Annotated in this window: 52 protein-coding genes and 2 pseudogenes (2 of these 54 only partly in view); 35 read left to right on the top strand and 19 right to left on the bottom strand. The window is 48.8% G+C overall.

From position 1 onward, the window contains the following. The 3 genes in view from AC4IE7_RS06430 to AC4IE7_RS06420 are tightly spaced (each overlapping or abutting the next) and all read left to right on the top strand, a layout consistent with a single transcriptional unit that may run on beyond the window. Nucleotides 1–826 carry the 3' portion of a glycosyltransferase family 4 protein gene (locus AC4IE7_RS06430; RefSeq protein ID WP_490775988.1) on the top strand. The gene continues 305 nt to the left of window position 1, outside the view, so only the last 826 of its 1,131 coding nucleotides appear in the window; its start codon lies off the left edge, out of view; its stop codon occupies nucleotides 824–826. Next, a complete protein-coding gene (locus tag AC4IE7_RS06425; RefSeq protein WP_490775987.1) occupies nucleotides 823–1,764 on the top strand; it encodes a UDP-glucose 4-epimerase family protein in 942 nt (313 codons plus the stop codon). The genes AC4IE7_RS06430 and AC4IE7_RS06425 overlap by 4 nt, the downstream gene beginning before the upstream one ends. Continuing rightward, nucleotides 1,764–2,846 carry an MraY family glycosyltransferase gene (locus AC4IE7_RS06420; protein ID WP_490775986.1) on the top strand — a complete coding sequence of 361 codons (1,083 nt, stop codon included), beginning with the start codon at nucleotides 1,764–1,766 and terminating at the stop codon, nucleotides 2,844–2,846. Before AC4IE7_RS06425 ends, AC4IE7_RS06420 begins: the two co-directional genes overlap by 1 nt. 56 nt (nucleotides 2,847–2,902) lie before the next feature. Here the strand turns inward: AC4IE7_RS06420 and AC4IE7_RS06415 are convergent, their stop codons facing one another. Next, on the bottom strand, nucleotides 2,903–3,862 hold the full coding sequence (locus AC4IE7_RS06415; RefSeq protein WP_490775985.1) for a glycosyltransferase family 2 protein: 960 nt from the start codon (nucleotides 3,860–3,862) through the stop codon (nucleotides 2,903–2,905). A gap of 563 nt (nucleotides 3,863–4,425) precedes the next feature. Here AC4IE7_RS06415 and AC4IE7_RS06410 point away from each other — a divergent pair. From AC4IE7_RS06410 to AC4IE7_RS06385, 6 genes are all read left to right on the top strand, one after another. Beyond that, on the top strand, nucleotides 4,426–4,860 hold the full coding sequence (locus tag AC4IE7_RS06410; RefSeq protein WP_490775984.1) for a globin: 435 nt from the start codon (nucleotides 4,426–4,428) through the stop codon (nucleotides 4,858–4,860). 108 nt (nucleotides 4,861–4,968) lie between these two features. Continuing rightward, nucleotides 4,969–7,551, top strand: a complete 2,583-nt coding sequence (leuS, locus tag AC4IE7_RS06405) for a leucine--tRNA ligase (protein ID WP_490775983.1) — start codon at nucleotides 4,969–4,971, stop codon at nucleotides 7,549–7,551. After that, nucleotides 7,541–8,059, top strand: coding sequence for an LPS-assembly lipoprotein LptE (locus AC4IE7_RS06400; RefSeq protein WP_490775982.1), 519 nt, complete (start codon nucleotides 7,541–7,543; stop codon nucleotides 8,057–8,059). Before leuS ends, AC4IE7_RS06400 begins: the two co-directional genes overlap by 11 nt. A 91-nt stretch (nucleotides 8,060–8,150) precedes the next feature. Beyond that, complete coding sequence (gene holA, locus AC4IE7_RS06395) at nucleotides 8,151–9,164, top strand: DNA polymerase III subunit delta (protein WP_490775981.1); 1,014 nt, start codon at nucleotides 8,151–8,153, stop codon at nucleotides 9,162–9,164. 165 nt (nucleotides 9,165–9,329) lie between these two features. Next, nucleotides 9,330–9,578 (top strand): EF-hand domain-containing protein, encoded by a 249-nt coding sequence (locus AC4IE7_RS06390; RefSeq protein WP_490775980.1) that lies wholly within the window; start codon nucleotides 9,330–9,332, stop codon nucleotides 9,576–9,578. Between the two features lie 261 nt (nucleotides 9,579–9,839). Then, a complete protein-coding gene (locus AC4IE7_RS06385; RefSeq protein WP_490775979.1) occupies nucleotides 9,840–10,094 on the top strand; it encodes a hypothetical protein in 255 nt (84 codons plus the stop codon). 21 nt (nucleotides 10,095–10,115) lie between these two features. Here AC4IE7_RS06385 and AC4IE7_RS06380 read toward each other — a convergent pair whose 3' ends face one another. Continuing rightward, a complete protein-coding gene (locus AC4IE7_RS06380; RefSeq protein WP_490775978.1) occupies nucleotides 10,116–10,637 on the bottom strand; it encodes a retroviral-like aspartic protease family protein in 522 nt (173 codons plus the stop codon). 480 nt (nucleotides 10,638–11,117) lie between these two features. On the opposite strand from AC4IE7_RS06380, the gene AC4IE7_RS06375 reads away from it, so the two are divergent. From AC4IE7_RS06375 to AC4IE7_RS06360, 4 genes are all read left to right on the top strand, one after another. After that, entirely contained in the window at nucleotides 11,118–12,392 is a 1,275-nt protein-coding gene (locus AC4IE7_RS06375; RefSeq protein ID WP_490775977.1) for a glutamate-5-semialdehyde dehydrogenase, read from the top strand. Between the two features lie 5 nt (nucleotides 12,393–12,397). Continuing rightward, the gene (nadD, locus tag AC4IE7_RS06370) at nucleotides 12,398–13,024 is read left to right on the top strand and encodes a nicotinate-nucleotide adenylyltransferase (protein WP_490775976.1); all 627 of its coding nucleotides are present in this window, start codon (nucleotides 12,398–12,400) and stop codon (nucleotides 13,022–13,024) included. 160 nt (nucleotides 13,025–13,184) lie between these two features. Further along, complete coding sequence (gene rsfS / locus AC4IE7_RS06365; RefSeq protein ID WP_490775975.1) at nucleotides 13,185–13,544, top strand: ribosome silencing factor; 360 nt, start codon at nucleotides 13,185–13,187, stop codon at nucleotides 13,542–13,544. A gap of 8 nt (nucleotides 13,545–13,552) precedes the next feature. Next, nucleotides 13,553–14,521 carry a helix-turn-helix transcriptional regulator gene (locus AC4IE7_RS06360; RefSeq protein WP_490775974.1) on the top strand — a complete coding sequence of 323 codons (969 nt, stop codon included), beginning with the start codon at nucleotides 13,553–13,555 and terminating at the stop codon, nucleotides 14,519–14,521. Between the two features lie 86 nt (nucleotides 14,522–14,607). On the opposite strand, the gene AC4IE7_RS06355 is transcribed toward AC4IE7_RS06360, so the two are convergent. Further along, nucleotides 14,608–14,853, bottom strand: a complete 246-nt coding sequence (locus tag AC4IE7_RS06355; protein ID WP_490775973.1) for a hypothetical protein — start codon at nucleotides 14,851–14,853, stop codon at nucleotides 14,608–14,610. Nucleotides 14,854–15,454: 601 nt separating this feature from the next. Between AC4IE7_RS06355 and AC4IE7_RS06350 the strand changes: the two genes are divergently transcribed. The 8 genes from AC4IE7_RS06350 to AC4IE7_RS06315 all read left to right on the top strand — a co-directional run bounded on the left by AC4IE7_RS06350 (nucleotide 15,455) and on the right by AC4IE7_RS06315 (nucleotide 23,797). Continuing rightward, on the top strand, nucleotides 15,455–16,972 hold the full coding sequence (locus AC4IE7_RS06350) for a hemolysin family protein (RefSeq protein ID WP_490775972.1): 1,518 nt from the start codon (nucleotides 15,455–15,457) through the stop codon (nucleotides 16,970–16,972). Further along, on the top strand, nucleotides 16,956–18,218 hold the full coding sequence (locus tag AC4IE7_RS06345) for a hemolysin family protein (RefSeq protein ID WP_490775971.1): 1,263 nt from the start codon (nucleotides 16,956–16,958) through the stop codon (nucleotides 18,216–18,218). The genes AC4IE7_RS06350 and AC4IE7_RS06345 overlap by 17 nt, the downstream gene beginning before the upstream one ends. Before the next feature lie 257 nt (nucleotides 18,219–18,475). After that, nucleotides 18,476–20,287 (top strand): Na/Pi cotransporter family protein, encoded by a 1,812-nt coding sequence (locus tag AC4IE7_RS06340; protein ID WP_490775970.1) that lies wholly within the window; start codon nucleotides 18,476–18,478, stop codon nucleotides 20,285–20,287. 81 nt (nucleotides 20,288–20,368) lie between these two features. Then, on the top strand, nucleotides 20,369–20,623 hold the full coding sequence (locus AC4IE7_RS06335) for a hypothetical protein (RefSeq protein ID WP_490775969.1): 255 nt from the start codon (nucleotides 20,369–20,371) through the stop codon (nucleotides 20,621–20,623). A 109-nt stretch (nucleotides 20,624–20,732) separates the two neighbouring features. Beyond that, nucleotides 20,733–21,014, top strand: a complete 282-nt coding sequence (locus tag AC4IE7_RS06330) for a hypothetical protein (RefSeq protein WP_490775968.1) — start codon at nucleotides 20,733–20,735, stop codon at nucleotides 21,012–21,014. Between the two features lie 806 nt (nucleotides 21,015–21,820). Then, nucleotides 21,821–22,105, top strand: a complete 285-nt coding sequence (locus AC4IE7_RS06325; RefSeq protein ID WP_490775967.1) for a hypothetical protein — start codon at nucleotides 21,821–21,823, stop codon at nucleotides 22,103–22,105. 20 nt (nucleotides 22,106–22,125) lie between these two features. Beyond that, nucleotides 22,126–22,836: a choice-of-anchor H family protein gene (locus tag AC4IE7_RS06320; RefSeq protein WP_490775966.1), complete on the top strand. Its 711-nt coding sequence runs from the start codon at nucleotides 22,126–22,128 to the stop codon at nucleotides 22,834–22,836. 97 nt (nucleotides 22,837–22,933) lie between these two features. Beyond that, the gene (locus tag AC4IE7_RS06315) at nucleotides 22,934–23,797 is read left to right on the top strand and encodes an LEA/WHy family protein (RefSeq protein ID WP_490775965.1); all 864 of its coding nucleotides are present in this window, start codon (nucleotides 22,934–22,936) and stop codon (nucleotides 23,795–23,797) included. Between the two features lie 242 nt (nucleotides 23,798–24,039). On the opposite strand, the gene metH is transcribed toward AC4IE7_RS06315, so the two are convergent. Next, complete coding sequence (metH, locus tag AC4IE7_RS06310) at nucleotides 24,040–27,822, bottom strand: methionine synthase (RefSeq protein WP_490775964.1); 3,783 nt, start codon at nucleotides 27,820–27,822, stop codon at nucleotides 24,040–24,042. A gap of 311 nt (nucleotides 27,823–28,133) precedes the next feature. On the opposite strand from metH, the gene AC4IE7_RS06305 reads away from it, so the two are divergent. From AC4IE7_RS06305 to AC4IE7_RS06295, 3 genes are all read left to right on the top strand, one after another. Then, the gene (locus tag AC4IE7_RS06305; RefSeq protein ID WP_490775963.1) at nucleotides 28,134–29,285 is read left to right on the top strand and encodes a response regulator; all 1,152 of its coding nucleotides are present in this window, start codon (nucleotides 28,134–28,136) and stop codon (nucleotides 29,283–29,285) included. Between the two features lie 175 nt (nucleotides 29,286–29,460). Beyond that, nucleotides 29,461–30,096, top strand: a complete 636-nt coding sequence (msrA, locus tag AC4IE7_RS06300) for a peptide-methionine (S)-S-oxide reductase MsrA (protein ID WP_490775962.1) — start codon at nucleotides 29,461–29,463, stop codon at nucleotides 30,094–30,096. A gap of 279 nt (nucleotides 30,097–30,375) precedes the next feature. Next, complete coding sequence (locus AC4IE7_RS06295; RefSeq protein WP_490775961.1) at nucleotides 30,376–31,482, top strand: hypothetical protein; 1,107 nt, start codon at nucleotides 30,376–30,378, stop codon at nucleotides 31,480–31,482. A 17-nt stretch (nucleotides 31,483–31,499) separates the two neighbouring features. Here AC4IE7_RS06295 and AC4IE7_RS06290 read toward each other — a convergent pair whose 3' ends face one another. Beyond that, complete coding sequence (locus AC4IE7_RS06290; RefSeq protein ID WP_490775960.1) at nucleotides 31,500–31,964, bottom strand: OsmC family protein; 465 nt, start codon at nucleotides 31,962–31,964, stop codon at nucleotides 31,500–31,502. Beyond that, nucleotides 31,964–32,593 (bottom strand): uracil-DNA glycosylase family protein, encoded by a 630-nt coding sequence (locus AC4IE7_RS06285; protein ID WP_490775959.1) that lies wholly within the window; start codon nucleotides 32,591–32,593, stop codon nucleotides 31,964–31,966. Before AC4IE7_RS06285 ends, AC4IE7_RS06290 begins: the two co-directional genes overlap by 1 nt. Before the next feature lie 292 nt (nucleotides 32,594–32,885). Between AC4IE7_RS06285 and AC4IE7_RS06280 the strand changes: the two genes are divergently transcribed. The 3 genes from AC4IE7_RS06280 (at nucleotide 32,886) to AC4IE7_RS06270 (ending at nucleotide 36,401) form a co-directional block, all read left to right on the top strand. Beyond that, nucleotides 32,886–33,893: a zinc-binding dehydrogenase gene (locus AC4IE7_RS06280; protein WP_490775958.1), complete on the top strand. Its 1,008-nt coding sequence runs from the start codon at nucleotides 32,886–32,888 to the stop codon at nucleotides 33,891–33,893. Nucleotides 33,894–34,017: 124 nt separating this feature from the next. Beyond that, nucleotides 34,018–35,862 (top strand): ATP-binding protein, encoded by a 1,845-nt coding sequence (locus tag AC4IE7_RS06275; protein WP_490775957.1) that lies wholly within the window; start codon nucleotides 34,018–34,020, stop codon nucleotides 35,860–35,862. A 107-nt stretch (nucleotides 35,863–35,969) separates the two neighbouring features. Continuing rightward, entirely contained in the window at nucleotides 35,970–36,401 is a 432-nt protein-coding gene (locus tag AC4IE7_RS06270; RefSeq protein WP_490775956.1) for a putative iron-sulfur cluster-binding metallochaperone, read from the top strand. Between the two features lie 183 nt (nucleotides 36,402–36,584). Here AC4IE7_RS06270 and AC4IE7_RS06265 read toward each other — a convergent pair whose 3' ends face one another. The 7 genes and pseudogenes from AC4IE7_RS06265 to AC4IE7_RS06235 form a co-directional block, all read right to left on the bottom strand. Further along, complete coding sequence (locus AC4IE7_RS06265; protein WP_490775955.1) at nucleotides 36,585–38,267, bottom strand: methyl-accepting chemotaxis protein; 1,683 nt, start codon at nucleotides 38,265–38,267, stop codon at nucleotides 36,585–36,587. A gap of 24 nt (nucleotides 38,268–38,291) precedes the next feature. After that, entirely contained in the window at nucleotides 38,292–39,149 is an 858-nt protein-coding gene (locus tag AC4IE7_RS06260) for a carbonic anhydrase (protein WP_490775954.1), read from the bottom strand. Nucleotides 39,150–39,566: 417 nt separating this feature from the next. Beyond that, nucleotides 39,567–40,280: pseudogene (locus AC4IE7_RS06255) on the bottom strand (HD domain-containing phosphohydrolase); the annotation flags it as partial. 102 nt (nucleotides 40,281–40,382) lie between these two features. Beyond that, a pseudogene (locus AC4IE7_RS06250) lies at nucleotides 40,383–40,697 on the bottom strand (response regulator); the annotation flags it as partial. Nucleotides 40,698–40,707: 10 nt separating this feature from the next. Next, nucleotides 40,708–41,919: an HDOD domain-containing protein gene (locus AC4IE7_RS06245; protein WP_490775953.1), complete on the bottom strand. Its 1,212-nt coding sequence runs from the start codon at nucleotides 41,917–41,919 to the stop codon at nucleotides 40,708–40,710. Between the two features lie 202 nt (nucleotides 41,920–42,121). Further along, complete coding sequence (locus AC4IE7_RS06240; RefSeq protein ID WP_490775952.1) at nucleotides 42,122–42,565, bottom strand: NfeD family protein; 444 nt, start codon at nucleotides 42,563–42,565, stop codon at nucleotides 42,122–42,124. Then, nucleotides 42,562–43,488, bottom strand: a complete 927-nt coding sequence (locus AC4IE7_RS06235) for an SPFH domain-containing protein (RefSeq protein WP_490775951.1) — start codon at nucleotides 43,486–43,488, stop codon at nucleotides 42,562–42,564. Before AC4IE7_RS06235 ends, AC4IE7_RS06240 begins: the two co-directional genes overlap by 4 nt. 428 nt (nucleotides 43,489–43,916) lie before the next feature. Here AC4IE7_RS06235 and AC4IE7_RS06230 point away from each other — a divergent pair, with 428 nt between their 5' ends. From AC4IE7_RS06230 to AC4IE7_RS06210, 5 genes are all read left to right on the top strand, one after another. Continuing rightward, complete coding sequence (locus AC4IE7_RS06230) at nucleotides 43,917–44,618, top strand: PP-loop family protein (RefSeq protein ID WP_490775950.1); 702 nt, start codon at nucleotides 43,917–43,919, stop codon at nucleotides 44,616–44,618. Then, the gene (locus AC4IE7_RS06225; protein ID WP_490775949.1) at nucleotides 44,615–45,073 is read left to right on the top strand and encodes a CBS domain-containing protein; all 459 of its coding nucleotides are present in this window, start codon (nucleotides 44,615–44,617) and stop codon (nucleotides 45,071–45,073) included. The genes AC4IE7_RS06230 and AC4IE7_RS06225 overlap by 4 nt, the downstream gene beginning before the upstream one ends. An 11-nt stretch (nucleotides 45,074–45,084) precedes the next feature. Then, the gene (locus tag AC4IE7_RS06220) at nucleotides 45,085–46,398 is read left to right on the top strand and encodes an ArsB/NhaD family transporter (RefSeq protein ID WP_490775948.1); all 1,314 of its coding nucleotides are present in this window, start codon (nucleotides 45,085–45,087) and stop codon (nucleotides 46,396–46,398) included. 392 nt (nucleotides 46,399–46,790) lie between these two features. Further along, a complete protein-coding gene (locus tag AC4IE7_RS06215; RefSeq protein ID WP_490775947.1) occupies nucleotides 46,791–47,000 on the top strand; it encodes a hypothetical protein in 210 nt (69 codons plus the stop codon). A gap of 3 nt (nucleotides 47,001–47,003) precedes the next feature. Then, nucleotides 47,004–47,513, top strand: a complete 510-nt coding sequence (locus tag AC4IE7_RS06210) for a hypothetical protein (RefSeq protein WP_490775946.1) — start codon at nucleotides 47,004–47,006, stop codon at nucleotides 47,511–47,513. 330 nt (nucleotides 47,514–47,843) lie between these two features. Here AC4IE7_RS06210 and prlC read toward each other — a convergent pair whose 3' ends face one another. The 4 genes from prlC to AC4IE7_RS06190 form a co-directional block, all read right to left on the bottom strand. After that, nucleotides 47,844–49,874 carry an oligopeptidase A gene (gene prlC / locus AC4IE7_RS06205; protein WP_490775945.1) on the bottom strand — a complete coding sequence of 677 codons (2,031 nt, stop codon included), beginning with the start codon at nucleotides 49,872–49,874 and terminating at the stop codon, nucleotides 47,844–47,846. A gap of 265 nt (nucleotides 49,875–50,139) precedes the next feature. After that, nucleotides 50,140–50,685: a CNP1-like family protein gene (locus AC4IE7_RS06200; RefSeq protein ID WP_490775944.1), complete on the bottom strand. Its 546-nt coding sequence runs from the start codon at nucleotides 50,683–50,685 to the stop codon at nucleotides 50,140–50,142. A gap of 78 nt (nucleotides 50,686–50,763) precedes the next feature. Beyond that, on the bottom strand, nucleotides 50,764–51,711 hold the full coding sequence (locus tag AC4IE7_RS06195; RefSeq protein WP_490775943.1) for a GIDE domain-containing protein: 948 nt from the start codon (nucleotides 51,709–51,711) through the stop codon (nucleotides 50,764–50,766). Continuing rightward, a complete protein-coding gene (locus AC4IE7_RS06190; RefSeq protein ID WP_490775942.1) occupies nucleotides 51,708–52,280 on the bottom strand; it encodes a LemA family protein in 573 nt (190 codons plus the stop codon). The genes AC4IE7_RS06195 and AC4IE7_RS06190 overlap by 4 nt, the downstream gene beginning before the upstream one ends. Before the next feature lie 23 nt (nucleotides 52,281–52,303). Between AC4IE7_RS06190 and AC4IE7_RS06185 the strand changes: the two genes are divergently transcribed. Beyond that, complete coding sequence (locus AC4IE7_RS06185) at nucleotides 52,304–52,834, top strand: gamma carbonic anhydrase family protein (protein ID WP_490775941.1); 531 nt, start codon at nucleotides 52,304–52,306, stop codon at nucleotides 52,832–52,834. Between the two features lie 169 nt (nucleotides 52,835–53,003). Here AC4IE7_RS06185 and AC4IE7_RS06180 read toward each other — a convergent pair whose 3' ends face one another. Further along, on the bottom strand, nucleotides 53,004–53,684 hold the full coding sequence (locus AC4IE7_RS06180; RefSeq protein WP_490775940.1) for a GGDEF domain-containing protein: 681 nt from the start codon (nucleotides 53,682–53,684) through the stop codon (nucleotides 53,004–53,006). 153 nt (nucleotides 53,685–53,837) lie between these two features. On the opposite strand from AC4IE7_RS06180, the gene AC4IE7_RS06175 reads away from it, so the two are divergent. Both AC4IE7_RS06175 and AC4IE7_RS06170 read left to right on the top strand, forming a co-directional pair. Then, a complete protein-coding gene (locus tag AC4IE7_RS06175; RefSeq protein ID WP_490775939.1) occupies nucleotides 53,838–55,304 on the top strand; it encodes an ATP-binding protein in 1,467 nt (488 codons plus the stop codon). 167 nt (nucleotides 55,305–55,471) lie between these two features. Continuing rightward, a complete protein-coding gene (locus AC4IE7_RS06170; RefSeq protein WP_490775938.1) occupies nucleotides 55,472–56,161 on the top strand; it encodes a response regulator in 690 nt (229 codons plus the stop codon). On the opposite strand, the gene AC4IE7_RS06165 is transcribed toward AC4IE7_RS06170, so the two are convergent. Then, a protein-coding gene (locus AC4IE7_RS06165) for an Lcl domain-containing protein (RefSeq protein WP_490775937.1) crosses the window boundary here: on the bottom strand, nucleotides 56,155–57,671 show its 3' portion. It continues 262 nt past the right edge of the window; 1,517 of the gene's 1,779 nt are visible here — the last part of the coding sequence; its start codon lies beyond the right edge, outside the window; its stop codon occupies nucleotides 56,155–56,157. The two genes, AC4IE7_RS06170 and AC4IE7_RS06165, sit on opposite strands and share 7 nt — an antisense overlap.

Genomic DNA, 57,671 nt, shown 5'->3' with positions numbered 1-57,671 from the left:
GGCACGTATCGCTAAAGTGCCTGCGGTGGTGAATGCTATCTCAGGACTTGGTTTTGTTTTTCTTGCCCGGGGTTGGTTCAGCTCATTTGCCAGGGCTGCGGTTTTAAACAGCTACCGTTGGCTTTTTTCCCGTGAGCGTCTTTGGGTTATTGTGCAGAACCAGGATGACTACCACTATCTTCTTGATGAGGGGTGCCTTAGTCAGGAGAAAATTGAATTGATAAGAGGTTCAGGAGTCGATCTGATCCAGTTCAAGATGAGTCCTGAGCAGAGTGGGGTACCTTTAGTGGTGCTGCCTGCGCGTATGCTTTGGGATAAGGGTGTTGGAGAATTTGTCGCTGCGGCGCAGAAACTGCACGCAAGAGGTGTCAAAGCACGCTTTGCCCTGGTTGGTGGTATCGACCCAAGTAATCCCAAATCGGTTTCGGCGAAGAAGCTGGCTGAATGGGCCCGAGAGCATGATGTTGAGTGGTGGGGAAATCGTCAGGATATGTCTGCGGTTTTTCGTTGTGCCAACATCATCTGCCTGCCCTCCTACAGAGAGGGATTGCCAAAGGTGTTGCTGGAGGCCGCATCGAGTGGTCGCGCAATAGTCACTACGGATGTTCCGGGCTGTCGTGAAGTGGTGGTTGATGGGGAGAATGGTCTATTGGTTCCTGCGCGGCAGAGTGAGCCGTTGGCCGATGCTCTGTTTAAATTGATCGATCAGCAAGATCTTCGGCAGAGCATGGGTGAGAAAAGCAGGCTGATGGCTGAGGCCGAGTTTTCAATTAACACGGTGGTCGAACAGCATATGTCGATCTATCAGAAGGCACTGGAGTCATGAAAAAGGTATTGGTCACTGGGGCCAGTGGCTTTGTGGGCACTCAACTCTGCCCCTTTCTGATCAGTCAGGGATATGATGTGCGGGCCGGGATGCGCGAGAAAAAAACTGATTGGACGATCTGTGAGCAGGCGGTGTTAGGTGAGATCACAGCTGCCACTGATTGGCGCAAGGCGCTTGAGGGTGTCGATGTAGTGGTTCATTTGGCCGGGCGCGCCCATGTGATGCGGGAATCCACGGGTGATCCCTTAACCTTGTTCCGCAAGGTGAATGTGGAGGGTAGTCGTAGTTTGGCGCGTCAGGCAGCTGAGGCTGGGGTGAAACGTCTGATCTATTTGAGCAGTATCAAGGTCAATGGAGAGCGAAGCACTGACCATCCATTGGCCGCTGATGATCCTGCGGCGCCGGAAGATGCCTATGGGCAATCTAAATGGGAGGCTGAGCAGCTATTGAGGGAGATAACCGCAGAAGCGGATATGGAGTTGGTGATTCTGCGTCCGGTGTTGGTCTATGGGCCTGGCGTTAAGGGAAATATGCAGAGCCTTGTGGGTTGGATTCGCAAAGGCCTGCCCCTGCCTCTGGGGCGAGTTGAAAACCGCCGTAGCCTGGTCAGCATTGAAAACCTGCTCGACTTTATTGCCATCAGCCTGGATCACACCGGGGCGGCCGGTGAGGTATTTTTAGTTGCGGATGGTGAGGATCTTTCCACGCCGCAATTAATCCGCAAGCTTGCCCAGGCCATCGGAGTTACTCCGCGCCTGATTCCAGTGCCTATGATGTTGTTACGTCTATTGGGACAAGTGACTGGCCGCTCATCTGCTATTGACCGCCTATGCGGAAATCTACAGGTCGATATCAGTAAAAACAGAAGGGTGTTGGGTTGGACGCCTAAAGTTACCGTTGAGGCGGCGCTGAAGGAAATGGTAAGGCAGTCGAATTGATGGCGCGTTATGTGGAATGGTTCTACTTGGCTGGAGTGGTGTTTATCCTCTCCGTACTCTTGACCTGGGTGCTACGCTACTATGCTCTACAGCGTGGTTTGATGGACAATCCAAACAGCCGTAGCTCACATCTGACAGCAACCCCCCGTGGGGGCGGGCTTGCTTTTGTGCTGATCTTTTTAGCTCTGCTGCTATGGGCGAAGCGCTTCTATACAGGCAGCCTGCAGGGTATTGCGCCTCTCGATATGGTGTTGCTTGCCGGTGGTGGAGTGGTGGCGTTGATCGGATTTATCGATGACCACAGAGATCTCTCGGCCCGTTTACGAATCCTGGTTCATTTCGCTGCGGCTGGGTTAGCGATCTGGCTGGTGGGAACGCCGCCGCTCTCCCTCGGGAGCTGGATTGTAGCTGAGAGTTGGTGGCTCAGTGTGCTGTTTGTGCTGATGCTGGTCTGGCTGTTGAATCTCTATAATTTCATGGATGGTATCGATGGTATAGCCAGTATGCAGGCGATCACGGTGCTCAGCAGCGCTTCGTTAATTCTTATCCTGAATAGTGCTGAGCTGCAGATTGTTCTGTGGTTGATGCTGCTTGCCACGGGTGTGGCCGGTTTTTTGGTATGGAACTGGGCACCGGCAAAAATTTTTATGGGGGATGCAGCCAGTGGTTTCTTGGGTTTCTCTCTAGGTGTGTTCGCCTGTTTCAGTGCGATCCACTATCCCATCGCCTTCTGGAGTTGGATAATTCTGTTGGCTCTTTTCATAGCAGATGCAAGCTGGACACTGGGCGTGAGGGCGTTGAATGGGGAGAAATGGTATCAACCTCATGCCAAACACGCCTATCAGATCGCAGCAAGATACCGTCAGGCACAGCTTGAAGCGGATGGATTGGCGCCAGAGCAGGCCCGTGCCGGGGCCCATAAATGGGTCGTTTTGCTGGGGTTGCTGATCAATTTGCTCTGGTTGACCCCTTTGGCCTGGCTCGCCTCTTTTAAGCCGGTTTATGGGGTTCTTCTGGTGGTGGTGGCCTATATGCCTCTATTTTTCATGGCGTGGCGAGTGGGGGCGGGAAAATCCCGCTGATCTTATTTTTCATCTCTCACTCTTGCATAGGCTGATACTTGCCCTGTGCAGAATCACTAATCCCGGATATTCGATCGAGGCTCAGACTCCAGTTTTCTCAATCGATACTGTACCTCTTCAAGCAGCTTTCTGTTGACGCTCAACAGATCAGCAATAAATGCCACTAAAAAAGTCTGGAAGCCAATACCCATCATGACACCAGCCAGGACGACAGATTGAATATGTCCTGAGCCATCTCCTGTCAGGTAGTAGTAGAGATATCGTAATCCGAGCACCATTCCCAAGCTGAACAGCACAAGGCCGATCGCCAGGAAAAAGCGAAAAGGTTTGTAGACGACAAAGATTCTGAGAATGGTGATGATCGATTTCTTAATGTAGCTGCTGATGCTCTTTACCAGCTTCGAGGGTCTCAGGTCCTCATTGACCTCAACAGGTACAGAGGTAACGGCCATCTGTTTCATACCGGCCTGGATGATGGTTTCCAGGGTATAGGTATATTCATTGAAAACGTTCAGTTTCATCGCCGCCTCACGGCTGAAGGCGCGAAAACCGCTGGGCGCGTCGGGGATGTCGGTGTGGCTGACCTTGCGCACTACGCTACTGCCCAGGTGCTGCAACATCTTCTTTGTAAAGGAAAAATGTTCGATCATATGGATAGGACGGGCGCCAATGACCATGTCCGCCTTGCCATCGACAATGGGTTTGGTTAAGTCGGGTATATAGCTGGCATTGTACTGATTGTCGGCATCCGTATTGACGATGACATCTGCGCCTTGCTTTACGCAGGCATCCAGCCCCAGCATGAAGCCTCTGGCCAGCCCCTGGTTTTTGGTATATCCCACCACATGGTCAACCCCGTTTTCCAACGCCACTTTGCGCGTATCGTCTGAGCTGCCATCGTCGATGATCAACCATTCAACCTGATCGAAACCGGGCACCTCTCGGGGCAGCTCTGCCAGAGCTACCGCCAGGGTTTGTTCTTCGTTATAGCAGGGAATCTGTATTATCAGCTTCATTAATTAAGCTCTTGCTGGTTTTAATTATCAGTTCTTGTGCAATGGGTCATAGCGCAGTACAGATCAGTTTTACAACTCATTCCGGCGAGCGCAGGCTTCGGGGCAATCTCTTGCGAATGTATACCACTAAGAAAGCTTGGGTTAATTTTGCCCTGATTTAACGATATTCTTAATCTCAGTGCTAATAGTAACACTTGTTGATACGAATGCATGAGTCAGTTGATGTTTGGGGCAGGGTAGCTGAAGTCAGATGCTTTTGTCAGCTAAGGCTTTGTTGCTGCACGATAAAATTTCTTGTCATAAAGAATTGCCAAGAGATTGTTGGTAGAGTCTTATCGTTGAATTGGGGGCGCCAGGGTATTAAACAATGATAAGGCCCTATTAATTTACGCCTGAATGGCTGATTTTTATGCCGGCGTTTTCTCTCTCCCGGCTTATTGAATCATTGTTAAATTTGGTGACCTGTATGGCAAAAGTTACATTCTTTTATGAATTCACGGACATAATGGGAAAAGTTCTAGCCATTTGTGCCGTTAAGAGTGAACAGGTCACAGGCGAGTAGTATGTCCACCATTTCACAAGATAATTTAAAACGCTTTCAGCAAAGTCTCAGACGGGTAAGCCAGAAAGAGGGTTTTTACGAGAGCTTTTATGAGTATTTCATTGCTCAGTCGGACGAAATGGCGAAGATTTTTCATAATCGCAATATGGCTCAACTGATACATAAACTTAAAGAGACGCTGCAAATGGTGGACGATGTAGTGGCGGGGAAGCCTGGCGTGGTGCTCTATATGGAGATGCTCGGCCGCATTCATACCCGTCTTAAGGTTGAGCGCCGACATCTGGATATGTGGACAGATGCGCTGATGAGCACGGTGAAGTCCTACGATGATGAGTATGACAGTCAGGTTCATGCGGCATGGATCGAGGCGATCGAAATGGTTACCAGCTTCATGTATCCGCAAGAGGAACAGGTCAACCTCGCAGCCATGCAATAATCATTTAGCAACGAATTTACCGAGCACCACACTAGAGCTCTTTCTGTCCGAAGCTGGCTGGGGTATCCTTCCGCGATTGTAGTTTTCAATCTTAATTCGGGCCTGACCATGCAGAATCAATACGATCCAGCCACCCTGGAGGCTGAGGTCCAGTCATACTGGGTAAACAGCAAAACCTTCGAAGTCACCGAGGATCCGGAGAAGGAGAAATTCTATTGTCTCTCCATGTTCCCCTATCCTAGCGGCAAGCTCCATATGGGGCATGTGCGCAACTACACCATCGGTGATGTCATCGCTCGCTATCAGCGTATGTTGGGAAAAAATGTCCTGCAACCCATGGGGTGGGATGCATTTGGTCTTCCCGCAGAGAATGCCGCACTGAAAAACCGGGTAGCCCCTGCTGGATGGACATACGAAAACATAGACTACATGAAGCAGCAGCTGAAACGGCTCGGCTTCGGCTATGACTGGCAACGTGAACTGGCGACCTGTCAGCCTGAATACTACAAATGGGAGCAGTGGCTATTCACCGAGCTCTACAAAAAAGGGCTGGTGTATAGAAAGCATGCGGTAGTCAATTGGGATCCGGTTGATCAGACGGTTCTGGCCAACGAACAGGTGATCGATGGTCGGGGTTGGCGTTCAGGCGCTTTGGTGGAGCGTCGCGAAATCCCTCAGTGGTTCATCAAGATCACCGAATATGCCGATGAGCTGCTGGAGGAGATTGACCGGCTTGAGGATTGGCCCGACCAGGTACGAACCATGCAGCGTAACTGGATAGGTCGCTCCTTTGGCGTACAGATGGATTTCGGCATCGAGGGAGGTGATGATCTTTTGACGATCTATACCACCCGCCCGGATACCCTGATGGGTGTCACCTATGTGGCGGTAGCGGCTGAGCATCCTCTGGCGTTGCGCGCTGCAGAACAGAATCCGGCACTGGCCGAATTTATCGAAGAGTGCCGCCAGGGTGGCACTTCCGAAGCAGAACTGGAGACAATCGAGAAAAAGGGCATGCTGCTTGGTATCAATGCGGTCCATCCAGTAAGTGGCGAGCTTGTGCCTGTCTATGCAGCCAATTTCGTATTGATGACCTATGGTACCGGTGCCGTGATGGCAGTACCTGGACATGATGAACGGGATCACGCCTTTGCTCGAAAATATGGTATCCAGATCAAACAGGTCATTCAGCCAAAGGATGGCTCAAGTCTGGACATCCAAGCCGAGGCCTATACCGAAAAGGGTGTTTTAATGGATTCCGGGCCGTTCAGTGGTCAGACTTCCGAGGATGCCTTTGAGACTATCTCTGAGTGGCTGCAGGCCAGGGGTAAAGGGGGTAAGAGTAAAAATTATCGTCTGCGGGATTGGGGTGTTTCCCGTCAGCGATACTGGGGCGCGCCGATCCCGATGATTCATTGTGATCACTGCGGTATTGTGCCAGTGCCTCTGAAAGACCTGCCGGTACGATTACCCGAAGATATCGTCTACGACGAAAACACCATCAATCCGATCAAGGACAATCCCGAGTTCTCTGCCTGCAGTTGCCCTGAATGCGGTGGAGATGCCCAGCGGGAGACCGATACCTTCGACACCTTTATGGAGTCGAGTTGGTACTATGCCCGCTACACCAGTCCTGGTGCTGACAAGATGCTGGATCAGCGTGCTGACTACTGGTTGCCTGTGGATCAGTATGTCGGAGGTATAGAGCATGCCGTTTTGCATCTTCTGTATGCCCGTTTCTACCACAAGCTGATGCGTGATGCAGGCCTGGTAAAGAGTGATGAGCCTTTTACACGTCTGCTGACACAAGGCATGGTTGTGGCCGATACCTACTATCGTGACCAGTCAGATGGGAGTAAACACTGGTACAACCCGACTGAGGTCGATGTCAGTTGTGACGACAAGGGACGCCCTCTGAGTGCCACACTCAAAGAGGATGCCGGGTCTGTGGAGATTGGTGGCATTGAAAAGATGTCAAAGTCGAAGAACAACGGTGTCGATCCCCAGACGCTCATCGACCGCTACGGCTCAGACACGGTCAGGCTCTATACCATGTTCACCTCTCCACCGGATCAATCCCTGGAGTGGAGTGATGATGGTGTGGAAGGGGCTTATCGTTTCGTAAAGCGTCTGTGGGCGCTGGCAGAGACCAATCATGATCAACTCTCCCAGCCTTTAGCTGCGGATATCGATTATGACGATAGCCAGAAAGAGGCACGAAGAGAGCTGCATGAGTTGTTGAAAAAGGCGCTCTATGACTATCAGAGGCAGCGTTTCAATAATGTGGTTTCAGCCTGCATGGGAATGACCAACATTCTCTATAAACTGGGAGATTCAAGCGCAGACCTGGCAATTGTCAAAGAGGGGCTCTCCCTGGTATTGAGGCTGTTGGCGCCGATAGCACCCCACGTCACCCACCATCTATGGGGAGCACTGGGTTTTGGTGAAGAGATACTTGAGAGTGAGTGGCCACAACCCGATGAGCAGGCACTGAAGCAGGAGAGTCTGCCATATGTAGTGCAGGTCAATGGTAAGGTGCGTGCCACCATACAGGTGGCTGCAGATGCAGATAAATCGGCCGTTGAAAAGATCGCCCTCGAGAATGAGAATGTGAAGCGATTCATTGGCGACAGCACAGTCAGAAAAGTGATTGTGGTGCCAAATAAACTGGTCAATGTTGTTGCTAAATAAGCTCATTATGCGAGGTAGGGTCAGCAGCTGCATAGTCGGGGCTGTTTTGCTTGTTTTGCTGAATGGTTGTGGATTTCACCTGAAGGGCTACGCGCAACCGTCCGCAGCACTGAACGGCCTCTACATAGTCGGCGGTAATGAGCAGCAGACGCTTGCAGGCGTATTGCAGAGTGATCTGCTGGCCGGAGGAGTTATTCTGGCAGCAGATAAAGCCTCGGCAAAATACGCCTTTCAGGTGCTTCAGGAGAAGTTCTCAAGCCGGGTTCTCTCTGTAGATGCCAATGGCAAGGCCCTGGATAATGAACTGCGTCTTCAAGCCAAAGTCCGGCTCACCTCTCCCGGCGTCGGTAACAAGCCCCATGAAGAGCAGTTGCAGCTGGTCAGGCAGCTCAGTTTCAGTGGTAGCGACGAACTTGGCCAAAGAAATGAAACAAGATTAATGAAGAGCGATATGCGTCGGGATTTATCGGCGCAGATCATTCGGCGGCTGGAAGCCGGGTTAAGATAGTGGTTAACCTTCAAGTAGGATGTTTTGAACTCTTACCTGCAGCCATCGACACTGAGGATGAAATGGCACGATTACTTGCCGACAACTGCTCATGAGACTTCGCAACGATCAACTCACTGCACAATTGAAACGCAATTTGGCGCCTCTCTATCTGCTCAGCGGGGACGAGCCTCTGCAAATGATGGAGGCCACAGATGAGATTCGATCGGCGGCCCGGGATCAGGGGTATACCGAACGGGAGGTATTGGATCAGGGTAGTGGTTTCGATTGGTCAGCACTCAATGTGGCCGCTGAAAGTCTCTCTCTGTTTGGGGATCGTCGCATTTTGGAGTTACGTCTGAGCAGTGCCAAGCTGGGTGCTGAAGGGGGCAAGGCGTTGACTGCATATTGCCAACGTCCAGCAGAGGATACGGTGCTTTTGGTCACCCTTCCGAAGCTGGAAAAGGTGCAGATGAAAAGTAAGTGGCTGCAAGCCGTTGAACAACTGGGGGTGGTTATCCAGGTCTGGCCGGTAGAAGGGGGACGCCTGATTCCCTGGATAGAGCAACGTCTGCGCAAGGCCGGTCTGGTACCTGAAACAGGTGTGGTTGAGATGTTGGCAGATCGGGTTGAAGGTAATCTGCTTGCGGCCAGTCAGGAGATTGAAAAGCTCTTACTGCTGCAGGGTGAAGGGATCATCACTCAAGAGCAACTGGCCCGCTCAGTTGCCGATAGCGCCCGTTTCGATGTGTTTGGTTTTCTTGATACCTTAATGGTTGGAGAGGCCGCCAAAGGACTTCGTATGCTTTCTGCACTCAAGGCGGAGGGGGTGGCAGCGCCAGTTGTATTATGGGCATTCAGTCGTGAGATTCGTATGCTGGCAGAAATGGCCTGTGAATTAGAGCAAGGGCAAAACACAGCTCAGGTTATGGCAGCCTTCAGAGTTTGGGAAAAACGTAAACCAATTGTGAAAAAGGCGCTTTCCAATGGCCGTTCTCCGTATTGGCAGAACCTACTCATTAAGTGTTCAGAAGCTGATCAGGCGATCAAAGGTATTCGCAGAACTGATCCCTGGCTTGTATTGAAAAACCTGGCTCAAGGCGTTTCTGGTATTGCATGCTTGTGATGAGCTGCACAACCTTTGTTAAGAACTTAATGCCTGGGAAAGCTGTTCCTTTTCATTTGTGACTTCTGTCACCCAATTTTTTTCGTCGTCGTTGTCTCATCCCGTACAGAGGCCTCAATCAAGAGGGCTTTGATTTGAGAAAATATCATTAAAAGGAGATCGATGATGAAAACTATGACTATGAAAAAGATTATTGTAGGTTTGGCTGCGGCAGGTTTTTTTGCAGCGGTTAATGCTGCAGAAGAGGGCGCATTCACCAAACTTGACGCTAATGCTGATGGTTATATCTCAGCCGAAGAGTCCACAGCTGATGAAGGACTCTACAAGGATTGGGCTAAGGTAGATGCCAATGCTGACGGTCAGGTAGATGCTGCTGAATTCAGTGCATTCGAGTCTGCACCTCAGGCTCAGTAATTGAACAACTCATATTGAGTTGATGGTGGAATGCCGGTGACCAGATAGTTCTGGTCGCTGGATTATCACAGGGATTTGATGACTAATAAATTGACCCGAAATCCACAATTTACCTGAACCCTGTTAGGGAATTAAAATTGTGGAACTGTGATTCCTGTCACCGCAATAAGAGCCCATGCGGTGTCATATTTGGGTCACCAGAGGATCCACGTTGTTGATACGGACCTTTGGCCAAACTAAATATAATTCGTTAAGGAGAACATGATGAAAACTAAAACCATGAAAATGGCCGCAATGGCATTGGTTACAGCTGGATTTATCACCACTGCAGTAGCCGGTGAGGATGTCTTCACAGCATTGGATGCTAACGCTGATGGAACAATCTCTTCAGAAGAAGCGACTGCAAATGAAGCCCTATACAAAGGCTGGGAAGCTGCTGATGCTAATCAGGATGGCAGTGTTGATGCGGCTGAGTTCAGCGCATTTGAAGCCAGCGCTATGCCTGAAGCTAAATAATATAGCTTGAAATTGGCACCCCTAGTTAGGGGTTGAAATACCAGCGGCCAACTGTGTTGGTTGGTCACTGGTAGCCATTTCAGTCAGATTGCAATTGCTCAATTGAAGTTGGGGAGGCTCGGCGGAAAAAGTGAACGGAGCTGTCTTCAACAGAGCGCTCAAACCGAGAATCTGCCGTGTTTTACCAGGAAATACAGCTACTTCAACCTCTTCCAATAGGCATTTTTCTCCAATAAGCACATCGGACACGGTGTATACAGGCACCTGCATTTCTGCTCCGTTAGCCAGTACCCCCCTCAGATCTCGAAGATAGCGTGGGTTACCCACCGTTCTCAATTCAGCCAGTGTCGATTCATTAATGGTCATATAGCTTGAGCCGGTATCGACCATAAACTCGGATGCCGCCATGCTGCCGATTTTTCCTGAGATATAGAAGGTGTTAGCGCCTTTTGAGTGCATAGGAATATCGAACACAAACTGCTCTGCCCAGAGTTGTCCGGCATATCCAATTAGCACTACTGCACATAGTATGACTTTGTTCATTGTTTCAGGACCGTTATTTCATCGGCTGGTTGCTTACTACTAAGATCGGTAGAAATGGGCCGAACTTTAAATGTTTTGGTTATCGGTCGTGATATTTATTCCCGTGTAAGATACGAGGTATATCTCTTTTCTGGATTCACAATGAGCAGATCAACGGCATTTCACATCGATTTTTTGCTAAAACCTAAAAAAATCAGTTGACCGCTCCATTCTAATAGCAGGTACTAGATTTTGAAGAAAATAGCTACAATTCACATGGCCACCATTTGGGTGAATCATGCTAAAGCATGAATTGTACGATTGTGGCGGCGCATGGCGTCGTTGCGTGCCGTGCAGGGAGGCACAAGTGTCGCGGGCATAGGGATGTGCAAGAGTGACCCTTGTCCTGCACCACCACAAGCGCACACTTCACGCTGCCCAACTGATCTTTTTAGGTTAAAGTAATCAAAGCAATTCAGTAGAAAATGAGTTAAAAAAACAATGCTAGACAATAATATCTCCGACGTTGCCAGCTATATGGCTGGACTGGGTCAGCAGGCTCGTCTTGCCTCACGCACTCTGGCCGGAATACCAACAGCCAAAAAGAACAGTGCGCTTGAGGAAATAGCTGCTGAACTCGATAGAGCCAGAGATGGCTTAATGGTTGAGAATGAAAAGGATCTGCTCAATGGCAGGGAAAAAGGGCTCGACAGCGCCCTCTTGGATCGCTTGGAGCTGACTACAGCACGAATCGACAGCATGATCGAAGGTGTCCGTCAGATCGCAGCGTTGTCGGATCCGGTTGGCGAGATATTTGATATGAAATACCTGCCCAGCGGTATCCAGGTTGGGCGGATGAGAGTCCCTCTGGGGGTCGTCGGAATCATCTACGAGTCACGTCCGAATGTGACTGCCGATGCGGCTGCACTCTGCCTCAAGTCTGGAAATGCTGCGCTGCTGAGAGGCGGTTCAGAAGCCTATTACTCTAACCAGGCGATTGCCAAATGCATCAATAGTGCACTACGCAAGACAGGGTTGCCGGAAGCGGTGGTACAGGTCGTAGCGACGACTGATCGTGCAGCGGTAGGGGAGATGATTGCCATGCCGGAATATGTGGATGTCATTATTCCCCGGGGCGGAAAAGGATTGATCGAACGTATCAGCCGGGATGCCCGGGTGCCTGTAATCAAGCATCTGGACGGTATCTGCCATGTCTACGTTGACGATCAGGCTGATCTCACAAAAGCCTACGATGTCGCGATGAATTCGAAAACACATCGATATGGTACCTGTAACACCATGGAGACCCTGCTGGTGGCCGAGGGAGTGGCTGAGGATATTCTATCTAAACTCGCCCCATCTCTGGCAGAAAAGGGTGTAGAGCTTCGTGGTTGTTCCAAGAGTTGCAATCTGATCAAGAGCTGCATAGCAGCAACCGATGAGGATTGGGATACGGAATATCTGGCACCGATACTATCGATCAAGGTGGTTGATGGTCTGGATCAGGCGATTGAACATATCAATACACACAGCTCTCAACATACCGATGCGATAATCACAGAGAACTACACCCGAGCCAGACGATTTCTCACAGAAGTCGATTCCAGCTCTGTCATGGTGAATGCATCAACACGGTTCGCCGATGGATTTGAATATGGCTTAGGCGCTGAAATCGGCATCTCAACCGACAAGTTCCATGCCCGCGGGCCAGTCGGTCTGGAGGGGCTGACGTCGGTGAAATATATTGTTCTGGGTGACGGACATATCCGAAGCTGAAGCAGATGATAGGCATCTTTGGTGGTACCTTCGACCCCATACACTATGGGCATTTGCGCACAGCACTTGATGTGATGCAGGCAATAGATCTGGAGCAGATTCGATTTATTCCCCTGCATGGCCCGGTTCACCGTAATCCTCCCCAGGCCTCGCCTGAATTGAGACTGCAGATGGTTGAAGCCGCGATCGCCGGGCAGCAGGGTTTTGTTGCTGATGATCGAGAGTTAAAGCGAGCGGGGCCATCCTATACAGTAGATACACTCCTGGATTTACGGGAGGCTTTTCCGCATCAGACCCTCTGTTTGTTGATGGGTATGGATGCGTTTAATGGTTTTTCCAACTGGCATCGGCCAGATGAAATTCTACAATTGGCTCACCTGATTGTGATGAAAAGGCCAGGTGAAGATCAGTTGTCCTTAGCCTCTCAGAGCCTTCTGAAAAAAGCCCAAGGCCATGATAAATCAATGGTTAATCGGCGCTCCTCCGGGGTGATCCTGTTACAGACAGTGACCCAGCTTGATATATCGGCCACGAATATCCGCACTATGCTGAGTCAGGGCAAGCTGCCCCGGTACCTTATGCCTGAAGCGGTTATTGAGCTGATTTTAGCGCAAGGCCTGTATGAAAATTGATTGAGAGCTGGGGTATGTTGAGTTGAAATGGTGTGGAAATCGGCGTTTTCAGCCTATTTCCAGGCTATTCCTGTGAAGATCATAGAAAATTATTCCCCTCAATGGGTTATGATAGCTGTTATCAACCGGTCATTAGACAAAGCAACCGATATGGGACTCAATGCAGACAGAAGCACTTAGAGACATCGTTCTGGAAATCCTTGACGATATGAAAGCAAAGGATGTTGTGGTACTGGATGTACGTGGAAAAACCAGCATAACCGACATCATGATCATCGCCAGTGGAACCTCGGATCGTCACGTGAAATCGATTGCACAGAGTGTCGAGTTCAAGGCAAAGCAGTCAGGTGAAATGCCACTGGGAACAGAAGGGGTGGCGGATGGTGAGTGGGCGTTGGTGGATCTGAATGGCGTAGTGGTGCATGTCATGTTGCCAAAGGTACGCGATTTTTACCATCTGGAGCGGCTCTGGTCACTGGATGAACCTCAGAGTAAAAATCAAAACCTGGAATCAAACTGATAATCTGAATGGATCGGTTCGACCGAATCTTTGAACTCAATAGGATTTTCCAGGCAGCCCGCTATCCGGTCTCCCGTCAGCGGTTAGAGCAGGAACTGGAGTGTTCCAGGGCTACTGTGAAGCGTCTTATTGAAGAGATGCGGCTCTATTTGAATGCACCGATCGTCTACGATCGAAAACAAAATGGCTATCGATACGATGCCGCTGAAAGCGAGATGTATCAGCTGCCTGGCCTCTGGTTCAATGCCTCTGAGCTGCAGGCGCTACTGACAGTTCAACAACTGCTTGCAGATATTCAGCCCGGTCTGCTCGATAACCACCTTCAGCCCCTGCGGCGTAAAATTGACCAGCTATTGAGTCGCCAACCTGGACAGGCTGAACCCCTATCCCGCCATATTCGCCTGTTAAAAGCGGCTGCACGTCCCGCCGGCCCGCATTTAACGCTTTTTGCCTCTGCATTGTCTGCCGGGCATCGTGTCGACTTTAAATATTACAATCGTGGCACAGACGATTTTACTCAGCGGCAAGTCTCTCCCCAGCGCGTGACACTCTATAGGGATAACTGGTATCTCGATGCCTGGTGTCATTTGCGTGATGGTTTACGTACCTTTGCCTTGGATGCCATGAGTGAGGTAAATGAGTCTCAGCAGCAGTCAATTGAGGTGGATGAGAGCCAACTCGAGGCGCACTTCTCAGAGGCCTATGGCATCTTTTCAGGGCCTGCAAAGCATCAAGCGGTATTGCGGTTCAGTAAACAAAGGGCACGTTGGGTAGCGAATGAGCAGTGGCATCCACAACAAAAGAGTCAATGGCTTGAGGATGGTCGATACGAACTCAGCTTGCCCTATGCCAATCCAGAGGAACTGATTATGGACTTGATGCGCTATGGCGCAGATGTCGAAGTGGTATCCCCTGCTGAATTGCGCAAAGAGATCGAAACACGGTTTCGCCTGGCTGCTGCTGTATATAAGAATTGAATGGACCTGGATGGTAAGTGGCCGCAGAACAAGCCAGGAACCGACGTTCTGTTTAGCCAAGGGTGCCCTTAATTGCTAGAGGCAGTTCAACACTTTTTCATGAGTTGCATGTAGCGACGCAGTGCCTTCTTTCGCTGAGTATGAAGAATCTTGATCTTGGTAGAGAGGCGCTTTCGTTTGCGCTTGTCTTTTTCCTTGGGTAACTCTTTTTTGGCAGCTCGTTCCTGTTTTTTCATCTTTTTCAACAGGTCTGCAATTCGTTCAGGTTTAAGCTTCTTATGGTCGCGATCAAGCAGACGAAATATTTTAGATATTAATTTCTCTGTGGACATGACGTCTACCTCTAGGATGCCGGGTGTCGGCTATATCGCGTTGTCTTTTTACAAGGATGGTCTTCATATAGCTTAAAGTATGTAATAATTATAGTTTAAGTTGTGTTTTCCAGAACACTTGCTAGTTTATAGTAGGTTGTCTCTTTATTAGTTCAGCTTGTTCCTCTGGTGGAAACCGGCGATCTAGTTCTAGAAATAGTTGAGCCTAATACAAGTGAGTGTCATTTGAGGGGTCCGCACAACACAGGCAGATTTTTTTAGAAATCCTGGGTCTGTCTGTTCTCTGGGGGAATTTTTGTTATCTAATGCTTGTCAGTAGAAGTCTCTATTTGGCCTGTTGTCACAGCCCAAACAGGTTCTACTGCAACTGAGCAAAATCCCGATTCAGGTATTGTGTGGAGTTTCGCTCCAAATGAACGATAAGAACTGTAAGGCTGCCCGTTTATCGTTCCAATCACTACAGGGCTGGGGCGACAGGGTTTTATCAGTTTGGATCCTGTATGTGGCTCTACACTGGGTTTAGTGCTGATATCACTCTATTTTGTTATCTCAGTACTTCTTGTTCTTACCACAACTGCGTTTAACAGGTTCAGGTTTTTTGATGGAAGAGTTGAGAACACTATACGACTCCCTGGGGCTTGGGGGAGCGGACTGGGAACTGATACTGCGGATTTGCTTGCAGGTGGTTCTGCTTGGGTTCTCTGCCGTTTTTTCCGGATCTGAGACAGCCCTGTTCTCGCTCAGCAGGATCGACCTTCAAAAGCTCAGACATAGCCGGGACAAACACTCGGAAAATATCCATGCCATGCTCGATGAACCCAGGCGATTGATCATATCGATCCTCTGCGGCAACGAACTGGTGAATATCGCATCAGCTGCAAATATGGCGGCAATCCTCTTATTGTTTGTTTCTGAGCAGGATGTAGGCTGGGTCAATATCCTGATCATGGTACCGCTGCTGCTGTTGATTGGTGAGGTTACCCCCAAGACCATCGCTGTCAGCTTCCCGGTTAAATTTGCCACTCGCCTGACTGCCAGAATCCTGCCTCGCTGGATAGTATTGATAACCCCGCTCAGGGAAGTGGTACGTCAGGTGGCAGACCGAATCACAACTCTTGTGGTTGGTGAGGCAATCAGTCGTGAAAATATCCTCCAGGCAGATGAACTGCGCACAATCCTTGAAGAGAGTGAGGAGAGTGGTGTCATTGAAGCCACAGAGCGGGTATTGATCGACAATGTGATCGAAGCATCAGAGACAGATATATCACGAATCATGACGCCTGGTCCTCGTATCAGGTTTCTCGATGCTGATCTGCCGGTACAGGAGTTGATTGAAAAATTCCGTGAGTATCAGCACCCCCGCATTCCTCTCTATCAGGGACACTGGGACAACGTCATCGGCTTCATCCATTCTGAGGATATTCTGCGATTGATCCAGGGTGGTGGAGATTTGGAGCAGGTCACTCTGGAGATGATCATCAAGCCGGCCCATTTTGTACCACCAACCAAAAAGGTTGATGAGATGTTCGACTATTTCCAGGCACACAATACCCGTGTAGCGATTGTGCTCGGGGAGTATGGTGAGGTGCTTGGTATCGTCACCATGAAGGATGTACTGACCTTCATCTTTGGTGAAATCAGCGGCAAGATGGTTGGGCTTGAATACTATCAGGAAGAGGATGAGAACAGCTATATCGTTCCCGGAGATATGCGCCTGAGTGATTTTTATAACCTGACCAATTTCGATATTGAAGACCCTGTCATGAGTACCATTGGTGGGGTGGCATTCAGACTTTTCGATCGATTGCCCAAAGAGGGTGACAAGATACGTTATGAAGGTTATGAATTTATCACCAGGGAGGTGACAGGATTACGTATCAGTAAGGTTCAGGTACGCAAGATCGTCTCTGACAGGGAGGCCTCGAACAAGGAGGAGTTGGAAGAAGTCAATGAAGATGAGGCGCAGCTTGAAACCAATGGAGAGGAGAGCCTAAACGACAGCGAAGATTCGGATCTGGATCTTCACGACGATTCGCTGGATGAGGATTCAGAGCCAGTGGCGGATGAGACAGAGCGAAAGATTGAAGCTAAGGAGGTGAAAGATGAGCTGGAGCGTTGAGTTATTGATCATCGTAATCTTCCTTCTGCTGAAGGGGTTTTTCTCTGGATCAGAGATCGCCATGGTCAATTCGGATAAATTGAAGCTCAGACATCTTGCGAAATTGGGCAATCGTGGTGCAGCACTTGTGTTGAAGCTGTTCAAGACCCCGGATGTGATCCTCGGTACAACCCTGGTTGGAACCAATCTCGCAACTGTCATCATCTCAACCCTGGGAGCTCTGGTCTGCATCGATCTGTTTGGTCCGGCAGGTGATCTGATTTCAGTTCTTCTTTTAACTCCAGTGCTGCTGATTTTCGGTGAGGTGGTGCCAAAGAGTGTATTTCAGCAAGAGGCTGACAGCCTTGTCAGCCGGTTGATTTACGTACTGCGTTTTTTCTCATTTGTCTTCTACCCGGTGATCTTCATTTTTAGTCGCATAGCCAGGCTGGTGACGCGGATAGTTGGCGGCGGCAGCGTACCGCAGAATATGTTCATCACCCGTGAAGAGCTGCGGGTGCTTCTGGATGTATCTGAATCTGCCTCTGATCCTCAGACCATTGATCGTAAGCGTATCAGAAGGATTATCCGTTTCGCTGACACCACAGTAGGCGAGGCGATGATTCCCTTGCCGGATGTGGTCGGTTTTAATGAAGTTCGCCACATGAAAGAGGCGGTGCGATTGGTGATGAAGCATGGTTACAATCGCCTGCCTGTCTATCGCGGAAATATTACCAATGTGAAGGGTATCCTGACTTTGGATACCTGGGATCTGATGCAACCTGATCTGGACAGTCGTCCGATCTCCGATTTCATCAGTCCTGTGCTCTACCTGTCGCCACGACAGACCATCGACCGTGCCTTGCCGATGTTGCAGGCCCGCGAGGATCACATGGCGGTTGTAGTGGATGAGTTTGGTTCAGCGGTAGGTATTTTGACCATGGAAGATGTCTTCGAAGAGGTGGTTGGTGAAATTGATGTTGGCTATGATTTCGATGAGTACCATCCGAAGCGGCGTCTCTATATTGAGCATGAGAGTGAAAACTCGCACTTGCTCAGTGGCCGTACACCCATCTCGGAGATTAACGATATTCTTCATGTACAGTTTTCAGTGGAAGAGGCTTTGACCATCGGAGGTTTGGTGGTGAGTCGGATTCGTCATATCCCTGTTGAGGGGGATTGCGTTGAGGAGCAGGGGCACCGTATCACTGTTATCGAAGCAGATGAACGCTCAGTGGTCAAAGTTAGAGTCGAGCGTCTTACCTGAGTATCAAGCGAAAATCATGCACCTGAATCGGATCGAAGAATTCAGATAGATTTGGCTTATTTAAGCGCTGGTCTAATATTGGTTAATCAATAGATCGCTTTTGACAACCCTGGCTTAAGCCAGGGTTGTCAAAAGCGTATGTTGTAAACCACTCTATTTTAAGAATATGGCTTCGCCAGGGATACAACACTCCTACAGCTTGATTTTAATAGTTGTATCGGCCTGTTGTTGAATGAGATATAACTATGTTTTCTAAAATGATCTGGCAATTTAACGATTTGAATCCAAAGCGATTATTACTGCTCTTTCTGTGTGGTGTGATGGCTTTTTTTGCACTCCCGGTATTTGCGGCTTCAGCTGCCGAACAGAACATCGAATGGGGTGTTATGGGCATGAAGCTGTTTGGTGGGCTTGCCCTCTTTCTATTTGGCATGGAGCAGATGGCCGATGCTCTAAAGGCAGTTGCTGGCGAGCGAATGAAGGGCATTCTCGCAAAGTTGACCAGCAATAAGGTTATGGGGGCTGCAACAGGTGCCTTTGTTACTGCGATAATTCAATCCTCATCTGTGACAACCGTGCTTGTGGTTGGATTCATTACCGCAGGATTAATGACCTTCTCTCAATCGATTGGGGTCATCATGGGGGCCAACATTGGCACCACGATTACCGCCCAGATTGTCGCTTTCAAGGTGACCAAAGCGGCCTTGCTGATGATTGGTGTCGGATTCAGCATGTTGTTTATCTCCAAGCAAGATCGCATCAAACAGTATGGCGGCATGATCATGGGTTTGGGGCTTGTGTTTTTCGGTATGAGTGTCATGAGTGACGCTATGAAGCCGCTCAGGACCTACCAGCCCTTTTTGGATCTGATGATCAGTATGGAGAGTCCGATGATAGGGATTCTCGTCGCAGCAGCTTTTACCGGATTGATTCAATCCTCCTCAGCGACAACAGGTATTGTCATCGTCATGGCCAGTCAGGGGTTTATAACCCTGCCGGCAGGAATAGCACTGGCCTTTGGTGCGAATATCGGCACCTGCGTCACAGCAATGCTTGCTTCAATTGGCAAACCCAGGGAAGCAGTACGTGCAGCAATGGTGCATGTGATTTTTAATGTGTTGGGTGTAGTCCTATGGATCATGTTTATACCTCAACTGGCAGAATTCGTGGTCTCATTTTCTCCATCACACCCAGAACTCTCAGGGATTGAACGTCTGGGGGCAGAGACCCCTCGCCAGATTGCAAACGCCCATACACTATTCAATATCTCCAATACCCTGATATTTATCTGGTTCACATCCCAGTTTGCCAGAGTGGTCGAATACTTGATTCCTGAGCGCCTGATTGAGGAGGAGGGAATCGCTGTCAGTGCAAAATATCTGGATGAAGAGTTGTTGAGTACACCTTCCTTGGCTTTGGATCGAGTTCGCCTTGAAGTACTGCATATGGGGGAGAAGGTGCAAGCCATGCTTAACAGGATAATGCCGGCGATCATCAGCGGAAGTCGTGAGTCACTGGATGCTGTGGCTCAACTGGATGATGAGGTGGATATCCTATATGAGCAGATCCTCGACTATTTAGGCAGAATCAGTAAACAGAGCCTGTCAGACAATCAAACGGATGAACTGCTGAGTTTGATGGAGGCGGTTGGTGACCTCGAAAATATAGGTGACACCATAGAAACGAATCTGGTAGCCCTTGGGCATGAGCGTATCAAGGTTGGGTTCTCTATCAGTGAACCGACTAGAATTGTATTACAGGAGTTTCACCGGGTGATTGTAAGATCGGTTGATGGTGCCATTCAATCGGTATCCCAGATCAATACTGAGGTCGCCCATGCGGTGGTGGCTATGAAGGACGAGATTACGGCTCTGGCCAGTTCTGCGACACAGCATCAAGCGGCACGGTTGGTTGCAGAAGAACCCAACAGGATTGCCGCATACACTACTGAAGTTGATATTATCGAAAAACAGAAGCGTATCTACTATTTCGCAAAACGTATGGCGAAAACTGTCCTCACTCCGGAAGAGGCAGAAGAAGCAGAGGAGTCAGAAGTAGCGGAAGAGTAACGTTACTTTTTTCGTATCTCAGCAATATTGAGATAGTAAAGATGCTTTTATGTAAATAACCCCGTTCTGAAGGTTTGACTTATGAAAATAGAAAGTCTGCTTCAAAATCTGAAAAAAAAGCTCAAAAAGGCAGAGCTTTCGGATAAGGTAAAATGTGACCGAATCGATGAGTTACTGATCCAGCTTGAGAAGAAACAGAAGCGCCTGCAAGGTAAGCTGGAAAATGAGAAAAACTCGAGTAAGTATAAACGCTTGAAAACGGAGTTGAAGGTTGTTCAGGCACAACTGAAAAAAGGTAAGAAACGCAGACAGGAGCTGGGTAAAAAGTGCAACTAAAACAAGTGCAGGCTGTATAGGGCTTGTTCTGAGCCATTCTTGTTGCCCTGAGTGTCGTAATACTTTTTATCTGATAAGTATATCCAGTGTTATCAATGTGGATCTGCTCGTGACTGAGAGAAAGCCCAATACCCAAATTGCGATGCGCCAACTGATTGAGCAGATCAGAGCGACCCTACCGTTTGATCTGAATAGTGAAGATCGGTGTGGTGATTCCTGTCAAGGCTGTTCAAGTAAACTGCTCATCTACCTTGAAACAGAGTTGGATGAGTGGGAGATGAAGCTGGCAGATGGTGTAGTGCCGGGATTTGCCGACCTCTCCCGCTTGTTGGGGCAAGGGAAAAAAATAAGCAAGGTGCTGAAGCGCAATGGCTTGATTCCGGAGGAATAGATAAAAAAATGAAGGGTATTGCCCAACTGCACCTTTTCTGATTTTAAATCGAAGTCTATCTATTTCCTCGTTCCCACGCTCCAGAGTGGGAATGAATACGAACAGTCAGAGTGGTGCGGCAGGGCCAGCACCCTACACATCGCACTTATCATGACCCAGTTTAGGGTAGGGTGGGGCCATGCCCCACCAAAAGCCATGTTGAAACGTAGAAGGGTGCAGCTCTGCCGCACCTTTTTGAACTATGTATCAGAATCCATATTCTTCTATCCCTCTAAGAGAGACTGTGAAGTATTCAGCCTCTTTTCCCATGTTCCCGTGTTCCAGCATGGAAATGAATACGAACAGTCAGAGTGGTGCGGCAGGGCCAGCACCCTACACATCGCACTTATCATGATCCAGTTTGGAGTAGGGTGGGGCCATGCCCCACCAAAAACCATGTTGAAACGTAGAAGGGTGTGACCCTGCCGCACCTTTTTGAACTATGTATCAGAATCCATTTTCTTCGATCCCACTAAGAGAGACTGTGAAGTATTCAGCCTCTTTTCCCTCATTCCCGCGTTCCAGCATGGGAATGAATACGAACAGGCAGAGTGGTGCGGCAGGGCCGGCACCCTACACATCGCACTTTCATGACTCGGCGATGTAACGGTTATTGTTCCGCTATCTGTAGAGGAGATCTACAGGGAAGGCGTTCTCTCCTATAACCAACATCGGATATGGAGCCTATACATCTCCAGGCCATTCAGCTTTCGTTCAGCCAAGCCTCCTTAAGCTTAACTACAAGCTCAAACCAATGGAGGCTTCAAATGAGTTCGAAATTAAAAGCACTGGCACTGGGGACAATCCTATCCACTTCGATGATGCTGGCACCTGCAGCCCAGGCGCACGACGTACCGCATGGATTACTGGGTGGGGTGTTACTCGGATTGCACTATGGTCACATCCACAATTATGGCCACCACCATAGCCACCGATACGATCGTTACCGCCATCGTGACTATCGTCGCAGCGATAGCCATGGATATCGTCATCGTGACCGTCATAAGCATGGACGCGATCATGATCGTCGCAGACGTCATCGCGATCACTAATCATTTGTGGAGAGCCTGTTATGAATATGACAAAGGCAATGATATTCGCTGTTTTACTAGTGACTGGAGAGGGTGTTCTGGCCGAGACTGCCACTGAGCGTTTGAGTCAGTCTGTTGAGGGTTTTGTGGCTGCAGAGCCAAAGGCTCTGGTAGAAAAGCTCGATCAGGCTGAGATTGAAATTCATGAGCCAATGTCAGTTACAGGTGATCGCCTGAAGAGCCTGAACCGGCAACTGATTACAACTCAGCATGCCGGCTTGGGTTTTTCGATCTTCGATGCTCATACTGTAATCAGTCGAGACGATGATGATGATGGTTATTACCATCGTTTGAGCGTGACCTTCGATCCTGATGTCTCCAGCGGTCGTGCATGGGTCTATGCGAAGCTCTATCTCAGTCTTGAGGGTGGGCCCTGGAACCACTACTACACCACAGAGACGTTTCCGATCGACACAGATCGCACAGATGACGACTATGAGGTTGTTACCCGTTTGCTGGATGGATATCCCAGTGGATATTATGATGTGTTGATTGAGCTTTATGATGCTGATGATGAACTGTGGGTGAGTGAATATGGCCCCTATGATGATCAGGACCTTGCTCTGCTACCGTTGGAAGACAGTTACCGCGATGATGACGGTCACTATCACGGTGGCGGAGGTGCCTTGGATCTTGGAGTGGTACTATTAGGCTTGGCTGTGTTTGTAGTCAGAAGGCGCGTCTTATTGTAATAGGCCTACAAAAGGGTCTCTTCAGAACTTTAACAATAGAAGTACCCATTACCTATGCAAGATATTTGCGATCATTTTTTTAAGACGGAACACGACTATGGTTAAGCAATTCCCCTATATCATCACCTTAATGTCCTTGTTGATATTTCAGGGGTGTTCTACCCTCGAGCAGGCTGAACAGATCATCACTGGACAACAGCCTACCGCTGAGGTGAAGGGCGTTAAACTCTCCGGACTTGATATCGATGGCATCGATCTGATTTTTGATCTGCAGGTCGATAACCCTAATCCGGTGAAAATTGCATTGGATCGCCTGGATTATGATCTGAAGCTATCGAATCACTCCTTCCTTAAAGGTGAACAAGGGATGGGAGTAAGTTTGGCGGCGAACGGTCCCAGCCAGGTTAAATTACCGGTCAGAATGGAGTTTGAACAGTTACTGCAGCAATATGGCCAACTGCTCAAACAGGATGAAGTTCCCTATGAGATTGACCTGGGGCTTGGTTTGGATGTTCCGCTACTGGGACGGATACGTCTGCCTGTTAACTATCAAGGGCGGATGCCTATTCCAAAAATACCTGATGTGAAGGTCAGTGATGTGGATGTAGAGCGTCTGACTCTGCAGAAGGCGGAGTTGATGGTCGAGTTGGAGGTGGCAAATCCGAACCGATTCGCGGTAATACTCGATAAACTTGACTACCAACTCAAATTGAATGGTATCGATGTGGGTGGTGGTGTGCTTTCACAATCGATGAAGATCGATCAGCGGGGAAAAGGTCGGATTAAAATCCCCCTTTCACTTGATTTGATGCAAGCGGGCAGAGGTCTATATGGTGCATTTATTGGTGGTTCCGGTCTAAGCTATGAACTTGGTGGCTCATTGGATGCATCAGGTGATACCCCTCTGCTGGGTGAGTTTCAGATTCCACTGGATAAGCAAGGCAAAGTTGATTTGAATTAGAGCAGATACTTTAAAAAGTGCTAGGGCCGATTCGATTAGTGTTAACAGGCCCTAGCCTCATGGTTTCAGCGCAAGGGTGGCATTAACTCTGGTTCAACGCGCTGAATACCATAATGTTTGGTAACAGTCGGCCGATGTGCATATGCTCCCCTAAAGAGTGATAGTGAGCCGGGCTGAAAGCCTTGTGTACGCCCAGCATGGGCAGGCTTCCACTGCCGCCCATCAGCCGCATCACGAAATTTCTAATTCTGAGGCGTATAAGCCAAATTTGGCGCCAGCCAGCGCTCGATCTCAGCTAAAGAGATACCTTTGCGGGCAGCATACTCTTCGACCTGATCCCGATTCACTTTTCCTACTGCAAAGTATCTCGCCTGTGGATGGCTGAAATAGAGGCCACTGACCGACGCTGTGGGCACCATTGCTTTACTTTCAGTGAGCCAGATACCGGTGTTCTCCTGCGCCGATAGCAGTGACCAGAGGAGATCTTTCTCAGTATGGTCAGGGCTGGCAGGATATCCCATCGCAGGTCGGATACCGGAGTAGGCTTCAGCAATCAATTCATCATTGTTGAGGGATTCCTCTGCAGCATAACCCCAGAAATCCTTACGTACCTGTTCATGCAGCCATTCAGCCAGCGCTTCCGCCAGTCTGTCTGCAAGGGCTTTGAGCATAATTGCCTGGTAGTCGTCATGCTCTTTTTCGAATTCGTCGAGCTTGGCATCGATACCAATCCCGGCAGTAGAGACAAAGGCGCCCAGATAATCTTTTTGGTTGGATGTTTCAGGAGCGATGAAATCCGCCAGGCACTCATTGTATTTACCCTTCGGCTGGCGTCCCTGTTTCCTCAGATTGTGCAGCCTGGTCAAAATTGCAGAGCGACTCTCGTCCCCATAGATATTGATATCATCAGCTTCAGCATTGGCAGGGAAGAGCCCAACCAGAGCAGAGGCTCGAAGCCACTTTTCGTCGACAATCTGTTTCAGCATCTGCTGGGCATCGTCAAACAGCTTGCCTGCCTCTACCCCTTTTGCCGGATCCTGAAGGATTTGCGGATATCGGCCCTTCAGCTGCCAGGCATGAAAAAAGAAGGTCCAATCGATATAGGCAGTCAGTTCTGCAATAGGGATATCCTCTAAAAGTACCATTCTCGCCGGATGATCCCCGCTCTTATCCTCGTCAGTCAGGGGAAGAACTCTGGCGCCAGCCGGGGGCTGATAGTCTGATCGGCAAATATTGGGGGTATGGGGGGTGAATGCCTGCCAGTCTATAGGTGTTGGATTCTCTCTGGCCTGAGTCAGGGGAATCAGGTTTCTAGTCTCATTGGCTGCCGCACGACGCTGCCGTACAGTTTCGTACTCTTCACGCAATTGATCGACATAGGCGCCCCGATGCTCATCTGAGAGCAGATTGGAGGCGACTGAAACAGCCCGGGAAGCATCCGGGACATAAACCACCGGGTGATCATATTGAGGCTCTATTTTTACTGCTGTGTGGGCAATAGAGGTGGTTGCCCCTCCAATCATCAGGGGCTGGCTCATGCCCAGCCGCTGCATCTCCCTGGCAACGTGTACCATCTCATCCAGAGAGGGGGTGATCAGGCCGGAAAGACCGATCAAATCGACATTTCTCTCTTTTGCTGTCTGCAGAATGGTATCGGCTGAAACCATCACGCCAATATCGATAACCTCATAGTTGTTGCATTGAAGTACGACACCGACGATATTCTTACCAATATCGTGTACATCCCCCTTAACGGTAGCCATTAAAATTTTGCCTTGGGCCTGCACCGCGCAACCCGCCTTTTCAGCTTCCAGGTAGGGCTCAAGGTAGGCCACTGACTTCTTCATCACTCGTGCAGATTTTACAACCTGAGGCAGGAACATCTTGCCAGCTCCGAACAGGTCACCCACCTGGTTCATGCCATCCATCAAAGGACCTTCGATGACCTCCAGGGTCTTTGTGACATGTTGCCGCGCTTCTTCTGTATCCACTTCTATAAACTCGGTGATCCCTTTCACCAGAGCATGTTGCAGACGTTTGTTGACTGGCCAGGAGCGCCATTCAGCATCCTCTTTGATGGTCGATTGGCTGTTGTCGCCCTGATAGCGGGGTGCCAGCTCCACCAGCCGATCACCGGCCAGAGGATCAAGGTTGAGTACGACGGCTTCCACCGCGCTGCGTAAATCTTCAGGTAGCTCGTCATAGACAGCCAGTTGGCCGGCATTGACTATACCCATATCCATCCCTTCACGGATGGCGTGGTAGAGAAACACCGCGTGAATAGCTTCGCGTACTGGGTTGTTACCGCGAAATGAGAATGAGACGTTAGAGACGCCACCGGAAATCATCGCATGGGGCAGGGATTGCTTGATCTGTCGAGTGGCCTCAATGAAATCGACGCCATAGTTGTTGTGCTCTTCGATACCCGTGGCGATGGCAAAAATGTTGGGATCGAAGATAATCTCTTCAGCGGGGAATCCGATCTGTTCGGTGAGTAATTTGTAGGCACGGGTGCAGATCTCAACTTTTCTCTTCAGAGTATCTGCCTGGCCCTGCTCATCAAAGGCCATAACAATAATTGCGGCACCATAACGGCGGCAAAGGCTGGCCTGATGGAGGAATTTCTCCTCACCCTCTTTCAGGGAGATCGAGTTAACGATGGCTTTGCCCTGTACGCACTTTAGTCCCGCTTCGATGATCTCCCACTTTGAAGAGTCGATCATCACCGGTACTTTCGCGATTTCAGGCTCTCCCGCGCAGAGATTCAGGAAACGCTGCATGGCAGAGACGCCATCCAGCATCGCTTCGTCCATGTTGATGTCTACCACCTGAGCCCCGTTTTCAACCTGCTCCCGGCAGATATCGAGTGCTTCATCATACTCTTCATTCAGAATCAGTCGCTTGAACTTGGCTGAACCGGTAACGTTGGCGCGTTCGCCGATGTTGACGAATAGTGAGTCAGCTCCGATATTGAGGGGCTCCAGGCCGGAGAGACGACACTGCTTCTCAAGCTCTGGGCATTGGCGAGGGGGTTTCTCCTTCAGGGCATTGGCAATCGCCTGAATGTGCTGAGGGGTGGTGCCGCAACAGCCGCCGACAATGTTGACGAAGCCAGCATCTGCCCACTCACTGAGATATTCGGCCATATGTGCCGCATCCAGGTCATATTCACCAAACTCGTTGGGTAGACCAGCATTTGGGTGGGCGGAGACAAAGGTTTCGGAGATATTGGACATCTCTTCCACATATTGGCGCAACATGTCGGGGCCTAAGGCGCAATTGAGGCCGATAGAGATGGGCTGGATATGGCGTAGACTGTTATAGAAGGCTTCGGTTGTCTGGCCTGAGAGGGTGCGTCCGGATTGGTCGGTGATGGTTCCTGAAATCATCACTGGGAGACGTATTCCGTCCTCTTCGAAGACCTTCTCACAGGCAAAGGCTGCAGCCTTGGCATTCAGGGTGTCGAAAATGGTTTCGATCAGCAACAGGTCACTGCCACCGGCAATCAGGCCTCTGGCCGCCTCGGTATAGGCAGTGACAAGTTCGTCAAAGTATATATTTCTTGTGCCTGGATCATTTACATCCGGCGAGATAGATGCCGTGCGGTTGGTTGGGCCAAGCACACCGGCGACAAACCGGGGTTTGTCAGGAGTGGCGTATTTATCGGCTGCTTCACGTGCCAGCTTTGCTCCCGCCTCACTCATCTCATAGGCGAGGGAGGACATATCATAGTCGGCCATCGAGACACTGTTAGCCCCGAAGGTGTTGGTTTCCAGGATGTCAGCACCCGCCTCCAGGTACTCCTGATGGATGTCTCGGATGATTTCGGGCTGGGAGAGTGTCAATAGATCATTATTACCCTTGAGATCACAAGGCCAATTTTTAAAACGCTCCCCCCGATAATCAGCTTCACTCAGATTGTGGCGCTGTATCATGGTACCCATTGCCCCGTCGAGAATCAGAATGCGCTGACGTAAGAGGGATTCAATAGGGTGGACTGGGTGTTTCGGAGTTTTGCTGGCCATCAAGCTACTCAGGTTTTATGGTGAACGGTCGCCAATTATAAGACGCTGACCCGATACAGGCGAGCCGCTATTAGGATTTGTTGCGGTTAGAACTGCTCGGGGATAGGATTCTGACTGGGATTTTAACTGGATAGGTTATCGTAGTTCGATTAATTATTAGTTCAGTGTTGAGTAGAGTTTAAGGCTTGGTAAGGCTTCACTTTTGATTCCTTTGTGGTTAGCCGATAAAGTCAAACAATAATCTATGCTCATATTCCACTGGAATGCATATCGGCTTCAAATATACCAACCTTCGATAAGGGATAAATAGCGTGTCAAAACAAGCATTTCTTGTAGATGATTCGAAATCTGCTCGCATTGTACTCAGCCGTATGTTGAAGAAAAGCGGTTTCGATGAGGTAGAAATGGCGGAATCGGGGGAAGAGGCCCTGGAGCGATTGAAGTCGCTGACACCCGATGCCATATTCGTCGACTTCCTGATGGATGGCATTGATGGTTTGGAAACAATTACTGAGATTAAGAAGGATCTCCGTTTCGATACCACACCGATCGTCATGTGTACCGCCAATGAGGGTGATGAGTATGTACGTGCAGCCGTCGACCATGGTGCACTGGGCATTTTGGCGAAACCCCCGACAGAAGCGAGCCTGGGAGAGATCATCGACTTGATCGATGCGCATCAGCAGGAAGTTGCTGCAACGAAAGCCGCCGAATCTGAACTCGAAAATGAGCAATCTGAGGTTTCTCCAGAGATTGCAGCCTCTACTGAGGGTGTAGCAGGGCTTTCAGAAGCAGATGTACGGCGCATTGCCGAAGAAGTTGCTGCACAGAGTGGTGAGCAGGCGGCTCGTCAAACGGCAGAGCAGATTACCCGGGATCTCGCCGAGAAAGTTATCGCTGAGTCTCTCGATCAACGACTCAGTTCGATGATCCATGACTATCTTGAGCAGAAGCTTGAACCGATGGTTTCAGAGTTGGTGAGTCGGACAGCCAATGTCGATAAACCTGTGGAAATAGATAGTGACGCACTTAAAAAGGGCATCGTGGAAGAGGTGAATCACGACCTGGAAGACTTTGTCAGGCAGCTTAATCAGCGCAATGTTGAAGAGTTGATTCAATCTACGATTTTTAGTCAGGTTGGCGAACTCAGAGACGATTTCAACAGCCGCCTCAAGGATCAGGAAGAGCGTATTCTCAGTCAGGTTCCGGAAAAGAACGATATGATTGAGCACATTCGGGTGATAACCGAGGGCTCTCTTGAAGCTCATATTCATGAAACCGCGACACAAGTCTCCCAGGAGATATCAAACTCCGTCGCCACCGAGACGGTAGAGCAGATGCTGGAACAGCATTTTGCGCAACAGAGCGTGGAACAGCAGCCGGAGTCGGGCGGTAAGATGATCTGGATTCTACTGGGGGCACTGGTCGCTGCCTCTGCGGGAGCTGCCTACTTCCTCCTCTGATTAGTATAAGAGTAATCCAGATAACCCCCTGACTACGGGTTAATCGCAATCTTTGTGTGGTTGGTATCGCTGTGTATGGCGCTATAGTCTATGCATATCCCGGCATCCTCTGATTTTGGGATTTTTACCTATCGGATGCTTCAGGCAAGCCGCATTACTCTTACAGGAACATCTCATGTTCGGACTTGGTCGTAAAACTAAAATGCCTTCTGAAGAGGAGGCACTGCCTGGTCGCGCCACACCTATAGAGCCTAAATCGAAACATTTTGTGAGTGGAAACACCATTACCGCCCCCTTTCCTGAAGGTTTACAGAAGGCAATGTTTGGAATGGGCTGTTTTTGGGGCGCTGAGCGCCGTTTTTGGAGTTTAGCTGGCGTCTATTCGACTGCCGTGGGCTATGCTGCTGGTCTGACCCCCAACCCCACTTACGAAGAGGTCTGTAGCGGGATGACAGGACACAATGAAGCTGTGCTGGTGATCTACGATCCGGAAAAAGTCGATTTCCAGACGCTATTGAAGACATTTTGGGAGTCACATAATCCCACTGAAGTTATGCGACAGGGTAATGATGTTGGTACCCAGTATCGATCCGGTATCTACACCTTTAATGACGAGCAGAAGCGTTTGGCCGAGACATCGCGAGAGCACTATCAACATGCCCTTGGGCAGGTCTCGACTGCACCTATCACTACTGAAATTATTCCCGCACCCCCATTTTATTATGCTGAGGATTATCATCAGCAGTATTTAGCGAAAAACCCGGCAGGCTATTGTGGCCTTGGTGGGACAGGTGTCTGCTATCCAGTTTGAGTGTCGCTATCCTATCTCCGGGTTAATAGTAAGACTTCAGGCTTTTACCGATGCTCTTTTCAGCACTAATTGATCACTGCCATGACTATTGAGATTGCTTTGAACCTGCTTGAATAGAGCTGTAATTGTGAACAACTATTACATTTTTCTAGATGTTAGGGTGAAAAATCCTATTTGTGTGCTATGTCTTAAGTGAGGCCCTAAGGATCATGGGAATCAGCTTTGGGACTTTCAATAAGCAGCAGTATTCCCCACTTACTCGTAGCGCATGGAATGCGGATGGTATACTCAGCAAAACTGTCGACTAAGAATCTACTCCATTTGGGTGGTTTGGCGCTATTAATGGCCTTGCCACTGCTACTCATAGCCAACCTCATCCTCTGGTTGGGTTACAACTTAAGTGTTAACAATATGAAGGAGCGCTGGCAAGGGCTATCCGAACTGTCAGTAGACAGTGCGCTGTATGCTCTAGAGCAACGGCGGAATGACCTGCGGGCTGATATCAAAATGTTGGTATCCGATCCTGATATTGTCAGGGCCATTGGAGGTTATGATGAAAGGGTTTTGAGCAGTATTGCCGCTGACTGGGAGATGTTTGTCGCAGAAAAGCAGTTGTATGATCAAGTCAGATTACTCGACCTGCAGGGTATTGAGCGTTTACGTGTAGATCGAACCCCATTGGGAGCCAGCAGGGTTACCACTCGCCTGCTGCAGGATAAATCTCATCGCTACTATTTTCAGAAGGGCTTGACCCTGGAGGCTGGTGGTATCTATGCGTCGCCTATTGACCTGAATATAGAAAGGGGGGAGGTTGAACTGCCCTATAAGCCAATGATACGTCTGGTTACCCCCCTCGAAGATGAAAATGGAGAAATAGAGGCGCTGCTGGTTGTCAATGCGTTGGCGAGTTATATATTTGATGATTTGGAGCGGCATGCTCACCTGGTCGAGGGGAATATGTTGTTACTCAATGATTCGGGGTACTATTTGCGTGGCTTCAGCAGTGATCAGGAGTGGGGTTTTGTATTTCCTGACACCGCAAAATCTTACCAAAAATTCAATCAGACTTATCCTGAGGTCTGGGCTTTGATGCAGCAGAGCGTATCGAATCAGATAGCCAACAGTGATGGTATTTTCAGCTTCCGCACTGTTACCTATGGATCGAATGGATACGAGCAGAGCTATCGGTTGGTTGTGGCAATGCTGCAAGAGCAACAGTATGCCTTGCTGGCACCACAGCGAACCTTGTGGTTGGGTATCGCGGTAACACTCTCCTTGCTACTGTTGCTCTCTTCGCTGATTTTTATCCGTTTTCGTTTCAGACAGGCGCTGGAAAAACCAGCCACTGCTGATGAGAGTGAGGGGTTGAGGCATTTTTTTCGTTGATCAGAGGTTGTCGAACGCTATTCGGCCTTGTGTAGCAGTTCGCCCGCTTGATTGACCACTTCAACCCCAACAGGGATGCCGTCCCTCAAGCTGGCTGTTACCACGCAGAAATCTTCAAAAAGTGAAAGACAGCGCTCACTCTTTTTTGAACTGAGAAGTTCATCACCCGCAGTGATTCGAACGTCCAAGCGTCCTACTCTTATGCGCTTCTTATCATTGCGAACCATTGTGCAGGTCACTTCAGTAGTTACATCATTTGAAGGCACATCTTCCTTCGCCAGGCAGAACATCAGACTGGCGCTGAGGCAGTTCGCCGCAGCTGCAGCGAGCATGCGTGAGGCGTTTGGTCCGTTACGTTCACCCAATGGAGGCGGTTCATCCATGATGATATCAGGGGCTTTTTTCAGATCAAATTTTACCCGGAACGCATAATCCTCTTCCTGTTCCAGATGTATGGTGAATTTGCCAATTTCTTCTGCCATTAACTTTTCCTCTGAGTGTTACCGAATTTACCGAGTGGCCAACTAGGGTGAGACTCAATCAGTTGCAATGCTTGAGCAAGTAGTGACTTACCGGGTTGTGTGCGATGCCAGGTTGAAGCACCTGATGGATGGGGTAGGGGTATCAGGTCGGTCTCTCCACTGTCCAATGTTATGCGATGACGCACTCCAATGATATCCACCAGCTTATTCACAGTAATAAACTGTGATATCGCGAGCTTGCCTACTGGAATAATCAACTGAGGCTTCAGTAGCTGCAACTCACAGTTTAGCCATTGTTGACAGTTTTCAATCTCTTCTCTACTGGGTACTCGATCGCCGCCTTTTGGGTTCTTTCCCGGAAAACATCGGCAAACTGCCGACATATAGACACTAGTTCGAAACTGCTCCTCATCCATTCCAATAGTTTCAAACCATTTGAAAAGTGTTTTACCCGCAGTCCAGGCAAAGGGTTTTCCTGCTGATCCCTCTTTGTCTCCAGGGGCTTGACCAACAAGAAGGAGTGGTGAAACGGTAGCGTTGCCAACAACGACAGGGCCAATCATCGAGGTGCAGCGCCGGCACTGTTTCAATAAGGATTGATGGTCATTAAGGGCTTTAAGAGTGTTCATGTTTAAGCGGGTTAACGATGTTTATTTGTACTATTGGCAGATGATAAACGATTTTGCCCCGCGAGAGTCTAGTCACGTGTAAGGCTTTTGCACTTCATAAGGTCTTCTTTAGAGATAGGCTGGATAGCTGTCACTCTTGATCAAGATCATATCACCATTGTATGGAATGGATTCAGAATCGAACAGGACGCCTATACTCAGATTAATAATAAAAAAAATAGAGACGTAGTTTTCAGGAAATGAAAATGGATTTGAGTCCTGGTGATTAAGAATAAGCAATGGTATGGAGGGGATGATGAGAGCTGTAGTTTTACGGGAGCTGGGTGGCCCAGATGTTTTGTCGGTTGAGGAGATATCTGAGCCCGTTATCGAGAAGCCCACTGACATCAAAGTGAAAATCATGGCTGCAGGGGTCAACCCAGTTGATACAAAGCTGCGCAGCAGAGGTGTGTTTACAGATGACGGTCTGCCTGCAGTTTTAGGATGTGATGGTTCAGGTGTGGTTGTTGAGACGGGTGAGGAAGTCACTCTGTTTCGGCCTGGTGATGAGGTTTGGTACTGCAACGGTGGTCTGGGAGGGTTACAGGGTAACTATGCTGAGTATGCTGTACTTGATGAAGTCGTCTGTTGTAGAAAGCCAGCGGCTTTGGATTTTGAGCATGCAGCGGCAGCTCCCCTGGTGCTGATAACCGCCTGGGAAGCGATATTTGGCCGTGCAAGAATGACCGAAGAGCGGACTCTATTGGTTCATGCCGGTGCCGGCGGAGTAGGTCATGTGGCAATTCAGTTAGCTAAACAAGCCGGTATCAGGGTATTGACGACTGTCCGGAGTGCAGAAAAAGAGGCGTTTGTATCTGAGTTGGGTGTTGATGAAATTATTCGCTATGACGAAGGTGGATTCGCAGAGAGAGTTCTTGATCTGACTGATGGACGGGGTGCGGATGTGGTGTTGGATACAGTAGGTGGTCAGGTATTCAAAGAATCGATACCTGCCACAGCGCATTATGGTGATATGGTGACACTACTGGACCCAGGAACTGAAGTCGACTGGAAAGAGGCACGTAACCGAAATCTTCGTGTAGGGTTTACCCTGATGCTAACGCCTATGCTACGAAATCTACCTCAAGCACGGGCAAATCAAGTCGCTATACTTTGTGACTGCGCGGAAATGATCGATAGCGGCTGTCTTAAAATAAGGATAAATAAAACACTGCCGCTAGAGCGCGCTTCGCAGGCTCATCAAATAGTTGAGCAGGGAAGCATGTTGGGGAAAATGGTTTTAACCCCCGTGTCAGCATAAATGACAATTAAAATTTCGTCGAGCCTCGATAAACAAAGCATGCATAGCATGAAGTGTTTTTTTAACCTCTACTTTTTACGAGTGCTTTTCACTATAAAAGGTGGCTAAGGTTTAGGCGACTAAAATGCTGATTAAACTTCTGCAATCCCGATCCTACTGGATACTCCCGCTTATCTTCTGGTTTGTCGTGGTCTCCCTCTCTGTTCGTTGGAATGTAACCCGCTTTGATACATCGATAGAAGAGATTGCCTATGATCGCGGTCGAGTGATGTATCAAATGGTAAGGATGACCAAGATCAACCCTATTATCATGCAGACTCAGCCAGAGTTATTTAAGCAGCAGAGCATGGATATTCAATATCGTGTTATATCAAACAAGCCGAAAAATCCGGAAAATCTTGCAAATGGATGGGAGAGCGTAGCGCTGAATGGTTTTGAAACTGAGAAAGATCCAGTACTGTTCTCAGATGAAAACTATTTTCGTTTTATTGGGCCGCTATATATGCAGCAGACCTGTCTTGCATGCCATGGTGATGAAAGCTCAAAAGTGGGCGATGTCAGAGGTGGAATAAGCGTAGAGATTGCAAAAAAACCAATAGTTGATTCACATATTGCATCAAAACAATCAATGCTGTTTATGCATTTTATAGGATATCTGCTGATCTCTTTTACAAGCATATTCTTTATGTATCAACTTCGAAAACATTGGGGGTTGCTGGAGGCTGCGCAATATGAGTTGAAATCTCAAAAACAGTTCCTCAGTGACGTTACCAATAGTATGAGTGAAGGTTTTGTGGTGTTAGACCAGAAGGGTAGAGTCAGTTATGCAAATCCAGAATCAGTCAACATATTGGGTTGGGATGGTGAGGCGGTAGTAGGTTCTGATTTTATAAATAAAGTTTATGGTAAACGGATTGAAGAGGGTTTTGATATCAATCAAAGTGCAGTATTAAATACCATAAATGATGGCAGAGTACGTAAAGATCAAGAGGATCTTTTTTTTAACTGCCAGGGTGAGCCTGTGGATGTATCACTCTCAGTCTCACCTTTGATTGAGAACGATCAATCTGAGGGTGTGGTCGTGCTGTTCAGTGATATAGCTGAGCGAAAAAAGGCTGAAAGTGAACAGGCACGATTAGAGAGAGAACTCAATCAGACCCACAAGATGGAAGCTGTTGGTCAACTGGCAGGTGGTATTGCTCATGAGATCAATACACCGATTCAGTACGTTGGAGATAACCTTCGCTTTCTCAAAGATAGTTATGAGGATTTCATTCAACTGCTCGACTCATATCGGGAATTACTTAATGAAGCCGCATCAGAGGAGCGCCTGAAACCAAAAGCAGATCATTTGCTGTCGTTGATAGATGAGATTGATTTGGAGTATCTGAGGGAAGAGACGCCAAATGCTATTGAGCAATCAATAACCGGTGCAGAGCAAGTTGCAAGAATTGTATCGGCAATGAAAGAGTTTGCCCATCCAGGCAGTGCCCAGAAAGAGCCTGCTGATATCAATCGTATCATTACTAATACATTGACTGTCTGCAGAAATGAGTGGAAGTATGTTGCTGAAACAGAGTTGCACCTTTCAGAGGGGCTTGCTGCTGTAATGTGTGTTGCTGGAGAGATCTCACAGGTATTTCTAAATCTGATTGTTAATGCCGCCCATGCAATCGAGGCTGCTGAATGTGATAGCAAGGGGGTAATAAAAATTAGCACATCGACTAACAGTGATTGGTTTGAGATTGTTGTCTCAGATAGTGGAACAGGAATTCCCAAAGAAGCGCAAGCGTATGTGTTTAATCCATTCTTTACTACTAAGGATGTAGGAAAGGGTACAGGCCAGGGGTTGGCGGTTGCCCATGATATTATTGTAAGCAAGCATGGCGGTGAAATTTCATTTCAAACAGAAGAGGGTGTAGGTACGTCTTTTATTGTGCGCTTACCGTTGTCTGCTCTACCTGAATAATCAGGAGTGTTGCGGTAGAGCCAAAAAATCTGAAAGTGTATGGCTGTATGGACAGATATTGCCTAGGAGATCAGGCTTAATTTGACGGTTAATAGGAGATTTATTGAATGAGCAATTGTTGCTGCACTACCTCTGAATCCGGTTCTATTGATATGGAAAAGCATGTATGTCCTGTTAATGGGAAATCATATAAGCGCATTTCTACAAGAACGGTAACTCACCATGTGCGGCAATCATGGGAATTAGATACTGATGGCAAGACTTTTTATTTTTGTGATGACCCTGATTGCGATGTTGTCTATTTCTCAAATGATAATTCAGTTATTACAAAGACATACTTAAGAACCCAAGTAGGTATTAAGACGAGTTCAGAAGAATCTATGCTTTGCTACTGTTACGGGATAACAATGAAAGACTTCATTGGAGATTCGTCAGTTAGGAATTTTGTTGTTCAACAGACAAAACTTGGCCTCTGTTCATGCGAAACAAGCAACCCTTCTGGAAAATGTTGCTTGAAAGATTTCCCAAAGATTGAATAAGTTCGTCGAACTCACTAACAATGATTGTCCGGTCACATTAAAGCTCATTCTTCCAAACTGTCAGATTAAGTTTGGGATTTTACAGATGATGCCTATCTCCCATCAGTCAAATCCTGATTTGACTGATGGGAGATAGATTGTGCAAAACCGACAAAAGCTATCTCTGCATAGTAAAAAAGAAATTTACTTTACAGTAAATTGTTCTACTATCGCTTGGAGTTCTGTTGCCATACGCGCAAGATCCTGACTCGCTGTAGCCGTTTCGCTGGCACCGTCTGCTGTCTGGTTAGACATGTCATTAATCTTGACTATGTTTTGATTTATCTCTTCGGCAACGGCTCCCTGCTCCTCTGCCGCACTTGCGATCTGAGTCGACATCTCATTGATCTGCTCAACTGCCTGTGTGATTGAATTCAAAGCTTCCCCGGTCTGTGTGGCTAATTCAACAGCGGATTTTGCTTCCAGTCGACTTTGATCCATAACTGCTACAGCCTGACGTGAACCCTCCTGGAGTTTCTCAATCATATCGTTGATTTCGTCAGTTGATTCTCGTGTGCGTCCAGCCAGGGTTCGAACTTCATCCGCTACTACAGCAAATCCCCGTCCCTGTTCACCCGCGCGGGCAGCTTCGATTGCAGCATTTAATGCCAATAGATTGGTTTGCTCGGCGATACCCTTGATAACGTCAATAACAGTGTTAATGGCCTCACTATGACTCTCAAGTTCATTGATTGTATTGGAGGAGACCTCAACCTGATCGGCAAGTTTATTAATTTGGGCAATCGCCCGCTGCACAATGCGAGAGCCGTCGTTGGTCTGATCACTGGCATTGTGTGTTGCTGTCGCCGTATGGTTGATATTTGCTGCAACCTGTTGAACAGTAGCGGTCATTTCATTCATAGCAGTTGCAACCTGCTCTGTTTCTGAGCGCTGACTGAGAATAGTCTCACTGGTTTGGGTGGTTATGGCAGACATCTCTTCTGACGCTGTGGAGAGTTGTGATGTTGTCCCAGAGATGTCCGACAGCATATCGAGTAACTTGAGTCGCATGCCGTTGATTGCCTTGAGCAGGTCGCCGATTTCATCATTGCTGGTGATCTCTATCTCCTTGGATAGATCGCCAGATGCAATGAGAGTTGCTTTTTTAATTGCATTGATGATCGATGAGGAGAGCAGGCTGCTTACGATCAGACCTAAAGCCACACTTATCACAGCAATTACTCCAAGGGCTATAACTGCACTATGTTCATGCGCTTCTGCACTTTTGGCACTGTTTTCAGTGAATTTGCCAATTTGAATCAGCAGATTTTCGAGAGTTTTATCAAGATTCTCCTCTTCATGCTCTACCTTTTCAGCCAACTCTTCAGCGTGGTGCGTATCTCCGTCCGCAAGGGCAACAAAGACTTCATGTGCATGTGTGACAAAATCTTTATGCTTTGATTCAACCTCTTTGAGTGTGTTGTTTACTGCAGTAAATTGCGTGAGAATTTCACCAGTACTGTGTTTTATAACCTCTTTGGCAATTTGTTCTGCCTCAAAGATTTCAGATTCAATCATCTCTGTACCTTCATCGAAGGCTTTTATCGATTCACGAAAATGTGTCAGGGCACTATCCTCATATTTTAAGATACTTCCGTAGTGCAATGAACGTTCGAAATTGATGGCTTGTTCCAGTTGATGCACGGTTATTTCAGTCAGTTTTTCCGTAAGTGGAATATCCTCTTCAGCAATGGTGATAAGTTCTTTACCAATGCTGTTCATGGAGATGATGGCATAAGTTGAGCTTATTATAAGTAAGCCTATCAATATACCAGCAAGACCCAGTAACTTGGTTCTCAGCGAAAGGTTGTTCAGTGGATTGTTCATGGTGATACCTCATTGACCTGGTTTTTAATCTGATGTCAGCATTGAACGCCAATGCATCGACTGTAGTGGACGGGCATTCTCGCCAATCAGGTTTTTGAACTGATTGACTTGCGCGTCCGAGACTTCAATCGGTGTCTTCATGACAAACCAGTTGACGTTCTCGCTGCAGGGGGGTGTGGTCAATGAGCCGCTATAGTGAAACAGCTGCCGATTACTGGGTAGTAAATCAGCAGCATTGATGGTCGTTGCCTGAACCAGGTTGACCTTGTTTATTTCAGTAGATGTGTTGTCGAGTATTTTTCTAAGGGTTGGGTTTTCATTGCCTCGTTTGAAGAAAATGCCAACCACCGCTAAGTTACCATCAGCACTCTTATGTACAAGGTGTACCTCCATTGGATAGCGTTGCCCTTCACGTGCATGTTCACTGGGTGTGTGGAAGTGAAACTGAAGCAGTTTGTAGGGGTGATCACCGACCATTAGCGTGCTGTTGTAGACAGGATTGCTCTTTACCGGGTGAGACTTGCCACCAATAGTAACCGTCTCGCGCTTACCGCTTGTGCTGTAATTGGCCTGAAGTGTGTGGCCATTGTTTAAAACGGCTAAGGGAATAGATTGGTATTGGAAGTTGAGGGTATATAGATCGGCGGGGATTTCACTCCAGATGTTGACTGGAGATTGTCGTTTTCCACTGCTGCATAGCAGGTACTGTCTGGATAAGCTGGCCCACTCGGCGGGATTGCCTGCGCCCACATATCCCCAGTGTGGAGTGTGGCCTTTACCAGCATGTTTGTCGGTGGCCGCAAATGTTATGGCCGCTGGCGCTATACATAACGCTAGAGTTGCAGATATAACGCTGGTTTTAACTTTAGGATATCTCTTCATTACCAAGTCCTATGTCGATCTAAAGGATGGACTTGGCCTCCCATGACATTTCGATAAGACTCAGTATCTCAGAGCTGTTTGATAACAAACCCAGCAATGCGATAAAGATTGTAAGCGAATATAAAATCCGTTTGGATGCCTCTATATTATCAAGCAGATCCACTTACTCGGTAGAGGCAATGTCTAGTGGGCCAACGATTACTCAAAAATGAGTACCACTAAAAATAGCTACACTCATATGTAGTGTATGTATAAAGGCTAGTCACAAACTAGAACAAAAACAAGGGAAGTTAGTTCTTAATTTAATGAGATAATTTGTGGTAAATCAAAACCTTGATGAGCATTGGGGTTTCTGAGATTGATCTATCGCTAAGGGTTTCTGGTAACAAGCTTAGAGTTTCTCTCAGGTTCTTCAACTTAATCAAGTTGTGTGATGCGAAATACCCTGATGGTGGTTTTTGGCATAACTTCACGTTCATCGGCGGCTTTCAACTTGAATACCATTGCCTGACTTATGGGCTGCCCTTTGGCGACCAGTACCGCACCAGCAATTGTTTTGATTGGCTGGTCGACGATGAGGTCGGGCTCAAGCTGACTGATCGACAGGTTGAGGATTTCTACTTTACGGTTTTTAGATCCCTGTATAAGGATTTCAACCAGTGCGGGATCATAATTTTCCGGACTATTCCTGAGCTGCTCTATGGCCTCATCTTCTGACATGCCGAGATTCAGAAATTTGTCGTAATTAATGGCCACCTTAAGTATTTGGCCACCAAGGATTGCCTTTTGATCGCTATTTAGTTTTCCCTGTATCTCTATTTTTCCGATATCGTCATTTTGATGTTTGATCATCTCGGCCACGATTTCGAGTCTGGGTATATGTTTGAGTAAGCGGGCACCCATATCAGGGTGGGAGTTATAGAGGGCAATCTCAGCTTGGGATAGATCTGCTCCCTCCATGGCTCTGCGTATAAGATCATCAGGTAGGCTGACAAAACCAAGTTGGCAGAGCATACCGGCTAAATCGTAGTGCCAGCCATCTACCAGGCTAAGACTTCGGACGATGCTTCTTACATGGTGTTTGATCCGGGATGATTGGCTGAACGCCTCTGGATTGACCATGCTGAGTACATCGGCCAGCAAGTCAACCGCACCTTTCAGGGTTTTGTTTAAAAGCACCTTCTCATTGGTGACCAGACGGTACTGTTTAATGCCGTTGATGATCGTTTCATAGAGGGTTTCCGTATCTACCGGTTTGTTCAGGAAACGAAAGATATTGCCATCATTCACAGCGCCGATGGCGACATCCAAATTGGCATTTCCTGTCAGCATAATGCGCACTGTGTTGGGTGAGAGTTCACGTACTTGTGAGAGAAACTCAACCCCATCCATATTTGGCATTTGCATATCAGAGACAACCAGCGCGAAAGGTCCGCCGTCTCTAACGGCCTGCACACCATCTGCGCCACTGGTGGCGGTCTCAAGGTTGAGGCGTTTACGAAATTGCCTGCGGAATGAGTCGAGAAGGTTACGGTCATCATCCACCATTAAGATTTTTTCAGGTGGTTTGTCCATCAAGGTACTCCTGAGCAATATTAATCCAGCGTCCAAACGTATCATCACCCAAGAGGTTTTGAAGGTGTTGAGGATCGTAGTATTGTCGATCTTCGTCTTCACTTAGCCAGTGACTGAACAGGTTGGCGGCATACACCAGAAGGCAGTCATAGCGTTGCAGTGATTGATTTTCATGACTGTGATGGTGAGCCACTGCCTCTACCGCGGAAAAGGGCAAACCCCAAAGCCCTATGAGATAGGCGCCAATACCTGCATGGTGGCACCATAAGGCATCTGCTTCAGCCTCGAATAGGGGTATATTCTGTTGCAGTGACTGCTCGAAAATTCGACTGTATTCCTCGCTGTTCTGCGAAGCTAATAGTAGTTTCCCCAGATCATGCAGCATGCCGGCCATTACTGGGATCTCCAGTTCCTGCCGCTTCAATCCTATTGCCAGCCCCAAGTGTCGAACCAGCCCGGAGACCAACTGACTATGTTGCCATAGAGTTTCCAGCTTAAAGGTGTCGATGGTGGATTGATCAAGTCGGGAGAAGATGCCGGCGCCAAGGGCCAGATTGGTGACCGTCTCAATGCCCAATAGCGATACCGCATGTTGAGCTGAGCCAATCTGCTGTGGCAATCCAAAAAAAGCGGAGTTGACCATTTGCAGTAATTTGGTCGACATGCCGATGTCCTGGGAGACAATATCGCCAATGTCAGCGAGTGAGGTATTCTCTGATTGTAAGGCTTCGATTATTTGCTGGTAGCTCTGAGGCAGACTGGGGAGTGTGCCTAAGCTATTGATCATCTCAGCCATAGCCGGGTTATTCAGCAGGCTGCGAAGTAGCAGTACTTGTTCAAGGGTATTGATCAGGGTCTGTGAGTCACAGGGCTTGGCAATAAACTGGTGGGCATGTTGGACAACTTCCTGGGCGGGTGTCCGTAGTGCCTGACCTGAAAAAAGCAGGCGTGTGGTGCTGGGAAACTTAGACTGAACCTCTTTCAATAAAGAGGAACCCTCCATGCCATTTAGCTGGGTTTCGCTGACAATGATGTCAATGGGGTATTGCTGCAGTAGCTCTAAAGCGCTAGGGGCATCTGCACGATAGTATATTTGCCACATCTCCTTATGGGTGCGTAAGGTTCGCTTGAGTGCTTGCAGTTGGTTGGGGTCACTGTCGACGAAGAGGATATTATTGGTGTGAGGTATATTCATAGTGGGTAATACCGATCTACGTCCAGCAGATAATGGGCTCTACAGTAGATTCTTGAGGGCCTTCGACGTCATGTCTCCTGGCGGGATATCTATCTCTGGTTCTGATGTCTGTTTTCAAGCAGTTCATTCTTGTTCTGATTTATTTACGCTTAACTTATTAGTGTAGTACCTGCGCCGACATTTGTGGCAAAGTCATGGCTATTTAAAGCCGCTCTACCAACAAAACCACACCATGTACACCGACTACTTTGACTTTAGTTCCTGTGGGGCAGTCTTCACCGTGTATCTTCCAGGTGCTATCGTCGACTTTTATCTTACCCTCGCCATTGATGATCGGTTCTTGTAGAGAGAAGACCCGCTCGATGTACTGTTCACCACGTCGATTCAGGTGGGGGCTGTCGGTCTCAATTGGCCGATGGTGGAGAAAGGTTCGTGCAAGCACAATTGTGACTACACTGAACAGTGCAAAGCTAAGTAGTTGAAATTGCCAGCTAAGCTCAGGAATCATTACCAGCACTAGACCGGTTATCCCGGCTGATAGGCCCATCCAGAGTAAAAAGGCGCCGGGTGAAAAGACCTCTAGAGTCATCAGAACAACCGCCAGGATAAACCAGTGCCAATAGTCGAGCTGAGACAGCCAGGTCATGAAGTCGCTCCAGGATGGTTCTTATCGAAGGCGTGTTTGGCGAGTTCGCCGATACCTGCTATTGATCCAATCAGGCTCGAAGCTTCCAGAGGCATCATAATTACCTTCTGATTCTCTGCCGATGCGACCTGTTGTAGCGCTTCAGTATATTTCAGAGCAACAAAGTAGTTGATCGCATTCACATCGCCCTTGGCAATCGCTTCAGAAACCAGGGTTGTTGCCTTGCCTTCAGCGGCAGCCAGTCGCTCCCTTGCTTCCGCTTCACGGAAAGCCGCCTCTTTTTCACCTTCTGCTTCGAGAATTGCTGCCTGCTTTTCACCCTCAGCCTTAAGGATTGCTGCTTGACGCAGCCCCTCCGCCTCAAGGATCGCAGCACGTTTCTCACGTTCCGCTTTCATCTGTCTGGCCATGGCATCCACCAGGTCTCTTGGCGGGGAGATGTCTTTGATCTCGATGCGGGTCACTTTCACGCCCCAGGGCGTGGTGGCGTCATCCACCACCGTCAGCAGCTGGGTGTTGATCTTGTCTCTCTGGGAGAGTAGTTCATCCAGATCCATTGAACCCATTACGGTACGAATATTAGTCATGGTCAGGTTGAGAATGGCGCCATACAGATTATTGACTTCATAAGCAGCCTGGGAAGCATCCAGCACCTGGAAAAAAATCACCCCATCCACAGTGACCATGGCGTTGTCTTTGGTTATTACCTCCTGTGAGGGTACGTCGAGTACCTGTTCCATCATGTTCATCTTATTCCCGACCTGATCGATGACCGGAACAATCAGATTCAGACCGGGACGCAGGGTTTTGGTGTAGCGTCCAAAGCGCTCCACTGTGTACTCATTACCCTGGGGCACCCTTTTGGCACCTAAAGCGACAAGAACTACGGCAAGGATTAAAACAGCCAGAACAAAAATATCCATATAGGTATCCCCTTGATGTTAAAGGTTAGTGATTCAGCGGCTCAGTATTGCTATTGCTATAGTTCTGCGGATAGCCCTATACCATTTTATGATTATTATGTAGCAAATTTCCTGGATCAATTGGAAAAGCGTACCTGTATTTAAAAAATGCACAACCGTTTGATGATGATATATTCATTATTTTCTGATTTTTTACCATCAACTTACTGAAAGGCAAATATATATTGGATTTGCTGAGAATATCTTCTAGCAGCTCTATTCATCTTGCCTGAAGCTGTAAATTCAGAGTTAGGCTTATCTCTGATTAGTAGCATTCCCGCCGCCACACCTGATGCGGCGAATGTCCTCTATTCACAGACGTTGGTGGATAGAAGGCTTCGTGTCAAAATGCCAATATGAATGATTGCATCAAGCCCCCAAAGTCAATAATGCGCAAGGTCGGAAAGGCGATTGCTGATTACGATATGATCCGGGAGGGTGATCGTATTCTGCTCGGTGTTTCCGGTGGAAAAGACTCACTCACCCTGCTACAGGTTTTGTCGCATCTAAAGCGCTACGCCCCAGTTAGTTTCGAATTGGGCGTGATCACGGTTGACCCTGAAGTGGAAGGGTTCGATCCAGCACCGCTTAAATCCTACTATGATAGTTTAGGCGTGCCCTGGATCTATGCAGAACAACCGATTATGGAAGAGGCCCGGGAGAATATGTCGGGGGACTCTTTTTGTGCCTACTGTGCACGGATGAAGCGGGGCATTATGTACACTACATGCCGCAAACAGAACTATAATGTGCTGGCGCTGGCTCAACATTTGGATGATCTTGCTGAGAGCCTGATGATGTCCATTTTTCATGGCGGACAGATGCGCACCATGAAAGCGCACTATCTTAATGATGCGGGGGATATCCGTATTATCAGGCCATTGGTCTATTGCCGAGAGAGTCAAACTGGAGCGTTTGCTGTAGAAGCGGAATTGCCAATCATCCCCGATAGCTGTCCAGCCTGCTTTACCAAGCCGACCCAACGAGAATACATGAAACAGCTTCTGGCCCGAGAAGAGCGGAATAATCGCCACCTATTCGCCAATATGCTGCATGCCATGAAACCTTTGATGGATGAAACGCCGAGATGAAAATTAAACATGTTTCGATACCGACCAAGGTTGCCCGTCCGGGGATGAGTGTTGGTGAGGTGATGCAGGAGTGTGTCGCAAAGCGAATTCCAGGCATACCCTATGTGGATCAGCATGGCCTGATCAGCGGGCGCTTTTCTGTGAGACATATGTTTCGGGTCTGCTGTATTCCTGACGATATTATTCATGGCGCCCATCTTCTTGGAGATGATGTGGAGCATCTGGATTTCCCGCACATAAAAGCGGATGAACTGATGGCTAAAACTGTGGATGATTTCATCTTTCCGGATGCGGTTCGTCTGTCACCAAATTTTCAGGCAATCAAAGCACTGGCAATCATGGAGCAATATGCCACGGAATATCTCTTCGTCACTGAGGGTGATGATTACCAGGGGGTCGTAACACGTTTGAGTATTGCTGAAGCGATCTTAACCAGAGAGTGCTGCATAGAATAGGGCCAGTTAGAATGCTTGAGCAGATTACGACAGAAATGTGGACCGCTGCAGCGCTTCTCGTAGGGGCCTATATACTGATTTTCACGGAGATACTGCATCGTACCACCGCCGCCATGCTGGGGGCAGTGACAATGATCGGGGTGGGTATGTGGATGGGATTCTACAGCCAGGAAGAGGCGCTGTTGGCTGTAGATGGAAATACCATCCTGTTGCTCGCTGCGATGATGATGCTGGTGGCCATGCTGCGACCTACCGGCGCATTCGATTACGCGGCAGTACATATCACCCGTTGGGCGAAGGGAAATCCGAAATTACTGCTGATCTATCTCAGCCTGGCAGTAAGTCTGATTAGTATGATCCTGGACAATGTCACGACAGTGATTGTGTTCGCGCCGCTGACGGTTTTGATTTGTCGTCTATTGAAAATCAATCCGATGCCCTATCTGATGGCAGAGGCTATGTTGTCAAATATCGGTGGTGCAGCAACCCTGGTTGGTGATCCGCCCAACCTCATGATCGGCAGTGCGGCCAATATCAGTTTTAACTCATTTCTGATTCATATGGGATTTCCAGTACTGGTAGCCTGGGTAGGGACCGTTGCGCTGATGTTATTTCTGTTTCGCGATGAGTTGACTATTGGGGGGCAGGATCCCAAAACCCTGGTTGATACTCATGCTATCAAGGATGCAGAGGGCTTAAAGCGGGTACTTTTCTCCCTCAGCATTGTGGTCGTACTTTTCTTTATTCACCACAATTTGCATGTCATGCCGGCATACGCATCGTTTATTGGTCTTTGTGTGGCCCTGCTGTTGATGAAGCCCGATATGGAGCAGATATTTGGTACGGTCAATTGGTCGGTGCTGTTCTTCTTTGCCGGTCTATTCATGATCGTTGGCGGTGTTGAGGCCAGTGGTCTTTTAAACCTGCTGGGCAATGAGTTGGCGATACTCGCCAAAGATCCGGCGATGTTGCTTATCACCGGTCTGCTATTGATGTGGGTTGCGGCTATTCTGAGCGCGGTGGTGGATAATATTCCGTTCACTGTCACCATGATTCCCATAATCCTGGGGCTGGAGAGCAGCGGTGTGAATATTGCGCCACTCTGGTGGGCCTTGGCGCTTGGGGTTGGCCTTGGCGGTAATGGTACTCACCTTGGGGCGACAGCCAATATCATCGCCGTCAGTGAATCTGAGAAGAGTGGCATGCCAGAGGCCAGAATTACTCCGGTAGTGTGGATGCGCAAAGGCATTCCAGTGATGTTTCTCGGTCTGATTCTTTCCAGTCTGGTCTATGGGCTGTTTTTTGGTCTTTTCACCACAGCTTAAGGCTCATTATTAACCCGGCCATTAATAGCAGTGCAATACGCGACATGAATTTGTCGACCTGCTGAGGTAACTCAGCAGCGTTGCCACAAGCGCACACTTCACGCTGCCCAACTGATCTTTTTAGGTTGAATCAGCTTATCCTTGAATAATCCCCCAATTTCCTCGTCTGTTTAAATGGAAGATAAATCTTGATTGTTTTGCTTGGTATTTCTATAGCTTAAGTAACGTTGAGCACTATCGAGTTGTGGTAGTGACAAAGTGAGATCTACCCGAACAGGGCACAAGCAATTAATAGAGGTGCCCTTGACTAACATTAAATCTGGGAATGAGCGACAAATTCGCTATCTCTTGTAGAACGAGGTAATTCCAGAAAAACAGAGGCATACACCACTATGAATATCAGAACCACTATGGATCCAGTGACACTTCACGAGGTAAACAATCCCGAAGAGCATCCCTGTTTGTATGAAGGAGATGGTGAAAATGGGGTTGAGATCTATTTTGAGAGCGAAGAGACGAAAAAGATCTATATGGATATGGAGCTTGAGGACCACAAGATAGTTTGTGGAAATGATACGGATGACTACGTTGCTGAGGGATAAGTGATGATCTTAAGACGCATCTATTTGCTGGTGCCTTCCCGCACCCAAGCAGAAGAGGTTGTAAGAGACTTGATGCTGGAACGGATTAATCGACAACATATTCATACGGTTGCAAAGCCGGATATAGACATTGAGGGACTACCAGAGGCGACAGTCAGACAGCGCAGTGGATTTGCTGCGCAACTTGAGAGTTGGTTCTGGGATATGAACCTGTTGATTTTTTTTGTTGCCTTTTTATTCCTGTTTTTCTCCCTTTGGACATCTGAGTGGTTGTTGATGCTTGGGTGCCTGGGGGTGATGGCGGTCACCCTGGCGCTGGGTTATAGCTTTGCCAGCAAGGTACACCAGGCCCATCTCAATGACTTTGAGGTCTGTCTGCGACATGGAGAGATCCTGCTGCTGATTGATGTTCCCCGTTGGCGGGTATCAGGGGTTGAGCGTGCTATTCGACAAAAACATCCCGAGGTTGATCTAGGTGGTGTTGGTTGGGGTATCGATGCACTGGGCATCTGATTTACCAACCAGAGGGTGACGCTTAGCGTCACCCGTTTTTTTTCAAAGTTGCTGATACTATTAACCCGGCGACCAAGTATGTCGTCTTCAGGCTTGAAACCCCTAACAATATGATTTTTAAAAAGTCAGGCCGAAGTGCGTCTGCCTGCAGGCTGCGTTATCAAAACTTGCTGTAGGAGTGCTACAGCGGCGTTTTGATGCCTTGCCGCAGGCAGGCACACTTCGGCTGAAGAGAACATACTTAGTCGCCGGATTAAAAAACCAGACTAGAAGTGCTGTTTACTCCTCTGAGTGTTTAACAGGGTGCTCTTCTGCCATGTCAGAGCTTGTTCAGCCTTCGATGCCACTATGTCGCAACAGGGGCTCGATCTGAGGCTCTCTGCCCCGGAAAGCTATAAACAGATCCATCGCATCCTTTGATCCTCCCTGTTCCAGAACTTCCTCAAGGAATGACTGCCCTGCATTCTGGTTGAATATGCCTTCATCCTCGAATCTTGAAAAGGCATCGGCAGAGAGCACTTCAGCCCACTTGTAGCTGTAATATCCTGCGGCGTATCCACCAGCGAAGATGTGTGAGAAGCCGTGTGGAAACCTGTTCCAGGATGGGGGTGTGATTACCGAAACCTGTTGACGAACCTGCTCAAGTATCTCGTAAATTCGACCACCTTTGGACGGGTCATACTCCTGGTGGATGCGAAAGTCGAATAGTGAGAACTCCAATTGGCGAACCATCTGCATCGCTGACTGAAAATTTTTGGCGCCATGCATCCGTTGAAAAAGCTCATCCGGTATTGGCTCACCAGTGTCGACATGTCCTGAGATGAGGTTGAGCGCCTCTTTCTCCCAACACCAGTTCTCCATGAACTGACTGGGTAGTTCTACGGCATCCCAAGCAACGCCATTGATTCCTGCAACTGAGGGATAGTCGATACGGGTCAGCATATGGTGCAGACCATGACCGAACTCATGAAACAGGGTCAGTACCTCGTCATGGGTAAACAGTGCCGGTTGGTCACCAACTGGGGGTGAAAAGTTGCAGGTCAGGTAGGCAACAGGGATCTGATCCATGGTGTCGCTGAAGAAACGGGTTGCACAATCATCCATCCAGGCGCCACCTCGTTTTTTGGGGCGGGCATACAGATCGAGATAGAACTGTCCCCGGAGTTGATTCTGCCGATCCCTGATCTCGTAGAAGCGGACGTCGGGGTGCCAGGTATCGACATTTTCAACTGCCTGGATGTGGATGCCGTAGAGGCGCTCCACTACAGCAAACATACCAGGCACCACCCGTGTTTCAGGAAAATAGGGCTTTAGCTCTTCCTGGCTGATGTTGTGGCGGTGCTGGCGAAGTTTTTCTGAGTAGTAACCGATATCCCAGGCTTCTAATTTCTCAACGCCGTAAGTCTCTTTGGCGAATTGAGTCAGCTGAGTGAGTTCCGCTTCCGCCTGGGGTCTGGAGCGGCGAGCCAGATCAGTCAGAAAGGCCACCACTTCGTCTGTTCGACGGGCCATTTTGCGCGCCAGCGATCGCTCGGCATAGTTGTCGAAGCCAAGTAGCTGGGCCTGTTCGTGGCGTAACTCAAGGATCTGGTCCATCACCTCGGTGTTGTCCCACTCTCCGGCATGTGGGCCAGAATCTGATGCCCGGGTTGAGTAGGCTTCATAGGCTTCACGCCGCAGTTCCCGTTGATCTGCGTAGGTCATAACCGGGAAGTAAGAGGGAAATTCCAGAGTCAGCAGCCAGCCTTGCTGCTCCCTCTGTTCTGCAGTCTGCTTTGCCAGAGCCATTGCGGATTCGGGGAGTCCAGCCAATTGTTCTGGATCGGTAATGAGTTTGCTCCAGGCATTGGTTGCATCGAGCAGGTTCTCTTCAAACTTGGTAGTCAACTTGGAGAGCGTCTGGGTGATCTCTTTGTAGCGCTGTTTTTTCTCTTCGGCTAGATCAACCCCCGAAAGACGAAACTCCAATAGTGCATTCTCCAGCATCTTTCTCTGAGCGCTATCCAGATCGGCTTGCTCTGCCACCTGTTTATAGGCGTCACACAGCTGGCTGTTTTGTCCTACCTCTGTTGCATATTCGCTGAGCTTGGGCAGGCAGGCATTATAGACCTCGCGCAGGGGCTCACTATTGACTACAGAGTTCATATGGCTGACAGGAGACCAGGCCCGGCTGAGCCTGTCTTCGGCGATTTCCAGCGGTTCAATGAATGTTTTCCAGGTAGGGTTAGGGATTGTGTTGAGCAATCGCTCCATGGTTTCACGGTTTTCCTGCAAAAGCGTGTCGATAGCCGCTTCCACCATATCGGGCTTAATTCGACTGAAGGCGGGAAGTCCGGGCATCTCTAACAGGGCGTTTGTCATGATTGGGTTTCCTGGATTGTTGTTATCTAATCTGTTTAATCAGCTATTGATCAATTCAGAGGTTGATTAAGGTTTGAGCAATTTAAATGGTAATTCTGCATGCCTATCTCAAGCAGATGGGGGCAGAAGGTGGGAAAATAAAGAGAGCATCTTATTGATCCCTTCTACTCCTCTTCCATGAGGTTTTTTACAAAGTCTCTGATGTGCTGTTGATCAGTTGAATTAACTCAGCTCATTTCGCCAGCATGGCTAATAAGGTGGAGGGTTAATGGTTGCTACCTACCGACTTATTGTTTCTCATCGCCTCCAATACTTTGTCCACTGGATTGGGCTTGCCGTGCTGAAGATTGCAGAGTAAATCGTCATACAGTGCTGCACGGTAGTCAGTGGACTCATCCTTGGGGATCGCCTCCCAGATCATACCCGGAGCAGGGCTGAGGCTGTCCCGGTCCCCATAGGCGTAAACTTTATAGAGACGCTCCCCGCATCGAAATCCCTCGTAGGAACTGTTGGATGCACCAGACTGAGAGCGGATAACCAGAGTGAAACGTATCGCGCCATCAGCGTCATGCTGAATGGAACCGCGCTCTAGAAAGTAGCGAAATCGAGTTTCGTTTGCCGCAACTCTAAACTCCTCAAGGTCATCAGGGTTAATATTTTGAGGTACCTGAACCTCATTCTCGAGCCATTTCTTCTCTGGTTCGTCATATTCCGGATCGGGCAAAGGGTCATCCAATAGGATGTCCCGTGCCATGAGCGGGGTGGTCAACAAAGCTGTCGCAAGCAGCAACCATATGTATTTCAGGGCCATCAACACTTTTCCTGTAGAGATTTTTAGGGAATTCAGATCTGTATTTTCCCACCTTAAGGGCTTGTGGGCTAGGGATGGTTAAACCAACCTTACTGTGATAAACCAAGCTGTTCCTGTGCCTACAATGAAAAATGCCGCTAGAGTGAAAAATGAGTAATAGCGGAATCTTCTCACCAGATCAAACTCCTCTTTGGTGGAGATCAGCAGAGGGCGTCGATTTGACCCGGTAGAGCTTAGGGTGTGTATGGGCTGCTGATCTTCTTGCATCTGTTCCCTGGTGATCTCCCCTTTGGCGGCCTGGCGAGCCGATTCCCACTCATTGAGGTCGATTTGTCCATCTCTATTCCGGTCGAAACGCTCCAGCAGGCTGGCATGGTCGCTTTTCCACTGGCGCAGACGATCCTTGAGCATATCGTCACGCATCGCTTTTCTATCAATCTCCCCTAGAGAACTGAATAGACCTATGGCATACAGTGGGTCACCAGGCAAGATCATCTCTTCGGTATAACGATAATCTCCATCGAAGGTGGTATTGACTGAAATCTGCAGCCCGAAACGGTTGAAATGGCTATGGGTTGTGCCGGCCCCCCTGTCCGGCCCGGCGCTGGGTGTTGCATTGGGGCCGTACCAGATGCTGCGTTCACTTGGCGTGATGCTGGCACCTTCCGGGTCGAGTATGCATTCGCCTGTAGCATCCCGAATCAGGAACAGAGCGTTACTCTTTTCAGAGCGTATGTTGCGCCACCCCTTGTCACTCTTTCGCTCTATCTTGTAGCGCCACCAGCAACAATTACTTGCGCTAAGGGGTGAAATGACCGGCTCACCCCGCATCATATCGGCTTCACCGATCAGCTCAACATAGCCCTGGGGGGCTGAGCGTATACGCGAGGTTGGCGTATCCTCGATCAGGCGGGCTCTGTGGAGGTGGTAGAATGAAAAATAGAGCGCTGCTAAAGAGAGGAGTGTCAGCAAGGCGCTCCAGAGTAGAAAAGCGCCTGTCCCCATATTGATAATGTCTTGAATCAACTAAATAACTTTTCCATGTTTACATCAGTTTTCTCAGCTTCATCAAACTCCAGGAAGACCGCAGGCTTGAAGGAGAAGCGGTTGGCAAGAATGACATCGGGAAATTGCTCAATGCGTACATTGTTGCTGTTTACACTGTCATTATAAAACTCACGTCGATCTGCGATACTGTTTTCCAGGCCGGTGATTCGACTCTGTAGATGTAAAAAGGTCTCGTTGGCCTTCAGATCCGGATAGTTCTCAGCGACTGCGAACAGATTCCCCAGACCGAGCCGGAGTTGCCCTTCAGCTGCTCCGATAGCGCCCACATCGCCTTGCCTCATGGCGTTATTGACTGCAGCTCTGGCATTCATCACCTTCTCAAGGGTCTCCTGCTCGAATTTCATGTATTGTTTACAGGTTTCGACCAGTTTGGGCAGTTCATCGTGGCGCTGTTTCAACAACACATCGATATTGGCCCAGGCTTTTGTGACATCATGTTTCAGGCGTACCAGGTTGTTGTATATCATGATGCCGTATATCAGGATAACTACGGCAGCCCCAATTATTACAAAGAGTACAATTTCCATCGATTCAGGAACCTCTAAAAGCTATGAACAACATTCGCCCATTTGAATCCCATCAACCCGAAGTCGCAGATGACGCCTGGGTGGATGACACAGCTGTGATTATCGGCGATGTCCATATTGCTCCACAAGTCTCCATTTGGCCAATGAGTGTGATCAGGGGAGATGTGCATAAAATCGAAATAGGCGCCAGAAGCAACATCCAGGATGGTTCTGTAATGCATGTCTCGCATGACAGTTATTATCTGCCTGGCGGTCGGCCATTGACCATAGGTGAGGGGGTGACTGTGGGGCATAAAGTATTGTTGCATGGGTGTGAGATCGCCAGTAATTGCTTCATTGGCATGGATTCGACCATTCTTGATGGCGCGATCCTGGAGGAGGGGGTAATGCTGGGCGCCGGATCTCTGGTGCCGCAAGGGCGCACGCTGGAGGGAGGGTACCTCTGGTTGGGGCGGCCGGCACGACGGGTCAGAGTATTGACTGAGAAGGAAAAAGAGATAATCAGCTACACTGCAGAACACTATGTGCGATTGGCAGAGCGGCATCGTGGGTAAGTCTAAGTGGTATAGCAGTTATCAAGTTCAGGTTACAGAAGTGGTAAGAGAGTACGAAAAGAGATAATTACAGGAGTGGGAGGCTTAGGAAATTGTGAGGGACGATAATACTTATCCCGTTAGATAGGTGTATGCCCACTAGCAACTGTCTATTGCTGGGTTTAGGCCCTTATGGGGCACAGCAAATCCTGTTGCGTCCTGCTCTTTTTGCCCTGTATAACGCCTTGTCAGCTCGTGTAAACAGGGTGGCATCACTTTCATCTGGTGTGAGTTCAGCAATGCCGCATGAGATGGTTGCGTTCACTTTGTCACACTCTAATTCAAAATTACATTGTGCTATCTCTTGGCGGAGATGATCAGCCAATTCTATGGCGCTCTCCTTACTGCAGTCTGATAACAGTACGGCGAACTCCTCACCGCCGATGCGAGCGACGAAATCTGATAGACGCAAGCGCTGGCTGATCTTGTTTGCAATACAGGAAATTACCCGATCACCCATCCAGTGACCATACTGGTCATTGATCGACTTGAAGTGGTCTATATCCCAGATAAGCAGACAAAGCTTTTTGTTTTCTCGAATACAGCGTGCCCTGTCTTGCGGCAGACGAGTTTGATAGGCACGACGATTGGGTATGCCGGTCAGAGCATCAATATTGGCTTGCTGACGCTCTCTGTGCAGGTCCTGGCGGAGCATTGAGACCTCTGTTTCCAAATGTGTTACACGCTCTCGAAGCTGGCTGATCTCTGAATCGATGTGGATTGTATCCTGGCTTGGATTCCTGGGTTGGGAGTCTGGGCACTGCACTGGTTCATGGGTTCCGTTTTTATTCAACTGAGTGGCATGCAACATGAGATTATCCCTATTTAAGATTTTTGATTTCGTAGTTCCATGCTCATAATCCTATGAGGTGAAAATGGAGAAATGTTGTGAAGATTGAGGAGAAAATGTGAATTTAGGTCAGCGGTGTAGAAAGCTTGAAGAGTCTCATAGATACTTTTTCTTATGAGAATCGGCATAACAGGCAAAATGGTCCTGATACTCCTGGCTACCAGTATCCTCCTGGTTGGCGCCATGGCCATAGCGATGCAGTGGAGCTTTCAGAAGGGTTTTCTCGACTATTTGACCGAAGCAGAACTATCGAGGCTGGACGACACAGTAGTTAAGCTCTCCAATGCCTATCGTCGAGAAGGGTCCTGGGAGTTTATACGGGGACGCCACCGAGTGTGGGTAAAGTTTTTGCCACACCAACTGGATGATCAAGCCAGTCTGTTGTCTGTGCCGCCTCCACCACTACTCAACGGTGGAAGAGCGCCCATGCCTGCAGAGGCACGACCATCGATACCACGGCAGTTTAACAGGCGCACACTACCACTTCCGCCAGGTGATCGTTCTGGTCTGAGTACCCGTCTCAGCTTACTGGATGAGTTTAGAGATAATCTGATCGGGCCACCTGATAACTCGGGTAAAGCGTTTGTTCGTCCGATAGAGCTTGATGGCGAAGTGGTTGGCTGGTTGAGTCTGACTCCGCAGCTCATTCCGAGTTCAGATCTGGACAAAAGCTTCAGGGATGAACAACTTAATGCGATCTATCCGATTGCTGTGGGTGCGTTGCTGTTAGCGCTGATTATGGGTATTCCTCTTGGTCGCTACCTATTGATCCCTGTAAAGGATGTGGCCATGGGGGTACATGCCCTTGCTAAAGGTCGCTTCGAAACTCAGCTCAAACCCAGAAGTAAGGATGAGCTGGGTCAACTGGTGCTCGATTTCAACGTACTGGCTGAAGCGCTACAGCGTAACGAATTACTGCGCCGGCAGGGTATGGCGGATATTTCCCATGAGTTACGCACACCGCTTGCTCTGCTGCGGGGTGAGGTCGAGGCAATGCAGGATGGTATCCGCCCCGCTGATCAGGCCCAGCTCACTAAACTGCATGACACGATTATGCAGTTCAATCGCATGGTGGATGACCTCTACGACCTTGCGCTGACCGATGCGGGCGCCTTGAATTATCGTAAGGAGGCTTTGAATCTGGGTGATGTGTTGCGCGACTCATCTGTTTCAGCCGAGCATCAGATAGAGCAGAATAACCTTAGTCTGAATTGTGAGATTCCACAGAGATTGAATGTTTTTGGTGATGCCAGACGCCTGCGGCAGGTGGTGGACAATCTGCTCAAGAACAGTCGGCGCTATACTGATCCTGGAGGGGTGATTAACCTCACCGCGTGGCAGGTATCCAAAAAGGTCTATTTTAAGGTTGAAGATAGTACCCCTGGAGTGGATAACGACACCCTGAGTCGATTATTCGACCGCTTCTATCGGGCTGAAGGATCGAGAAACCGAGCAGGTGGTGGCGCAGGTTTGGGGCTGGCGATCTGTCGCAATATCATTGATGCTCACCAGGGTGTTATCAGCGCTAAACCCTCGCCTTTGGGTGGGCTGCAGATAGTAGTAAGCCTGCCACAGGCCTGAATAGCGTATAAAGGCTGGTGATGATTGTGTTGATAGGTTCCTCCCCCTTCACCTTGTACGGCTAATACTTTTCATGACTCAATCCACACTCGACATGAGAAACCAAGTAAGATTAACCAGATAACATGAAAGCAGTTGTGAAAAATATTCGGGTAGAGCAGGCAAGCATGAGTAGACCGAAACAGATACTGATTGTTGAGGATGAGGTGGGGCTCGCCGAACTGCTGCGTGACTACCTCAAAGATGCTGGTTACGAAACGCAAATGCTTCATGAAGGCACGGGTGTGGTGTCATGGGTAAATGATCATTCACCTGATCTGATCCTGCTTGATCTGATGTTGCCAGGGATGAATGGCCTGGATATCTGCAAAGAGATACGTGTTTATTCCAATGTGCCCATTATCATTACCACCGCGAGAGTCGAGGAGATAGATCGTCTGCTGGGCCTGGAACTGGGCGCCGACGACTATGTCTGCAAGCCCTATAGTCCGAGAGAGGTCGTGGCCCGTGTTAAAACCGTACTGCGCCGGGTAGTCCCTGTTACCGCAGAATCTCCCGCCTCCCATGCCGGGATTGTGCTTGACGAGGCGCGCTTCCAGGTAATGATTCTTGATCAGCCAATGGAGCTGACCCCAGTTGAGTTCCGCCTGCTGAAGACCATGCTGGCGCAGCCGGGCAGGGTGTTCTCAAGGTCGCATCTGATGGATAACCTCTACACTGATCAACGTGTGGTCAGTGACCGTACGGTAGATACCCACATCAAGAATCTGCGCAAGAAGCTGGAGGCTCAGCTTCCTGATCAGGAGATCATTTTCTCGATCTATGGGGTTGGCTATAAGCTGGAGTTGCCTCACTGAAACCGCGGGTCAAAAGGGGGCGCGCCAGGAGGCGGCCCTTTCGGGGCTTCATCCTCAGTAAGGTAGCCATCGTTATTTGTGTCGTGGAAACCGAAGCGATCCTTGGGGCCATCAAACTCACTTCGAGAGACACGTCCATCTCTGTCCCGATCGAGCCGTTCAACAAATCCTGTGGTAAAAGCTCTATTGAGTCTATTATCTGAGCCTGGTTGATGTTCCCTTGGATTGGGTTGATTTTGGCGGCTGGATTGGTTGCGATCCTGCGACCTGACATTAGTGGGTGCAAGCGGTGCTTCATCTGCGGTTAGATAGCCATCACCACTGGTGTCATGGAAGTCGAAGCGATCTGCGGGGCCATCAAACTCTTTTCGAGATACACGTCCGTCACCATCTTTGTCGAGACGTTGCACAAAGTGATGGGAGAAATCTAGTGGTGCGTTTTGGTCAAGCCGAGGCTGCTCCTCGCTGCTTTCCTGGTCAAAATCCTGTGATCTTTCCCCGGCAAGTATCACCCGATAGGGATAGGCGTCGTAATCGATATCACTGGCAGCTTCTGCTTGTTGTGTTGCCCCCTGCCGCACCACCCTTACATAGTTGTTGACACGGACAGCATCACCTTGCGGGCCTCTGCCCATCCTCGCCTTGCCTGTTTTCGGGTCACTGCGCTGGGCGCCAGCGCCATGAACATCCATGATCCGGCCTTGCATTCTTCCCAGGGCCTGACCAAAGGCGATATAGACTGCGTTGCTGCCGGGTCGTACACCGTCCAGGTGAGTGGTGGAGGTCCAGTAGGAGGGGTAGTCCTTTTCTCCTGCCTCATTGATGATCGATGTTGTTTTGAAAAGTGGGTTGATAGCGGCTGATTTGCTGGTGTCTGGGGAGCGAGAATAATCCACGATATAGTGCAGTTCCTTGGTGTTGGGAAGACGCCAGTCGTTGTGTCCTGCCAGCTTGAGGTTCTCAGCGTAGCTCAATGCCTCCTGCCAGTTCATACCCTCCGCACTATCCATTCGGGACCATTGAAGCCCTGTGGTTTGGTCGGTGATTGTGCCATCACCATTATCGTTAAAGCGGTTGATTCCATAAGGTGTGCCTCGAACATAGCGCACATAGAATTTCTTGCGTTCCCAGTGAGAGCCGAGTTGCTTGTAACCATAACCTTTGATGCGTCCATCGGCGAAATTGACCCCGAAAACTGTCTCCATATTATCCATGGTGGTAGAGACATACTGGGTGGTCGATAACCATTGTGCATCGATATATCGCTCCCCTTGTAAGCCATAAAGAAAGTCGAAGTAGTCGGTGTTGATAAAAGGGATGGCATCAGATGGAGCAACGTCCATACTATTTTTTTTGTCGGGTGTTCCGGTATAGCCTCGGAAATCGATTAGTGAATAGAGTTCCTTGATAGTGGGTAGACGCCAGTCTTTATGCCCACCGAGGCTCATTTGCATAGCCTTATTTTTCGCCTCTTCCAGGCCGAGCTTTATAGGAGAAACCCCTTTTGACC

It is taken from the genome of Candidatus Thiodiazotropha sp. AKAK3 (genome assembly GCF_058244645.1).
This window is presented reverse-complemented; position numbering and strand designations above follow the sequence as displayed.

Coding starts and splice junctions, on each gene's coding strand:
- AC4IE7_RS06285 (WP_490775959.1), bottom strand. CDS start 32,593: ATGAACACTCTTAAAGCCCTTAATGACCATCAATCCTTATTGAAACAG.
- AC4IE7_RS06230 (WP_490775950.1), top strand. CDS start 43,917: ATGCGCAAGGTCGGAAAGGCGATTGCTGATTACGATATGATCCGGGAG.
- AC4IE7_RS06335 (WP_490775969.1), top strand. CDS start 20,369: ATGAAAATAGAAAGTCTGCTTCAAAATCTGAAAAAAAAGCTCAAAAAG.
- AC4IE7_RS06220 (WP_490775948.1), top strand. CDS start 45,085: ATGCTTGAGCAGATTACGACAGAAATGTGGACCGCTGCAGCGCTTCTC.
- AC4IE7_RS06185 (WP_490775941.1), top strand. CDS start 52,304: ATGAACAACATTCGCCCATTTGAATCCCATCAACCCGAAGTCGCAGAT.
- AC4IE7_RS06360 (WP_490775974.1), top strand. CDS start 13,553: ATGGATCGGTTCGACCGAATCTTTGAACTCAATAGGATTTTCCAGGCA.
- AC4IE7_RS06295 (WP_490775961.1), top strand. CDS start 30,376: ATGGTATACTCAGCAAAACTGTCGACTAAGAATCTACTCCATTTGGGT.
- AC4IE7_RS06315 (WP_490775965.1), top strand. CDS start 22,934: ATGGTTAAGCAATTCCCCTATATCATCACCTTAATGTCCTTGTTGATA.
- msrA (WP_490775962.1), top strand. CDS start 29,461: ATGTTCGGACTTGGTCGTAAAACTAAAATGCCTTCTGAAGAGGAGGCA.
- AC4IE7_RS06355 (WP_490775973.1), bottom strand. CDS start 14,853: ATGTCCACAGAGAAATTAATATCTAAAATATTTCGTCTGCTTGATCGC.
- AC4IE7_RS06175 (WP_490775939.1), top strand. CDS start 53,838: ATGAGAATCGGCATAACAGGCAAAATGGTCCTGATACTCCTGGCTACC.
- AC4IE7_RS06240 (WP_490775952.1), bottom strand. CDS start 42,565: ATGACCTGGCTGTCTCAGCTCGACTATTGGCACTGGTTTATCCTGGCG.
- AC4IE7_RS06425 (WP_490775987.1), top strand. CDS start 823: ATGAAAAAGGTATTGGTCACTGGGGCCAGTGGCTTTGTGGGCACTCAA.
- AC4IE7_RS06280 (WP_490775958.1), top strand. CDS start 32,886: ATGATGAGAGCTGTAGTTTTACGGGAGCTGGGTGGCCCAGATGTTTTG.
- AC4IE7_RS06375 (WP_490775977.1), top strand. CDS start 11,118: ATGCTAGACAATAATATCTCCGACGTTGCCAGCTATATGGCTGGACTG.
- AC4IE7_RS06225 (WP_490775949.1), top strand. CDS start 44,615: ATGAAAATTAAACATGTTTCGATACCGACCAAGGTTGCCCGTCCGGGG.
- metH (WP_490775964.1), bottom strand. CDS start 27,822: ATGGCCAGCAAAACTCCGAAACACCCAGTCCACCCTATTGAATCCCTC.
- AC4IE7_RS06410 (WP_490775984.1), top strand. CDS start 4,426: ATGTCCACCATTTCACAAGATAATTTAAAACGCTTTCAGCAAAGTCTC.
- AC4IE7_RS06260 (WP_490775954.1), bottom strand. CDS start 39,149: ATGAAGAGATATCCTAAAGTTAAAACCAGCGTTATATCTGCAACTCTA.
- AC4IE7_RS06270 (WP_490775956.1), top strand. CDS start 35,970: ATGAGCAATTGTTGCTGCACTACCTCTGAATCCGGTTCTATTGATATG.
- AC4IE7_RS06275 (WP_490775957.1), top strand. CDS start 34,018: ATGCTGATTAAACTTCTGCAATCCCGATCCTACTGGATACTCCCGCTT.
- AC4IE7_RS06350 (WP_490775972.1), top strand. CDS start 15,455: ATGGAAGAGTTGAGAACACTATACGACTCCCTGGGGCTTGGGGGAGCG.
- AC4IE7_RS06420 (WP_490775986.1), top strand. CDS start 1,764: ATGGCGCGTTATGTGGAATGGTTCTACTTGGCTGGAGTGGTGTTTATC.
- AC4IE7_RS06325 (WP_490775967.1), top strand. CDS start 21,821: ATGAGTTCGAAATTAAAAGCACTGGCACTGGGGACAATCCTATCCACT.
- AC4IE7_RS06340 (WP_490775970.1), top strand. CDS start 18,476: ATGATCTGGCAATTTAACGATTTGAATCCAAAGCGATTATTACTGCTC.
- AC4IE7_RS06415 (WP_490775985.1), bottom strand. CDS start 3,862: ATGAAGCTGATAATACAGATTCCCTGCTATAACGAAGAACAAACCCTG.
- AC4IE7_RS06380 (WP_490775978.1), bottom strand. CDS start 10,637: ATGAACAAAGTCATACTATGTGCAGTAGTGCTAATTGGATATGCCGGA.
- AC4IE7_RS06190 (WP_490775942.1), bottom strand. CDS start 52,280: ATGGAAATTGTACTCTTTGTAATAATTGGGGCTGCCGTAGTTATCCTG.
- leuS (WP_490775983.1), top strand. CDS start 4,969: ATGCAGAATCAATACGATCCAGCCACCCTGGAGGCTGAGGTCCAGTCA.
- holA (WP_490775981.1), top strand. CDS start 8,151: ATGAGACTTCGCAACGATCAACTCACTGCACAATTGAAACGCAATTTG.
- AC4IE7_RS06290 (WP_490775960.1), bottom strand. CDS start 31,964: ATGGCAGAAGAAATTGGCAAATTCACCATACATCTGGAACAGGAAGAG.
- prlC (WP_490775945.1), bottom strand. CDS start 49,874: ATGACAAACGCCCTGTTAGAGATGCCCGGACTTCCCGCCTTCAGTCGA.
- AC4IE7_RS06200 (WP_490775944.1), bottom strand. CDS start 50,685: ATGGCCCTGAAATACATATGGTTGCTGCTTGCGACAGCTTTGTTGACC.
- AC4IE7_RS06215 (WP_490775947.1), top strand. CDS start 46,791: ATGAATATCAGAACCACTATGGATCCAGTGACACTTCACGAGGTAAAC.
- AC4IE7_RS06170 (WP_490775938.1), top strand. CDS start 55,472: ATGAGTAGACCGAAACAGATACTGATTGTTGAGGATGAGGTGGGGCTC.
- rsfS (WP_490775975.1), top strand. CDS start 13,185: ATGCAGACAGAAGCACTTAGAGACATCGTTCTGGAAATCCTTGACGAT.
- AC4IE7_RS06265 (WP_490775955.1), bottom strand. CDS start 38,267: ATGAACAATCCACTGAACAACCTTTCGCTGAGAACCAAGTTACTGGGT.
- AC4IE7_RS06245 (WP_490775953.1), bottom strand. CDS start 41,919: ATGAATATACCTCACACCAATAATATCCTCTTCGTCGACAGTGACCCC.
- AC4IE7_RS06210 (WP_490775946.1), top strand. CDS start 47,004: ATGATCTTAAGACGCATCTATTTGCTGGTGCCTTCCCGCACCCAAGCA.
- AC4IE7_RS06385 (WP_490775979.1), top strand. CDS start 9,840: ATGATGAAAACTAAAACCATGAAAATGGCCGCAATGGCATTGGTTACA.
- AC4IE7_RS06345 (WP_490775971.1), top strand. CDS start 16,956: ATGAGCTGGAGCGTTGAGTTATTGATCATCGTAATCTTCCTTCTGCTG.
- AC4IE7_RS06235 (WP_490775951.1), bottom strand. CDS start 43,488: ATGGATATTTTTGTTCTGGCTGTTTTAATCCTTGCCGTAGTTCTTGTC.
- nadD (WP_490775976.1), top strand. CDS start 12,398: ATGATAGGCATCTTTGGTGGTACCTTCGACCCCATACACTATGGGCAT.
- AC4IE7_RS06320 (WP_490775966.1), top strand. CDS start 22,126: ATGAATATGACAAAGGCAATGATATTCGCTGTTTTACTAGTGACTGGA.
- AC4IE7_RS06390 (WP_490775980.1), top strand. CDS start 9,330: ATGAAAACTATGACTATGAAAAAGATTATTGTAGGTTTGGCTGCGGCA.
- AC4IE7_RS06180 (WP_490775940.1), bottom strand. CDS start 53,684: ATGTTGCATGCCACTCAGTTGAATAAAAACGGAACCCATGAACCAGTG.